43 protein-coding genes and 3 pseudogenes are annotated in these 48,899 nt (G+C 70.0%); 18 read left to right on the top strand and 28 right to left on the bottom strand.

Going from position 1 to position 48,899, the window contains the following annotated elements:
* Positions 1–274 precede the first annotated feature (274 nt).
* The 3 genes from ACFVYE_RS40415 to thyX all read right to left on the bottom strand — a co-directional run bounded on the left by ACFVYE_RS40415 (position 275) and on the right by thyX (position 3,879).
* Positions 275–1,960, bottom strand: coding sequence for a ribonuclease J (locus ACFVYE_RS40415; RefSeq protein WP_383978012.1), 1,686 nt, complete (start codon positions 1,958–1,960; stop codon positions 275–277).
* A gap of 129 nt (positions 1,961–2,089) precedes the next feature.
* Positions 2,090–2,989: a 4-hydroxy-tetrahydrodipicolinate synthase gene (gene dapA, locus ACFVYE_RS40410; protein WP_383978009.1), complete on the bottom strand. Its 900-nt coding sequence runs from the start codon at positions 2,987–2,989 to the stop codon at positions 2,090–2,092.
* A 152-nt stretch (positions 2,990–3,141) separates the two neighbouring features.
* Positions 3,142–3,879: an FAD-dependent thymidylate synthase gene (gene thyX / locus ACFVYE_RS40405; RefSeq protein WP_351084661.1), complete on the bottom strand. Its 738-nt coding sequence runs from the start codon at positions 3,877–3,879 to the stop codon at positions 3,142–3,144.
* A gap of 186 nt (positions 3,880–4,065) precedes the next feature.
* Between thyX and ACFVYE_RS40400 the strand changes: the two genes are divergently transcribed.
* Positions 4,066–4,305 (top strand): hypothetical protein, encoded by a 240-nt coding sequence (locus tag ACFVYE_RS40400; RefSeq protein WP_383978006.1) that lies wholly within the window; start codon positions 4,066–4,068, stop codon positions 4,303–4,305.
* A 94-nt stretch (positions 4,306–4,399) separates the two neighbouring features.
* A complete protein-coding gene (locus ACFVYE_RS40395) occupies positions 4,400–4,951 on the top strand; it encodes a hypothetical protein (protein ID WP_383978004.1) in 552 nt (183 codons plus the stop codon).
* 110 nt (positions 4,952–5,061) lie between these two features.
* Here the strand turns inward: ACFVYE_RS40395 and ACFVYE_RS40390 are convergent, their stop codons facing one another.
* From ACFVYE_RS40390 to ACFVYE_RS40365, 6 genes and pseudogenes are all read right to left on the bottom strand, one after another.
* Positions 5,062–5,520, bottom strand: a complete 459-nt coding sequence (locus ACFVYE_RS40390; protein ID WP_383978001.1) for a hypothetical protein — start codon at positions 5,518–5,520, stop codon at positions 5,062–5,064.
* 12 nt (positions 5,521–5,532) lie between these two features.
* A complete protein-coding gene (dapB, locus tag ACFVYE_RS40385; protein WP_382908727.1) occupies positions 5,533–6,285 on the bottom strand; it encodes a 4-hydroxy-tetrahydrodipicolinate reductase in 753 nt (250 codons plus the stop codon).
* A 24-nt stretch (positions 6,286–6,309) separates the two neighbouring features.
* Positions 6,310–7,689, bottom strand: a complete 1,380-nt coding sequence (locus ACFVYE_RS40380) for a M16 family metallopeptidase (protein WP_389608617.1) — start codon at positions 7,687–7,689, stop codon at positions 6,310–6,312.
* Positions 7,686–9,899 carry a polyribonucleotide nucleotidyltransferase gene (locus ACFVYE_RS40375; protein ID WP_383975235.1) on the bottom strand — a complete coding sequence of 738 codons (2,214 nt, stop codon included), beginning with the start codon at positions 9,897–9,899 and terminating at the stop codon, positions 7,686–7,688. Before ACFVYE_RS40375 ends, ACFVYE_RS40380 begins: the two co-directional genes overlap by 4 nt.
* Positions 9,900–10,231: 332 nt before the next feature.
* Positions 10,232–10,522, bottom strand: a complete 291-nt coding sequence (gene rpsO / locus ACFVYE_RS40370; RefSeq protein ID WP_003965855.1) for a 30S ribosomal protein S15 — start codon at positions 10,520–10,522, stop codon at positions 10,232–10,234.
* Positions 10,523–10,796: 274 nt separating this feature from the next.
* Positions 10,797–11,246 (bottom strand): annotated as a pseudogene (locus ACFVYE_RS40365) (hypothetical protein); the annotation flags it as partial.
* On the opposite strand from ACFVYE_RS40365, the pseudogene ACFVYE_RS40360 reads away from it, so the two are divergent.
* Positions 11,243–11,668: pseudogene (locus ACFVYE_RS40360) on the top strand (hypothetical protein); the annotation flags it as partial. The pseudogenes ACFVYE_RS40365 and ACFVYE_RS40360 sit on opposite strands and share 4 nt — an antisense overlap.
* A gap of 45 nt (positions 11,669–11,713) precedes the next feature.
* Here the strand turns inward: ACFVYE_RS40360 and ACFVYE_RS40355 are convergent.
* Positions 11,714–11,977: a transposase gene (locus ACFVYE_RS40355; RefSeq protein WP_389608618.1), complete on the bottom strand. Its 264-nt coding sequence runs from the start codon at positions 11,975–11,977 to the stop codon at positions 11,714–11,716.
* An 823-nt stretch (positions 11,978–12,800) separates the two neighbouring features.
* Here ACFVYE_RS40355 and ACFVYE_RS40350 point away from each other — a divergent pair.
* Positions 12,801–13,091: a hypothetical protein gene (locus ACFVYE_RS40350; RefSeq protein ID WP_389608619.1), complete on the top strand. Its 291-nt coding sequence runs from the start codon at positions 12,801–12,803 to the stop codon at positions 13,089–13,091.
* Here the strand turns inward: ACFVYE_RS40350 and ACFVYE_RS40345 are convergent.
* The 3 genes and pseudogenes from ACFVYE_RS40345 to ACFVYE_RS40335 all read right to left on the bottom strand — a co-directional run.
* Positions 13,068–13,214 (bottom strand): annotated as a pseudogene (locus ACFVYE_RS40345) (hypothetical protein); the annotation flags it as partial. The gene ACFVYE_RS40350 and the pseudogene ACFVYE_RS40345 sit on opposite strands and share 24 nt — an antisense overlap.
* A gap of 129 nt (positions 13,215–13,343) precedes the next feature.
* Positions 13,344–13,823, bottom strand: coding sequence for a hypothetical protein (locus ACFVYE_RS40340; RefSeq protein WP_383975230.1), 480 nt, complete (start codon positions 13,821–13,823; stop codon positions 13,344–13,346).
* A gap of 8 nt (positions 13,824–13,831) precedes the next feature.
* Complete coding sequence (locus tag ACFVYE_RS40335; protein ID WP_389608616.1) at positions 13,832–13,984, bottom strand: hypothetical protein; 153 nt, start codon at positions 13,982–13,984, stop codon at positions 13,832–13,834.
* Positions 13,985–14,183: 199 nt separating this feature from the next.
* On the opposite strand from ACFVYE_RS40335, the gene ACFVYE_RS40330 reads away from it, so the two are divergent.
* From ACFVYE_RS40330 to ACFVYE_RS40300, 7 genes are all read left to right on the top strand, one after another.
* On the top strand, positions 14,184–14,417 hold the full coding sequence (locus tag ACFVYE_RS40330) for a DUF397 domain-containing protein (RefSeq protein ID WP_383975227.1): 234 nt from the start codon (positions 14,184–14,186) through the stop codon (positions 14,415–14,417).
* Between the two features lie 329 nt (positions 14,418–14,746).
* A complete protein-coding gene (locus ACFVYE_RS40325; protein ID WP_389608615.1) occupies positions 14,747–17,491 on the top strand; it encodes an SCO5717 family growth-regulating ATPase in 2,745 nt (914 codons plus the stop codon).
* A 197-nt stretch (positions 17,492–17,688) separates the two neighbouring features.
* The gene (locus tag ACFVYE_RS40320; protein WP_383975223.1) at positions 17,689–19,557 is read left to right on the top strand and encodes an ABC transporter substrate-binding protein; all 1,869 of its coding nucleotides are present in this window, start codon (positions 17,689–17,691) and stop codon (positions 19,555–19,557) included.
* 142 nt (positions 19,558–19,699) lie between these two features.
* Positions 19,700–20,782 (top strand): ABC transporter permease, encoded by a 1,083-nt coding sequence (locus tag ACFVYE_RS40315; RefSeq protein WP_383975220.1) that lies wholly within the window; start codon positions 19,700–19,702, stop codon positions 20,780–20,782.
* Positions 20,779–21,714 (top strand): ABC transporter permease, encoded by a 936-nt coding sequence (locus ACFVYE_RS40310; protein ID WP_383975217.1) that lies wholly within the window; start codon positions 20,779–20,781, stop codon positions 21,712–21,714. Before ACFVYE_RS40315 ends, ACFVYE_RS40310 begins: the two co-directional genes overlap by 4 nt.
* Entirely contained in the window at positions 21,711–22,739 is a 1,029-nt protein-coding gene (locus ACFVYE_RS40305) for an ABC transporter ATP-binding protein (RefSeq protein WP_383975214.1), read from the top strand. Before ACFVYE_RS40310 ends, ACFVYE_RS40305 begins: the two co-directional genes overlap by 4 nt.
* Positions 22,736–23,731: an oligopeptide/dipeptide ABC transporter ATP-binding protein gene (locus tag ACFVYE_RS40300; RefSeq protein WP_383975212.1), complete on the top strand. Its 996-nt coding sequence runs from the start codon at positions 22,736–22,738 to the stop codon at positions 23,729–23,731. Before ACFVYE_RS40305 ends, ACFVYE_RS40300 begins: the two co-directional genes overlap by 4 nt.
* A gap of 72 nt (positions 23,732–23,803) precedes the next feature.
* On the opposite strand, the gene ACFVYE_RS40295 is transcribed toward ACFVYE_RS40300, so the two are convergent.
* Together ACFVYE_RS40295 and ACFVYE_RS40290 are read right to left on the bottom strand one after the other, a co-directional pair.
* Positions 23,804–24,928, bottom strand: coding sequence for an XdhC family protein (locus tag ACFVYE_RS40295; protein WP_383973278.1), 1,125 nt, complete (start codon positions 24,926–24,928; stop codon positions 23,804–23,806).
* 84 nt (positions 24,929–25,012) lie between these two features.
* A complete protein-coding gene (locus ACFVYE_RS40290; protein ID WP_383973279.1) occupies positions 25,013–25,591 on the bottom strand; it encodes a MarR family winged helix-turn-helix transcriptional regulator in 579 nt (192 codons plus the stop codon).
* Positions 25,592–25,805: 214 nt separating this feature from the next.
* Here ACFVYE_RS40290 and ACFVYE_RS40285 point away from each other — a divergent pair, with 214 nt between their 5' ends.
* The 4 genes from ACFVYE_RS40285 (at position 25,806) to ACFVYE_RS40270 (ending at position 31,021) form a co-directional block, all read left to right on the top strand.
* On the top strand, positions 25,806–26,627 hold the full coding sequence (locus ACFVYE_RS40285; protein ID WP_383973281.1) for an FAD binding domain-containing protein: 822 nt from the start codon (positions 25,806–25,808) through the stop codon (positions 26,625–26,627).
* Complete coding sequence (locus tag ACFVYE_RS40280) at positions 26,624–27,163, top strand: (2Fe-2S)-binding protein (RefSeq protein ID WP_383973283.1); 540 nt, start codon at positions 26,624–26,626, stop codon at positions 27,161–27,163. Before ACFVYE_RS40285 ends, ACFVYE_RS40280 begins: the two co-directional genes overlap by 4 nt.
* Entirely contained in the window at positions 27,160–29,463 is a 2,304-nt protein-coding gene (locus ACFVYE_RS40275; RefSeq protein ID WP_383973285.1) for a xanthine dehydrogenase family protein molybdopterin-binding subunit, read from the top strand. Before ACFVYE_RS40280 ends, ACFVYE_RS40275 begins: the two co-directional genes overlap by 4 nt.
* A gap of 193 nt (positions 29,464–29,656) precedes the next feature.
* Positions 29,657–31,021 (top strand): MFS transporter, encoded by a 1,365-nt coding sequence (locus tag ACFVYE_RS40270; RefSeq protein WP_383973287.1) that lies wholly within the window; start codon positions 29,657–29,659, stop codon positions 31,019–31,021.
* Between the two features lie 66 nt (positions 31,022–31,087).
* Here ACFVYE_RS40270 and ACFVYE_RS40265 read toward each other — a convergent pair whose 3' ends face one another.
* The 9 genes from ACFVYE_RS40265 to rimP all read right to left on the bottom strand — a co-directional run bounded on the left by ACFVYE_RS40265 (position 31,088) and on the right by rimP (position 43,030).
* On the bottom strand, positions 31,088–32,041 hold the full coding sequence (locus ACFVYE_RS40265; RefSeq protein WP_114246982.1) for a bifunctional riboflavin kinase/FAD synthetase: 954 nt from the start codon (positions 32,039–32,041) through the stop codon (positions 31,088–31,090).
* Between the two features lie 43 nt (positions 32,042–32,084).
* On the bottom strand, positions 32,085–35,756 hold the full coding sequence (locus tag ACFVYE_RS40260) for a trypsin-like peptidase domain-containing protein (protein ID WP_383973289.1): 3,672 nt from the start codon (positions 35,754–35,756) through the stop codon (positions 32,085–32,087).
* A 203-nt stretch (positions 35,757–35,959) separates the two neighbouring features.
* A complete protein-coding gene (gene truB / locus ACFVYE_RS40255) occupies positions 35,960–36,859 on the bottom strand; it encodes a tRNA pseudouridine(55) synthase TruB (RefSeq protein WP_383973291.1) in 900 nt (299 codons plus the stop codon).
* Entirely contained in the window at positions 36,856–37,308 is a 453-nt protein-coding gene (gene rbfA, locus ACFVYE_RS40250) for a 30S ribosome-binding factor RbfA (protein WP_093894187.1), read from the bottom strand. The genes truB and rbfA overlap by 4 nt, the downstream gene beginning before the upstream one ends.
* A 25-nt stretch (positions 37,309–37,333) precedes the next feature.
* On the bottom strand, positions 37,334–37,630 hold the full coding sequence (locus ACFVYE_RS40245) for a DUF503 domain-containing protein (RefSeq protein WP_327370171.1): 297 nt from the start codon (positions 37,628–37,630) through the stop codon (positions 37,334–37,336).
* Between the two features lie 137 nt (positions 37,631–37,767).
* Positions 37,768–40,875, bottom strand: coding sequence for a translation initiation factor IF-2 (gene infB / locus ACFVYE_RS40240; protein WP_383973294.1), 3,108 nt, complete (start codon positions 40,873–40,875; stop codon positions 37,768–37,770).
* Between the two features lie 147 nt (positions 40,876–41,022).
* The gene (locus ACFVYE_RS40235; protein WP_327272596.1) at positions 41,023–41,301 is read right to left on the bottom strand and encodes a YlxR family protein; all 279 of its coding nucleotides are present in this window, start codon (positions 41,299–41,301) and stop codon (positions 41,023–41,025) included.
* A 188-nt stretch (positions 41,302–41,489) separates the two neighbouring features.
* The gene (gene nusA, locus ACFVYE_RS40230; protein ID WP_383973296.1) at positions 41,490–42,530 is read right to left on the bottom strand and encodes a transcription termination factor NusA; all 1,041 of its coding nucleotides are present in this window, start codon (positions 42,528–42,530) and stop codon (positions 41,490–41,492) included.
* Between the two features lie 2 nt (positions 42,531–42,532).
* Positions 42,533–43,030, bottom strand: coding sequence for a ribosome maturation factor RimP (gene rimP / locus ACFVYE_RS40225; RefSeq protein WP_383973298.1), 498 nt, complete (start codon positions 43,028–43,030; stop codon positions 42,533–42,535).
* 176 nt (positions 43,031–43,206) lie between these two features.
* Between rimP and ACFVYE_RS40220 the strand changes: the two genes are divergently transcribed.
* Genes ACFVYE_RS40220 through ACFVYE_RS40210 form a run of 3 tightly spaced genes read left to right on the top strand, consistent with a single transcriptional unit; the run spans position 43,207 to position 45,183 of the window.
* On the top strand, positions 43,207–43,734 hold the full coding sequence (locus ACFVYE_RS40220) for a hypothetical protein (protein ID WP_383973300.1): 528 nt from the start codon (positions 43,207–43,209) through the stop codon (positions 43,732–43,734).
* Complete coding sequence (locus ACFVYE_RS40215; protein ID WP_383973302.1) at positions 43,731–44,249, top strand: ferritin-like domain-containing protein; 519 nt, start codon at positions 43,731–43,733, stop codon at positions 44,247–44,249. Before ACFVYE_RS40220 ends, ACFVYE_RS40215 begins: the two co-directional genes overlap by 4 nt.
* 28 nt (positions 44,250–44,277) lie before the next feature.
* Entirely contained in the window at positions 44,278–45,183 is a 906-nt protein-coding gene (locus ACFVYE_RS40210; RefSeq protein ID WP_383973304.1) for an aminoglycoside phosphotransferase family protein, read from the top strand.
* Positions 45,184–45,246: 63 nt separating this feature from the next.
* On the opposite strand, the gene ACFVYE_RS40205 is transcribed toward ACFVYE_RS40210, so the two are convergent.
* From ACFVYE_RS40205 to ACFVYE_RS40190, 4 genes are all read right to left on the bottom strand, one after another.
* Positions 45,247–46,947: a proline--tRNA ligase gene (locus ACFVYE_RS40205; protein WP_383979446.1), complete on the bottom strand. Its 1,701-nt coding sequence runs from the start codon at positions 46,945–46,947 to the stop codon at positions 45,247–45,249.
* Between the two features lie 80 nt (positions 46,948–47,027).
* The gene (locus ACFVYE_RS40200) at positions 47,028–47,597 is read right to left on the bottom strand and encodes a GNAT family N-acetyltransferase (RefSeq protein ID WP_093896135.1); all 570 of its coding nucleotides are present in this window, start codon (positions 47,595–47,597) and stop codon (positions 47,028–47,030) included.
* Between the two features lie 64 nt (positions 47,598–47,661).
* A complete protein-coding gene (locus ACFVYE_RS40195; protein ID WP_383979449.1) occupies positions 47,662–48,507 on the bottom strand; it encodes a GNAT family N-acetyltransferase in 846 nt (281 codons plus the stop codon).
* Between the two features lie 167 nt (positions 48,508–48,674).
* A partial coding sequence (locus ACFVYE_RS40190; protein WP_383979453.1) for a flavodoxin-dependent (E)-4-hydroxy-3-methylbut-2-enyl-diphosphate synthase occupies positions 48,675–48,899 on the bottom strand: 225 nt, incomplete at its 5' end.

The following is a 48,899-nucleotide window of genomic DNA, read 5'->3' as shown; positions in this document are numbered from 1 at the left end:
CGCGTTTCCCTTTCCGGCGGTTCCAACCTTACCAGATTCTTTTTCGTTCCGTTTCCGGTCCGAATTTGAATTCCGGTGGCCTTTGGAGTGGCCTTGCCTTTCGGCGGATCCGACTTTATCAGAAGTTCTGAGTCGGAATTCCCGCCCCGCTCGGGGCGCCCACTGCACATGAGCGTGCGCGGTGCTTCCCGGTCAGGCGGAGCCGTAAACGTACTGGAGCGGGGCGCCCCGATGCAAATCGGGGGCCCCGCTCCGGAGTTCGCGTCTGTCGGGGTCAGACCTCGACGACGACGGGAAGGATCATCGGGCGCCGGCGGTAGGTGTCGGAGACCCACTTGCCCACCGAGCGGCGGACGAGCTGCTGGAGCTGGTGGGGCTCCATCACGCCGTCCTGGGCGGACTTGTTGAGCGCTTCCTCGATCTTCGGTACTACGGCGTTGAATGCCGAGTCGTCGATACCGGAGCCACGGGCCTGGATGTAGGGACCGCCCGTGATCTTGCCGGAAGTGCTGTCGACCACGATGAAGACCGAAATGATGCCCTCGTCGCCGAGGATGCGGCGGTCCTTGAGGGAGGTCTCGGTGACATCGCCGACCGAGAGGCCGTCGACGTATACGTAGCCCGCCTGGACCTTGCCGACGATCTTGGCCTTGCCGTCGATGAGGTCGACGACCACGCCGTCTTCGGCGATGACGATGTGGTCCTTGGGTACACCGGTGAGGGCGCCCAGTTCGGCGTTGGCCCTGAGGTGGCGCCATTCGCCGTGGACCGGCATCAGGTTCTTCGGCTTGCAGATGTTGTAGAAGTACAGCAGCTCGCCGGCCGAAGCATGGCCCGAGACATGGACCTTGGCGTTGCCCTTGTGGACGACGTTGGCGCCCCAGCGGGTCAGGCCGTTGATCACGCGGTACACCGCGTTCTCGTTGCCCGGGATCAGGGACGACGCCAGGATCACCGTGTCGCCCTGGACGATGCGGATCTGGTGGTCGCGGTTGGCCATACGGGACAGTGCGGCCATCGGCTCGCCCTGGGATCCCGTGCAGACCAGCACGACCTCGTCGTCCGGCAGGTCGTCGAGGGTCTTGACGTCGACCACCAGGCCCGCGGGCACCTTCAGATAGCCGAGATCACGGGCGATGCCCATGTTGCGGACCATCGAGCGTCCGACGAAGGCGACCCTGCGGCCGTATTCGTGTGCCGCGTCGAGGATCTGCTGGATGCGGTGCACATGGCTGGCGAAGCTCGCGACGATGATGCGCTTCTGGGCGTTGGCGAAGACCGTGCGCAGAACGTTGGAGATGTCCCGCTCGGGCGGTACGAAGCCGGGGACCTCCGCATTGGTCGAGTCGGAGAGGAGAAGGTCGATGCCTTCCTCGCTCAGCCGGGCGAACGCGTGCAGGTCGGTGAGCCGGCCGTCCAGCGGAAGCTGGTCCATCTTGAAGTCACCGGTCGCGACGGCCATGCCCGCAGGCGTGCGGATGGCGACCGCGAGAGCGTCCGGGATGGAGTGGTTGACCGCGATGAACTCGCAGTCGAAGACGCCGATGCGCTCGCGCTGGCCCTCCGCGACTTCAAGGGTGTACGGGCGGATGCGGTGCTCCTGTAGCTTCGCCTCGATCAGCGCGAGGGTCAGCTTGGAGCCGATGAGGGGGATGTCCGGCTTCAGACGCAGCAGATACGGGACACCACCGATGTGGTCCTCGTGGCCGTGCGTGAGGACGATGCCCTCGATGTCGTCGAGACGGTCCCGGATCGTGGTGAAATCCGGCAGGATCAGGTCGATTCCGGGCTGCTCTTCCTCCGGGAAGAGAACTCCGCAGTCGACGATGAGCAGGCGGCCGCCGTACTCGAAGACCGTCATGTTGCGGCCGATTTCGCCGAGGCCACCGAGCGGGGTGACCCGGAGGCCGCCCTTCGGGAGCTTCGGCGGGGTGCCGAGTTCGGGATGCGGATGACTCAAAAGACTCTCCTTACCACGCGCGCCACGTACCGCTTGGGCACGTGGCGCGCATGTCATTCGTGCACTTACTGTTGTCTGTTTTGTCGCTCTTGTGAGCGTTCTTCGCTTATTCAGTTGTGAAGTCTGTGGTTACAGCTCTACCCCACCGGCGGCGAGATCGATCTTGAGCTGCGCCGTTTCCTGTGCGGTGAGTTCCACCAGGGGAAGGCGCAGAGGGCCTGCGGGGAGGCCCTGGAGGGCCAACGCGGCCTTGGTGGTGATGACGCCCTGGGTACGGAACATGCCGGTGAAGACCGGCAGGAGCTTCTGGTGGATCTCCGTGGCCTTCTGGACGTCGCCGCCGAGGTACGCCTCGATGAGGGCACGCAGGTCGGGGGTGACGACATGGCCGACGACAGAGACGAATCCGATGGCCCCGACCGAGAGGAGCGGCAGGTTCAGCATGTCGTCGCCGGAGTACCAGGCGAGGCCGGACCGGGCGATGGCCCAGCTGGCGCGGCCGAGGTCGCCCTTGGCGTCCTTGTTGGCGACGATGCGCGGGTGCTCGGCGAGCCGCACCAGCGTCTCTGTGTCGATCGGCACACCGCTGCGGCCCGGAATGTCGTAGAGCATCACCGGCAGACCGGTGGCGTCGGCAATGGCCGTGAAGTGGCGGAGGATGCCTTCCTGCGGCGGCTTGTTGTAGTACGGCGTCACCGCGAGGAGGCCGTGGGCACCGGAGCGTTCGGCCGTGCGGGCGAGCTCGATGCTGTGGCGGGTGTCGTTGGTGCCGATGCCGGCGACGACGTGGGCTCTGTCTCCCACTGCTTCCAGTACGGCCCTTACGAGCTGGTCTTTCTCCGCGTCGCTGGTGGTCGGGGACTCGCCGGTGGTGCCGTTGACGATCAGGCCGTCATTGCCTGCGTCCACCAGGTGGGCGGCGAGCCGCTGGGCACCGTCGAGGTCGAGTGCACCGTCCGCCGTGAAGGGCGTGACCATAGCGGTGAGGACCCGCCCGAAGGGGGTCTGCGGAGTGGAGATCGGAGCCATGGGTAACACGCTACTCGTTGCTCAGCGCCCAATGCCCCCTCGGGGGGACACACAGTAGGAGCCCGGCACTGCCTGCTCGGGGGTTCAAGCAGTGCCGGGTCCGTTTGATCAGCCTAGATGAACTTCACGAAACGCCGCAATACGGACACCGCTTACGGGGCTACACGTCCGTTCTTGTTGAAGGCTGCATGGGTGAGCGGCATGAGCCGGGCCCAGTGCTCCTCCATTTGCTGGCCGACCATCTCGATTTCCCGCTGCGGGAAGGACGGCACCTTCGCCAGCTCGTGCTGGGTGCGCAGGCCGAGGAAGTGCATCAGCGAGCGGGCGTTGCATGTGGCGTACATCGAGGAGAACAGGCCGACGGGGAGTACCGCGCGGGCGACCTCACGGGCCACTCCTGCGGCGAGCATCTCCTGGTACGCCTCGTACGCCTGGCGGTAGGAGTCCTCCATGATGCGGCCGGTGAGCTCCTGCTGGGCCTGGGTGCCCTCGACGAATTCGTACTTGCCGGGGCGGCCCTGCTGGACGAGCTTGCGGGACTCCCCCGGAACGTAGAAGACCGGTTCCAGCTCCCTGTAGCGGCCCGATTCCTCGTTGTACGACCAGCCGACGCGGTGGCGCATGAACTCGCGGAACACGAAGATCGGGGCGCTGATGAAGAAGGTCATCGAGTTGTGCTCGAACGGGCTGCCATGCCGGTCACGCATCAGAAAGTTGATGAGCCCCTTGGAGCGCTCAGGGTCCTTGGTGACCTCCTCCAGAGACTGCTCACCGGCCGTGGAGACACGGGCCGCGAACAGGACGTCGGAGTCGCCTGCGGCGTGTTTCACCAGGTCAACGGTGACATCACTGCGGAAGCTGGGCTTTGCGGGCTCGGGGGTCTCGGTCACCGGCGGGGTCCTTCCAATTGCGTCGCTCGGGCGGCGCCCACTCTACGGGCCGCCGCTGACAACGAGGGCCGGAAGGGTCGTGCAGGGATTTCTTCGACGAATTCGGCGATTCGGGGCACCGAACGGGTCTGCCATACGTCTGACCCGATAGCAGCATCCGTAACAGAGTTCAAGGAGAGCTTCCTCATGTTCCGCCGGCGTGAATCCGTCCCGTTCTCGTTCGTAGCCGAGGCCGACCGATTCCGCAGTAACGTCACCCCGCCCCCGCGGGAGCGCACCACCGTCTCCCAGCTGGCCGGCCGTTCCCTTGTCGGGCTGACGGTCGTCGCAGGTCTCGTCGGGTCGCTGATCCTCGGCCTGCCCGCCCTGAGCCCCGCCCAGGGGCCGTCGCACGCCCAGCAGACCGAAGCTGCCCACGGGCGCTGACTCCTACGGGCCCCCTGGGGTGGTCTGGTCAGTGGCCTCCTCGGTAGCCTCACCGGGCACAGCAATCGAGCGTGCTTGTGAGTGAGGATCAGTCGTGCCCCTGCCCTTTCTGACGGCCGACCGCGCGTTTGACGCGAGCGCTGAGGACATCGCGCTGCCGTTCGACGACCACGACAGCTGGCGGCGTCCGTACCGCCCAGGACCCTGGCGGGTCGCGGCTGCGGCCTCCCTGCTGCTGCTCGCGTCATTCATTCTGCTCGCGGGGATGATCATCGCGTTCGCCGGGGCGGTGCCGGGTGCCGCCGTATGTCTGGCGCTCGCCGTCGTGGTCATCGGCTGCGCCCTGCGGCTGCTGCGGGTCGGCGCCTGGGTGAGCCGTCACGGCGTGCGCCGGGTCGGCTTCTTCACGACGACGACCGTGCCGTGGAACCGCATCGCGGCCGTCCGTACGGTGCAGCAGCCGGTGAAGTGGCTCGGGTTTCCGCGCACGGTGCAGGGGCAGGCGTTGATCGTCGTACGTCAGGGGGGCGAGGCGATTCAGCCCCTGTTCACCGACAGCAATGCGGATTTCCTGGCGCGGGGTGAGGCGTTCGACCGTGCTGCCGACGCTGTCGAGGCGTGGGGGGACGAGTATCGGCGGGGCTGAGGCGTCCGGCTGCCCGGGCCGCCGGGTAGCCGTTTTGTCCTCAGGCGCCGGACTGGCTTGATCCGGCCGGACGGGCTCGATGATTCGGTCGGACAGCCCGTCTGCCCGGGTCAGGGCGTGCTGGGCCGGGTGGGCTTCGTATGCAGGGCGATGGCGCGCTGCATGGCCTTTCGGGCGCGGGGGGTGTCCCTGGCGTCCTGGTAGGCGACGGCCAGGCGGAACCAGCAGCGCCAGTCGTCCGGCGAGTCCTCGGTCTCCTCGCGGCGGCGTGCGAACACGACGTCGGCCGAGGCGCGGTCGATGCGGCCGGACGGGGTGCGGACCAGCTCGTCGACCGGCAGGCCGCCCTCCGCGTCCAGTTCCGCCGCCAGCGCGTTGGCCCGCGCCACGAACTGGGTGTTCTTCCAGAGGAACCAGATCCCGATCACCGGCAGGATCAGCACCGCGACCCCGAAGGTGACTGTCAGCAGCGTGCCGTGCTGGATGAGCAGGACACCACGGCTGCCGACCAGTGCGAAGTAGAAGACCAGGACGGCGGCGGTGACGAAGTAAGTGATCTTTGCGCGCATGGCAGGGCTCAGTCAGTTCAGGTCGAGGAAGTGTTCCAGGCCGAACGTGAGGCCGGGAGTGGTCACCACGCGGCGTGTGCCGAGCAGGATGCCCGGCATGAAGCTGCTGTGATGCAGGGAGTCGTGGCGGATGGTGAGCGTCTCGCCCTCACCGCCGAGCAGCACTTCCTGGTGGGCCAGGAGACCTCGGAGCCGGATCGCGTGGACCGGGACTCCGTCCACGTCCGCGCCGCGGGCGCCGTCCAGGGCCGTGGTGGTGGCGTCCGGCTGCGGGGCGCAGCCGGCCTTCCTCCGGGCCTCTGCGATCAGCTGGGCAGTGCGGGTGGCGGTGCCCGAGGGCGCGTCGGCCTTGTTGGGGTGGTGCAGTTCGACGACCTCGACGGACTCGAAGTAGCGGGCGGCCTGCTCCGCGAACTTCATCGTGAGGACGGCGCCGATGGAGAAGTTCGGCGCGATGAGCACACCGGTCTCCGGGGAGCCGGAGAGCCAGGTGTTCAGCTGCGCGAGCCGTTCGTCGGACCAGCCCGTCGTACCGACGACGGCGTGGATGCCGTGCCGGATACAGAAGTCGAGATTGCCCATCACCGACGCGGGGGTGGTGAGCTCGACGACGACCTGGACGCCGGACTCCGCGAGGGTCTCCAGCTTGTCGCCACGCCCCAGGGCGGCCACCAGCTCCATGTCGTCGGCCGCCTCGACGGCTCGTACCGCCTCGGATCCGATGCGGCCCTTGGCGCCGAGAACGGCCACGCGCAGCTTGCTCATTGCTCTGCTTCCTTACGGGTGGAGTTAGGAGACCGCTTCGTCGAGGCGGTCGGCCTGCTTGTCCTTGAGCGGGCCGATGACGGAGAGCGAGGGGCGGTGTCCGAGGACCTCGCCCGCCACCGCGCGGACGTCATCGGGGGTGACCTGCGCTATCCGGGCCAGCATGTCGTCGACCGACATCTGGTCGCCCCAGCACAGTTCGCTCTTGCCGATACGGTTCATCAGCGCGCCGGTGTCCTCCAGGCCGAGGACCGTGGAGCCGGAGAGCTGCCCGATGGCGCGGCCGATCTCCTCGTCGCTCAGCCCTTCGGACGCTACCCGGTCGAGTTCGTCGCGGCAGATCTTGAGGACGTCGTGGACCTGGCTGGGACGACAGCCCGCGTACACGCCGAAGAGTCCGCAGTCGGCGAAGCCCGAGGTGTACGAGTAGACGCTGTAGGCGAGGCCGCGCTTCTCCCGTACCTCCTGGAAGAGGCGGGAGCTCATGCCACCGCCGAGGGCGGTGTTGAGTACGCCGAGCGCCCAGCGGCGGTCGTCGGTGCGGGCCAGGCCGGGCACGCCGAGAACGACATGGGCCTGCTCGGTCCTGCGGTTCAGCAGCTCGACGCGGCCTGCGGTGCGCAGGGTGCGGGAGCCCTGGCGCGGCGCGACCGGGACGGCTTCGGTGCGGGACAGGGCGCCCGCGCGCTCGAAGGCCTTGCGGACCTGGCGTACGACCGTGGCGTGGTCGATGTTGCCCGCGGCGGCGACGACCAGGTGCGTGGGGTCGTAGTGCTTCTTGTAGAAGCGGGCGATCCGGCCGCGGTCGAGCGCGTTGATGGTGTCGACGGTGCCGAGGACCGGGCGGCCGAGAGGGGTGTCGCCGAGCAGTGTGTGCGCGAACAGGTCGTGCACGCAGTCGCCCGGGTCGTCCTCGGTCATCGCGATCTCTTCGAGGATGACGCCGCGCTCGGCGTCGACGTCCTCGGCGGTGATGAGTGAGCCGGTCAGCATGTCGCAGACGACGTCGATGGCCAGCGGCAGGTCGGTGTCGAGGACCCGCGCGTAGTAGCAGGTGTACTCCTTCGCCGTGAAGGCGTTCATCTCGCCGCCGACCGCGTCGATGGCGGCTGAGATGTCGAGGGCACTGCGCTTGGCGGTGCCCTTGAAGAGGAGGTGTTCGAGGTAGTGCGTCGCACCGTTCAGGGTGGGGGTCTCATCGCGTGATCCGACGTTGGCCCAGATCCCGAAGGTGGCGGAGCGGACGGAGGGCAGGGTCTCGGTGACGACCCGGAGACCGCCGGGAAGGACGGTGCGGCGGACCGTACCGATGCCGTTGGTGCCCTTGAGAAGCGTTTGGGTACGGGCGTCGGCCCGCGCCTCCGAGGAGGTGCGGGCCGTCGTCACGGAACTACGGGACGTCACTTGGCGGCGTCGTCCTTCTTCTCGTCCTCTTCGCCCTCGATCACGGGGATGAGGGAGAGCTTGCCGCGGGAGTCGATCTCGGCGATCTCGACCTGGACCTTGGCTCCGACCGCAACCACGTCCTCGACGTTCTCCACGCGCTTGCCACCGGCGAGCTTGCGGATCTGCGAGATGTGCAGCAGGCCGTCCTTGCCCGGCATGAGCGAGACGAACGCACCGAAGGTGGTGGTCTTGACGACCGTACCCAGGTAGCGCTCGCCGACCTCCGGCATGGTCGGGTTGGCGATCGAGTTGATCGTGGCGCGGGCGGCCTCGGCGGCCGGTCCGTCGGCGGCACCGATGTAGATGGTGCCGTCGTCCTCGATCGTGATGTCGGCGCCGGTGTCCTCCTGGATCTGGTTGATCATCTTGCCCTTGGGGCCGATGACCTCACCGATCTTGTCCACCGGGATCTTGACGGTGATGATCCGGGGGGCGTTCGGGGACATCTCGTCCGGGACGTCGATGGCCTCGTTCATCACATCGAGGATGTGGAGGCGGGCGTCGCGGGCCTGCTTCAGCGCGGCGGCCAGGACCGAGGCGGGGATGCCGTCGAGCTTGGTGTCGAGCTGGAGCGCGGTGACGAACTGCTTCGTGCCGGCGACCTTGAAGTCCATGTCGCCGAAGGCGTCCTCCGCACCGAGGATGTCGGTGAGGGCGACGTAGTGGGTCTTGCCGTCGATCTCCTGGGAGATCAGGCCCATGGCGATACCGGCGACAGCGGCCTTGAGCGGCACACCGGCGTTCAGCAGCGACATGGTGGAGGCGCAGACCGAGCCCATGGACGTCGAGCCGTTGGAGCCCAGCGCCTCGGAGACCTGGCGGATCGCGTAGGGGAACTCCTCGCGCGTCGGCAGCACCGGCACGATGGCGCGCTCGGCGAGCGCGCCGTGGCCGATCTCGCGGCGCTTGGGCGAGCCCACGCGGCCGGTCTCACCGACGGAGTACGGCGGGAAGTTGTAGTTGTGCATGTAGCGCTTGCGGGTCACCGGGGAGAGGGTGTCCAGCTGCTGCTCCATGCGGAGCATGTTGAGGGTGGTGACGCCCAGGATCTGGGTCTCGCCACGCTCGAACAGCGCCGAGCCGTGCACGCGCGGGATGGCCTCGACCTCGGCGGCGAGCGTACGGATGTCCGTGACGCCACGGCCGTCGATGCGGACCTTGTCCTTGATGACGCGCTCGCGGACCAGCTTCTTGGTCAGCGAACGGTACGCGGCGGAGATCTCCTTCTCGCGGCCTTCGAAGGCCGGGAGAAGCTTCTCGGCGGCGATCTCCTTGACGCGGTCCAGCTCGGCCTCGCGGTCCTGCTTGCCGGCGATGGTCAGCGCCTGGGCCAGCTCGGACGTGACGGCGGCGGCGAGCGCCTCGAAGACGTCGTCCTGGTAGTCCAGGAAGACCGGGAAGTCGCCGGTGGGCTTGGCAGCCTTGGCGGCGAGGTCCGACTGGGCCTTGCAGAGGACCTTGATGAAGGGCTTCGCAGCCTCGAGACCGGCGGCAACGACCTCTTCGGTCGGGGCCTCGGCGCCGTCCTTGACGAGCTGGATGGTCTTCTCGGTGGCCTCGGCCTCGACCATCATGATCGCGACGTCGCCGTCCTCCAGGACGCGACCGGCGACGACCATGTCGAAGACGGCGTCCTCGAGCTCGGTGTGCGTCGGGAAGGCGACCCACTGGCCCTTGATCAGGGCGACACGGGTGCCGCCGACCGGGCCGGAGAAGGGCAGGCCGGCCAGCTGCGTGGAGCAGGAGGCGGCGTTGATCGCGACCACGTCGTACAGGTGGTCGGGGTTGAGCGCCATGATCGTCTCGACGATCTGGATCTCGTTGCGCAGGCCCTTCTTGAAGGAGGGGCGCAGCGGGCGGTCGATCAGGCGGCAGGTGAGGATCGCGTCCTCGGAGGGCCGGCCCTCACGACGGAAGAAGGAGCCGGGGATCTTGCCTGCGGCGTACTGCCGCTCCTCGACGTCCACCGTGAGGGGGAAGAAGTCGAGCTGGTCCTTGGGCTTCTTGGAAGCCGTGGTGGCCGACAGCACCATGGTGTCGTCGTCCAGGTACGCAACGGCGGAGCCGGCGGCCTGCTTGGCCAGGCGGCCCGTCTCGAAGCGGATGGTGCGGGTGCCGAAGGTTCCGTTGTCGATAACGGCCTCGGCGTAGTGGGTCTCGTTCTCCACTAGCGTTTTCTCCGATACATATCGTCTTCTCGCCCCCACGCCCGTGTGGCGGGGGACGGTTGCGGAGAAGCCCTCCATCGGCGGGCCGGTCTTCGATCGAAGCACCCGGGTTGCTGTGTCCGGGGGCCACTACCGAGGACCGGCGGCGGGGAGTCTTCTTCTCGCTCGTCTGTGGGACGTTCTGCGACCAGGTTACTGAGATTCGGCTCAGCTTGGCATCCGGTCGTGCGGGCAGGCCCGCCACATCCCGTACATGCATACGTACGCACAACCGTACGTACAACAAAGGGAGCGGCCCCCTCAGTCGTGGGAACCGCTCCCTTCACGGCGTATTACTTGGCGCCGCCGGCCGCACCGCGGCGGATGCCGAGGCGGTCGACCAGGGCACGGAAGCGCTGGATGTCCTTCTTGGCCAGGTACTGCAGAAGGCGGCGGCGCTGGCCGACCAGGATCAGCAGACCACGGCGGGAGTGGTGGTCGTGCTTGTGCGTCTTGAGGTGCTCCGTCAGATCCGAGATGCGACGGGAGAGCATCGCGACCTGGACCTCGGGGGAACCGGTGTCGCCCTCCTTCTGGGCGAACTCGGACATGATCTGCTTCTTCGTAGCGGCGTCGAGCGGCACGCGTACTCCTCTTTGATGTTCGATGCGTCCACGAGTGCCCCTGGTCTTGATCTCAGGGGATCTTCCGTTACTCGGGGGCGAAGGTCCGATGAGCGCAGCTCCCAGGATGATCCGGGAGCGCGTACACAAACGGCCGTCACACAGCGTACCAGTCCGGCGCAGCCGGTTCGGCCGAGGGTGTGGTGGGCCGGGGGCGGCCGGCAGCAGCTTGCCCTCAATCGCTGGACGGGCTCGGCCTTGCCCGGCCGGGCCGGGTTCGTCCGGGCCCGCAGGGTCAGCTGGTGAGGGCGCGGATCGAGTGGTAAAGATCGAAAATGGCGAGGCACAAGGGCATCGGCGTCAGGAGCACACACGCTTCGGCGATCTCCAGGAAGCGCCCCCAGAACGGAGTGACTCCCTTGCGCGGCACGATCAGCCCAATGGCAGTGATCAGGGCGGCGCCGCCCGCGACGGCCGCGGTGAGCCAGATCGTACGGATGTCGAGCGCGAGGCTGTCCCCCGCGGCGGCCCCGCGCAGCATTTCGATCGGCGGATCGAGGGACAGGCCGAGGCCGTCCCCGCCGGGGGCGGCGAGCAGGAACTGGAGCCTGCCGATGCCCTGGCCCTCGCCGAGCGGCAGCAGCCCGGCACCGGCGACCGCCGCGTTCGCGAGTGCGCCGATCCCCAGAGCCGTGGACGATCCCCGGTCGTCGTACACGCGCGCACGTACGCAGGCGAGCGCGAGCGGGTGCCGGTCTTGAGTGCGTCTCCCTCCATGACGTGGGCCGGGTTCCGCCGACCGGAGCGACCGTGGGCAGCCCGGTGGTGGTGCGCGACTGTGGCATGCGCCCGCCCCGCGGCCGGGTGGTGTCCTCGCCATGGCAGTCGGTGTTGACGCTGCTGCCCTGTCCGAGCCCTGTGGCGCCCCGGTTGATGCGGGCGTCGACACTCGTGGGTATCCAGCGGGTATCGCCCGCCGAGGCGGACCAGATCGGCCGGATCCTGGGGCTCGCGCGGGCCGAGAGCGAGGCCCTGCCCACCCTGGCGGACGGTGTCACGCTCTGGGTGGCGGGCCGCAAGCGCCACTGGGTGATGACCAGTGCGACGGATATCGAGAGCGGCCTGCTGGGCGCTGCTCGCCGGATGGAGTCAACGAGCCGGGACTGAAGGACTTCGTTGGGAAATCCGCAAACCGGTTGTGTGTCTGCGGATTCAAGCGGTGAGTTCGAGGCGGGCCATGTGGGAGGTTCTGGTCGTGCCGAGCGGGGTGCCGGTGAGCCAGGCGTCGAGGCGGATGATGTTGATCGCGATGGCGGCGAGGACGTTGCCGAGGTGCGTTTTGGGTAGTCCGGTGTAGCGGGTGCGGCGGATGCCGGTGCGGCGGACGGCTTGCGAGATGGTGCCTTCGACGCCTGCCCGGATGTCGTACCGCTTCTTCCACTGTTCGGTCTGCTGTTCCTGGCGGCGCTGGTCCAGAGTTTCTTGCTGCTCGCGGTTGAGCAGCGTCAGACTGCGTCCGTAGCGGCCCTTCTCGGAGGCCCGGGTGTAGGCCGACCGAAGAAGTAAAGGGACGGCAGTCGGTGGCGGCGAACTGGACCCGGGTGATCGGGGTGGCGCTGGATTTGACCTGGCCGGACCAGCTGATGCTGACCGCGCCGCGTGGGCAGGTCACCCTGCGCCGGCCCCAGTCGACGGCGAAAGCGCTCCGGGAGAGATCCGGGGCATCGCCGTCCGGCTCGCCGTGGTGGGTGTCCAGGCCGACCGGTCCCAGCAGGTCGATGCCGTGCTCGTCGCGTGCGGTGACGATGCGTGCGGCCGTGACATAGCCGGCGTCCACATCGTGCTCGTCTGGCGTCAACTCCCGTTCTGCCAGGCCCTGGTGGATGATCTCGGTCATCTCGGTGTCTGTGACCGTAGCGTCGGTGGTGGCCACGTGGGTGATCAAGTGTGGGGCGTCCGGGTCGCAGGTCTCGCTCAGGTGGGTCTTGTAGCCGCACCGGCCAGAGCCCCGCTTGGTCCCGTAACGGGCGTCGGTGTCGTAGGGCGAGGAGAGCCTGAATCTGTCTGGCGGGAGGTCCTTGCCCTCCCGCCAGCGCACCCCCTCGCCGTCGCGGTGGTACTGCTCCGCCCAGGCCCGGCGCAGTACCTGGACGGCCGGGACCTCCCGCAGCCAGCACGGGGCCCCGGGCGCGTGGATGGCCTCAAGGATCGTGAAGCCGTCGCGGCCAACCTGCTCGGCCCACTCCTGGCGCACGTTGTCGCCTCTGGGGGCACGGTAGGAGTCGATCCTGGCACCGTAGTGTTTGACCCAGTCGGCGGTGACCGGGGACGACAGCCATGCCGGGGCGGTTGCGGCCAGGGCTTCCAGCGCCGCGCGCAGGGTCTCGCCGACGAACTCCATCCGGTTCAGCGTCCGCACCGCGGCCAGGACATGGGTGGAGTCGGTGCACTGCCGACCGCCCGCGCGCAGCAGTCCGAACTCGGAGCACCTGGCCAGGACCAGGTCCAGGACGCGCTCCTCCAGTCCGTGCCCGATCAGTCGGGTGCGGAAGTCACTCAGGACGGAGAAATCGAACCCCGGGTCATCTAGCTCCAGGCCGAGGAGGAACTTCCAGTCCATACGGGCCCGCACCTGGTCAGAGGACCGGTTGCCGCGTTCGACATGATGACAGCGCGAGCACTCCTGGCTGATGTACGCCGGATCGACATACACCACCGGCACCCCGGCCCTCTTGGCCTTGTAACCGATGAACACTCCGAGCTGCGCGAACGGCCAGGAGTGGAGCGGACTTTGTGCCCTCTTCTGCAGCTTGGAGCTCAACTTCCGGTCGTTGGCCCGCCTTCAATTGACCCGGCGCCCGGAGTATTTGACGCCGTCACTCGTGGGGGCGATGTTCACGGTCCCGAGGTCCACACCGATGAACACGGCCGGGTGCGCGTTCGGCACGGCCTCGGGGATCTCGCAGGTCGCGAGCAGATACCACTGCCCGCCCTCACACAGCAGGTCGGACTCGCCCTGCCAGTTCCGGGCCAGGACCTCCAACTCTTGTGCCTGTCCGGTGAAGGCCACGTTCTTCATGCTGCCGCCGGTGGTCCAGAGCGACACCGTGCGCCGCGCGTGCTGCCAGGACAGCATCCGGTCGTCGTACGGCTGCGCCGCTTGGGGTCGGAAGGCGACCGGCTTGTCCGAAGCCCGGGCATGGCGCTTCGACCCGGACCTGCCGTAACGGCCGTTACGTAGATTCGCAACCAGGGTGGTGTAGGCGTCGCAGGTCTTCTTGGCCGCATGCCGGGCGGCCTGCGCCCCGAGCCCCACCGGCACTTGATCTCCTAGTAGGTCAGCCTGAGCAGCGGCAGGTTCTTGTGCACGCCCTCGTCGAACGCCACCTGTGCGGCCCGGGTCGCGGCCTCGTTGCAGGCGGTCAGGGTCGCCTCAAGCGCCGACGCCTGCATGGGCGTCGGCAGCAGCTTGACCCGCACCACCAGGCGGCCATGTGGTCACTCGCGCCCGCAGGCACGACACTGCGGCGCTCCGCGCCACCCACCAAGGATGCGATTCCTCCCGGGCCCCCGGGGTTCATCGCGAGAATCCGCTGAATACTGTTTCGTTCGCGACCCTGGGCCTGCCGCTTCCGGGGAGGATGGCCGGGGAACGACACGGTTCGATCGAAGGGACGCCGACATGGGCACCCAGCAGGAAAAGGAAGAGCTCTACGCTCTCGACATCTCGGATGTGGAGTGGCTGAGCGCACCGGGGACCGAGAGCGTCGAGGAACGGGTCGAGATCGCGTATCTGCCGGGCGGTGCGGTCGCCATGCGCTCGTCACTGGACCCGGAGACCGTGTTGCGGTACACGGAGGCCGAGTGGCGCGCCTTCGTACTGGGCGCACGGGACGGTGAGTTCGACCTCACGTAGACAACGGTCAGGCGAAAGGGTGGCTGTCCGAACACGGCGGCCACCCTTTCATCGCGCCTGGATATGTATCGAATTGACCGCTTCGGTCTGTGTGCTCTGCCGTACTCGGGGCACTTGAGGGCTGTGCATGACCTACTGGACAGTTTCTGCCGTGCGGTACGGCCTGCCGCAGTGAGCCCGATGACGATTAGGGTGGGTCGGGGCGCAGCAGAAGAACCTGCGGGCAGGCGATGCGCGTCCCAAGGGGGAGAGCCGGGCGGATCAGACAACGGGAACGGTCGCCCCCACCCACCACGGCACAAGGGTGCTCGACCACACCAGGAGGCAAAGTGAACGGCGATCGGGACGAGATCCGCGGGGGCTGGAACCTGCCCGTCGACGAGTCGTCCGACGCGGAGCCCGCCGAGATGACGGGTGAGTTCACCATCGACTACACCCCGCCCGCCTGGTACACGCAGAACGCGCCGGGGGACTCGTCGGGCGGTGCCGGATCGCATCTGGCGCCGCCTCCGCCGCCCAACGGGGCGCCTGTGTCCGTGCCCGCGCCGCCGGCCGGGGGCGGTTTCGACCCCAACTGGGCCCCGGCGCCGCCCGCACCCGCACCCGCTCCGGCACCAGCTCCGATTCCGGCACCGGCTCCCGCACCGGACCCGGCTCCGGCTCCGGCTCCTGTTCATTCCGCGGCGGGGGACTCCGCTCCTTCTCCTTCGGAGGGGGCAGGGGCAGGGGCAGGGGCTCCCGACGGGATGACGGACCCGTTCGGGGGCGGTGATGTGGAGAGCGGCGCGACCATGCGGTTCTCACCGGCCGCGCTGAAGCGGGAGATCGCGGAGCGCGAGGAGGCGTCGAGGAACGCGGACGGGGACGGCTCGGTTTCGGGATCCGGTTCCGTGGGGGCCGGTGCGGACGAGGGCGAGGCCCCCAGTTCCGGTTCCGCGCAGGCGACGGACTCCGCTGATGAGCCGGACGGCGCTGTCGCCGCGGATTCCGGCGCCGATGCAGAGGCGCCTGCCGGGACTCCGGGCGACGCCACGAGCGGTGCTGCCGACGGACCGGAGGGCGCCGCGCCCTCGGACGCCGTCACGGACGCGGCACCCCAGGACGTACCGCCCCCCAACACGTCGCAGGACGCCCCGGCGCCCGCCGTGCCGACCCCCTGGACCCCGGCGCCGCCGCAGGGCGGTCTGCCGCCGCTGCCACCCGCCTTCCAGCCCGCCACGCCGCAGCCCTCCGCGCCCCAGCCGGCCCCGCAGTGGCCCGCCCGGACTCCGGCCGACCAGGCACCTGACGGCTACGGATTCCCGCATGCCGGAGCGCCTCAGCCACCACAGGCACCGCAGCCGCCGCAGGGCGGTCACGGATTCCCGCAGCAGCCCGCTCCCCCCGCGCAGCAGGCACCTGTACAGGGCGGTTACGGGTTCCCACAGCCTCCTCAGGCGCCCCAGCCATCGCAGGCACCTGTCCAGGGCGGTTACGGATTCCCGCAGTCTCCTCAGGCGCCCTACGCACCCCATCCGCCGCAGGCACCCCAGACACCCCAGTGGCCCGCGCAGCAGGGCGTGCCGCTGCCGCCGCAGGTCCCCCAGGCGACCCAGCAGCCGGTCCAGGGCGCGCCCAATCTGCCCGCGCAGGTCGCCCCGCAGCCGCCCGCGCACCAGCAGCCGACCCACCCGCAGCAGCAGCCGCCGCAGGGACAGCCCGTCGACCCGCGGACCGGCACCGCCTGGCCGACCCCGGTCACCCACGACCAGCGCGAGCGCTCCGTGCCCGGCGCCCCGCTCGGGTACACGGCGGCCGTGGAGCTCTCCTCCGACCGGCTGCTCCGGAACAAGCAGAAGGCGAAGAGCAGCCGTACGCCGTCCAGCGCGGCCCGTTTCAAGCTGGGTGGCAAGAAGGAGGAGGCCGAGCGACAGCGCAAGCTCGACCTGATCCGTACGCCCGTGCTGTCCTGCTACCGGATCGCGGTCATCAGTCTCAAGGGCGGCGTCGGCAAGACCACGACGACCACCGCCCTCGGCTCGACCCTGGCCACCGAGCGGCAGGACAAGATCCTCGCCATCGACGCCAACCCGGACGCGGGCACGCTCGGCCGCCGGGTGCGCCGGGAGACCGGGGCCACCATCCGTGACCTGGTCCAGGCGATCCCGTACCTCAACTCGTACATGGACATCCGCCGCTTCACCTCGCAGGCGCCCTCCGGCCTGGAGATCATCGCCAACGATGTGGACCCGGCGGTCTCCACGACGTTCAACGACGAGGACTACCGGCGCGCGATCGATGTGCTGGGCAAGCAGTACCCGATCATCCTCACCGACTCGGGCACCGGTCTGCTCTACAGCGCGATGCGCGGAGTGCTGGACCTCGCCGACCAGCTGATCATCATCTCGACGCCGTCGGTCGACGGTGCGTCCAGTGCGTCCACCACACTGGACTGGCTGTCGGCGCACGGGTACGCGGATCTCGTGCAGCGCTCCATCACCGTCATCTCCGGTGTCCGCGAGACCGGAAAGATGATCAAGGTCGATGACATCGTGCAGCACTTCGAGACGCGCTGCCGCGGCGTGGTCGTCGTGCCGTTCGACGAGCATCTGTCGGCCGGTGCGGAGGTCGACCTCGACATGATGCGGCCCAAGACCCGTGAGGCGTACTTCAATCTCTCCGCGATGGTCGCCGAGGACTTCTCGCGCGCCCAGCAGCAGCAGGGGCTCTGGACGTCGCACGGCTCCAACCCGCCCCCGCAGTACGCCCCGCCGATGCCCGGCCAGCAGCAGTACGCCCCGCAGCAGCCGCAGCAGCCGTACCCGCCGCAGCAACAGCCGTACGGCGGGCAGCAGCCCCCGCAGCCGTACCCCCCGCACCCCGGCCCCGGAGTGCAACAGAACGGCTGGCAGCAGTCGTTGCCCTCCCAGGCCCAGTCCGCGGCGAGCCCGGCCGGACCGCCGCCGCCTCACCAGCAGCAGCCCGGTCAGCCGGGTCAGCCGGGTCAACCCGGACAGCCGATCCCGCCCGAACTGCAGGGTCCCGTACCGCCCGCGGGTTGGCCGCAGCAGCCGCCGCCAGCGCCTCAGCAGTAAGGCAACAGAGGTCTAAACCAATGAGGGCCCGCACCGTCTCCACGGTGCGGGCCCTCTGCACATTCCCGCAGACCACACGCCGTTTCGGTGACCGTTGACGCGGCTCGACCCCCGCTGATAAACCTTCGCTTCACCAGCTGGCGAACCACAGATCAACCCGCCTTCTCCGTGCGAGTCATGACGCGAGGTCACCGACCATGGTCGAAAGAGTTCCACCACCCTCTGCCCAGCCACGCTCACGCCTGCGTGTCCTCCTGGCCTCCGGGGCCGCTGCTCTGGCGCTGGCCGCCGGATCCATCGTTCCGGGCGTGCCCCTCGGTGCCGCGCCGCAGGCACAGGCCGCCGACAGCGGCAAGTCGACGCTGACCGTCGCCGTCGCACAGAGCGTCGACTCCCTGAGCCCGTTCCTCGCTCAGCGGCTGATGAGCACGAGCATCAGCCGGCTGATGTACGACTTCCTGACGAACTACGACCCCAAGGACAACCACGCGGTCCCCGGCCTCGCCACCAAGTGGGAGCCGTCCGCGGACAAGCTGACCTGGACGTACACCATCCGGTCGGACTCCAAGTGGTCGGACGGCCGGCAGGCCACCGCCGAGGACGCGGCGTGGACGTTCAACAAGATCATGACCGACGAGAGCGCCGCGCAGGCCAACGGCAACTTTGTCGCGAACTTCAAGAAGGTGACGGCCCCGAGCCCCACGCAGCTGGTCATCGAGCTCAAGGAGCCGCAGGCCACCATGGCCGCGCTCGACGTGCCGATAGTCCCGAAGCACGTCTGGGAGAAGGTCGGTGACTTCTCCAAATTCAACAACGACACGAAGTTCCCGATCGTCGGCAACGGGCCGTTCATCCTGACGGACTACAAGGTCGACCAGTATGTGAAGCTCAAGGCCAACAAGAACTTCTGGCGCGGTGCACCGAAGTTCGACGAGGTCGTCTTCAAGACGTACAAGGACCAGGACGCCGCGGTCGCCGCTCTGCGCAAGGGCGAGGTCTCCTTCGTCGCCGGCTCCCCCGCGCTGACGCCCGCTCAGGCCGCGTCCCTCAAGGGCGAGAAGAACATCAAGGTCAACGAGGGCCCCGGCCGCCGCTTCTTCGCGCTGGCCACCAACCCGGGCGCGCAGACCAAGGGCCGCAAGAAGTTCGGCAACGGCAACAAGGCCCTTCTCGACCAGAAGGTGCGCCAGGCCCTCTTCCTGTCGATCGACCGCAAGACCATCATCGACAAGGTCTTCCAGGGCCACGCCGTCGAGGGCCAGGGCTACATCCCGCCGCGCTTCTCCGCGTACCACTGGCAGCCGTCCGCCGACCAGAGCCTCGCCTACGACCCGGCCAAGGCGGCCAAGCTCCTCGACGAGGCGGGCTACAAACTCAAGGGCGACCAGCGCGTCGGCAAGGACGGCAAGCCGCTCGACCTGCGCATCCTTTGCCACGCCACGGACCCGAACGACAAGGCGATCGGCAAGTACCTCAAGGAGTGGTGGGGCAAGCTCGGCGTCGGTCTCAAGGTCGACTGCCTCGACGACGTCTCGGTGCCCTGGTACGCCGGTGAGTACGACCTCGCCTTCGACGGCTGGTCCGTCAACCCGGACCCGGACTTCGTCCTCGGCATCCACACCTGCGACGCCCTGCCGGTCAAGGCCAAGGACAGCGCCGCCACCGACAACTTCATCTGCGACAAGACGTACGACGAGCTCTACAAGAAGCAACTCGCCGAGTACGACCCGGCCAAGCGCGCCGACATCGTCAAGCAGATGCAGTCGTGGATGTACGACTCCGGGTACATGAACATCATCGCCTACCCGAACGCGGTCGAGGCGTACCGCACCGACCAGATCAAGTCGATCACGACCATGCCCGCGGCGGCAGGCAACATCTACGGCCAGGACGGGTACTGGAGCTGGTGGTCGGCCGTTCCGGCGGGCAGCAGCAGTTCGGACAGCTCCGGCGGGTCCAGCTCCACCGGAGTCGTCATCGGCATCATCGTGGTGGTCGTGGTGCTCGCCGGTGGCGGTCTGTTCTTCGCGATGCGCCGCCGCACCACCGCGGACGACCGCGAGTAATCACGCGGACCGCTTGAGAGGGGCGGGCCGGGGCGGCGCGAAGCCGCCCCGCGGGTCTTCTCCAGGACCGACCGGCAAATGGGGGTATGAGGCCCCCAATTGCCGGTCGGTCTCAGTGCAGCACGAGTAACGAGAGTTCCCCATGACAGCTGAAAGCACTCCGGCGCTCGTGCAGATCGCGGATGCGGACACCGAAGGCCCGGCTCAGGCCGGCCCGTCGGCCGCCCACGGTCCACGGGCGCGTAACACCAAGGCCTATCTCCAGTACGTGGCGGCCAAGATCGCGGGAGCGGCCGTCTCCCTGTTCGCGGTCCTGGTCACCAGCTTCTTCCTGTTCCGGCTCATTCCCAGCGATCCGGTGAAGCAGATGACGGGCGGCCGCCCCGTCTCCGCCGAACAGCTCCAGTCGCTCCGGCATCAGTTCGGCCTCGACCAGCCGATGTGGCGGCAGTTCACCACGTACGTCGGCGACGCCCTCACGGGCGACTTCGGCACCTCGTTCCAGTTCCACGCGCCCGTCATCGACAAGATCACCGAGGCACTCCCCGCAACCCTGCTTCTCACCGGCACGTCGTACGTCCTCTACACCGCGCTCGGCATCTGGCTCGGCACCCGTACCGCCTGGCGCAACGGCTCCATGAGCGACCGCTTCAACACCGCGTTCGCTCTCACGCTCTTCTCGGTGCCGTCGTTCTGGCTGGGCCTGCTCCTGATCATCGTCTTCTCGGTGGGCATCGGTCCGATCCCCGGGATGTTCCCGACGGGCGGTATGGAATCGGGCGGCGAGAGCGGGTTCGCGTACATCCTCGATGTGGCGCACCACCTGGTCCTCCCGGTCATCACGCTGGTCGCGGTCGGGTATGCGCAGACGCTTCTGGTGATGCGCTCCTCGCTGCTCGACGAGATGGGCAGCGACTATCTGACGACGGCCCGCGCGAAGGGGCTGCGGGACGATGTCGTACGCCGCAAGCACGCCGTACCGAACGCGATGCTGCCGACGTTCACGCTGATGTTCGTGAACCTGGGGCATGTGGTCGCCGGGCAGATCCTGGTCGAGACGGTCTTCTCCTGGCCCGGCCTCGGCGGTCTCTTCTACCAGGGACTCAGCGTGCCCGATCTCCCCCTCGTACAGGGGCTGTTCTTCGTCTTCGCCACTGCGGTGATCCTGGCGAACACACTTGCCGATGTGCTGTATCCGCTGCTCGATCCCCGGGTGGGCCGATGACGACCGAATCCATGCCCACGCCCACGAAGGCCGAAGCGGCCGAGAACCCGCGCGCTCTGGCCCGGGCGCGCAAGCGCCGGTCCGTCGCCCGCTTCTGGCGGGAGTACCGCAGCCACAGGAGCGGACTGTGGGGTCTGGCCGCGCTCGCCCTGATCGCACTGATCGCCCTGTTCGCGCCGCAGCTCGTCGGCGTCGACTCGCAGAGCGTCACCGGCGCGCCGGGAGGTGCGCTGGAGTCGCCGAGCGGTGAATTCCCGCTCGGCACGGACCAGTTCGGACGCAGTGTGCTGGCCCTGCTGGTGTGGGGCGCCCGGGTCTCGTTGACGGTCGGTCTGCTCGCGGCGTTCCTGTGCGTCGCCATCGGCACGGTCGTCGGCATCGTCGCGGGGCACTTCCACGGCTGGTACTCGACGGTCCTGATGCGGGTCACCGACTGGTTCCTGGTGATGCCGACCCTGGTCCTCGCGATCGCGCTCGCCACCGTGATGGACCGCTCGATGTGGACGGTCATCATCGCGATCGGCGTCACGACCTGGCCGACCACGGCCCGGCTGGTCCGTGCCCAGACCCTTGCCGTGGAGTCCCGCCCGTACATCGAGCGCGCCCGCGCCCTGGGCGGCGGCCACGGGCACATCATGGTCCGGCACGTGCTGCCGAACGTGATGCCGCTGGTACTCGCGCAGACCACACTGGTGATCTCCAGCGCGATCCTCACCGAGGCCACACTGGCCTTCCTCGGCCTGAGCGACCCGACCACCACCTCCTGGGGCGGCATGCTCCAGGACGCCCGCGAGGCGGGCGCGGTGAGCGCGGGCGACTGGTGGTATCTGGCACCGCCCGGGATCGCCATCGCCGTGGTGGCCCTGTCGTTCACGCTGTGCGGCCGCGCCATCGAGTCCGTCCTCAATCCCAAGCTGGGGGTGGCCCGTTGAGTACGACGAGCATCCGGAAGACGCCGCTTCTCGACGTACGGGACCTCACGGTGACGTACGCCGGTGGAGCGCAGGCCGTCCGTGGCGTGAACCTCACCGTCGACTCGGGGCAGAAGCTCGGCATCGCCGGTGAGTCCGGCTGCGGGAAGTCGACGCTGGCGCTCGCGCTGCTGCGGCTGCTGCCCGCCGGGACGAAGGTATCCGGCGAGATCCTGCTGAACGGCGAGGACGTCCTCACCATGAAGTGGGGCCAGGTCAGGGCGGTGCGCTGGGCGGGGGCCTCGATCGTGTTCCAGGGCGCGATGCACTCGCTCAACGCGGTGCACCGCATCGGGGAGCAGATCGCCGAGCCGATCCTGCTGCACAAGAAGGCGACGCAGGCCGGGGCGGCGAAGAGGGCCGGCGAACTCCTGGAACAGGTGGGGCTGCCGGCCGCCCGCGCGAACGCCTATCCGCACGAGCTCTCCGGCGGGCAGCGGCAGCGCGTGATGATCGCGATGGCGCTTGCCTGCGATCCGGGCCTGATCATCGCGGACGAGCCGACCACGGCTCTCGATGTGATGATCCAGGCCCAGATCCTGCGGCTGATCGAGCAGTTGGTGTCCGAGCAGGACCTCGGCCTGATCATGATCAGCCATGACCTCGCGGTGCTCTCGGACACCTGCGACCGGCTCGCGGTGATGTACGCGGGCCGGGTCGTGGAGGAGGGCCCGGCGTCCGAGGTCTACGAGAACGCGCACCACCCATACGGCAAAGCCCTGTCCGGCGCCTTTCCGCGCATCGGCGACCCGGCCTCCCGGTTCGCGCCCCGCGGGCTGCCCGGCGATCCGCCGGACCCGTCGGCGCTGCCCGGCGGCTGCACCTTCCATCCGCGCTGCCCGGTGGCCCTGGACTCCTGCACGACGCGGGACCAGGAGCTGCGGGACGCGGGGCCACAGCGGCGGGTCGCCTGTGTGCTGGTGGAGCCGGGGGCGGCCGCGGCCTTGGCCCGGCCGGGTGCCGAGGAAGCAAGGAGCACATCATGACCACCACCACTCCCCTGCTCAGCGCCCAGGGGCTGCAGGTCACCTTCCCGGGCCGGCGCGGGGCTGCCCCGGCGCGTGCCGTGGACAGCGTCGACCTGGACATCCGGCCCGGCGAAATCGTCGCCCTGGTCGGCGAGTCGGGCTGCGGCAAGACGACGCTGGCGCGTTCGCTGCTGGGCCTCGTCCCGCCGACGTCCGGGCAGGTGACCTTCGGCGGGCAGCCGCTCGACTATGCGAGCAGGGCGCTGAAGGCGTACCGCAAGCGGGTCCAGCTGGTGCTCCAGGACCCCAGCGGTTCGCTCAACCCGAGGCACACGGTGTACGACGCCGTCGCCGAGGGTCTGCGGATCCACGGGTACGCGGGTGACGAGCGGGCGGCGGTGGCCGAGGCGCTGTCGCGGGCGGGGCTGCGGCCTCCCGAGCGGTTCTTCCTGCGCTATCCGCACGAGCTGTCGGGCGGTCAGCGCCAGCGGGTCGTGATCGCGGGCGCGCTCGTGCTGGAGCCGGAACTGATCGTGGCCGACGAGCCGGTGGCCTCGCTGGACGCTTCGGTGCGCGGCGAGATCCTGGCCCTGCTGCTGCGGCTGCGGGACGAACTGGGTCTGTCCGCCCTGGTGGTCACGCACGACCTCGGCCTGGCGTGGAACATCGCCGACCGGGTCGCGGTGATGTACCTCGGGCGGATCGTGGAGACGGGCGAGGTGGAGCAGATCCTGACGGCTCCGCAGCACCCGTACACCCAGGCACTGTTGTCGGTGCTGCCGGAGGCCGTGGGCGATCCGGTGATTCTGACCGGTGAGCCGCCGGACCCGTCCAGGGTGCCGTCCGGGTGCCGGTTCCATGCCCGCTGCCAGGTGCTGGCCTCGGGCGAGGCCGAGCGGGCGGGTGTCGCGGACGCGTGCCGTACGAAGGACCTGCCGGTGCTCGCGGGCGGCGGGCGGACACAGGTGGCGTGCCACTGGGCGGGCGCGGCCGCGAAGGTGCGGGCGTAGCGGGGTGGACTGGGGCCCGTCCGGCGGTTCACCCCCGGACGGGCCCCTGCTCGTGCGGCGGACACCGTGCCGTCAGTCGCCGGGCGGGCTGCCGGTTGCCCGGCCGTGGATCGCCCCGGTCAGCTCGCCGAGCGGCCTGCCTGTCCCGCCCCACCGGTTCTGGATGATCTCCGCGGCGATCGAGACGGCGGTCTCCTCCGGTGTGCGCGCACCGAGGTCCAGCCCGACGGGCGAGGCGAGCCGCGCCAGTTCGGCCGCGTCGACCCCGGCCTCCCGCAGCCGCGCGGCCCGGTCCAGGTGGGTGCGCCGGCTGCCCATGACCCCGATGTACGCGGCAGGTGTGCGCAATGCGGCCACCAGCAGCGGAACATCGAACTTGGGATCGTGTGTCAGTACGCAGATGACCGTCCGCTCGTCGATGTCCGTCGCCCCCAGATAGGTGTGCGGCCAGGCGCAGATCACCTCGTCGGCGGTGGGGAAGCGTTCCCGGGTCGCGAAGGCCGGGCGGGCATCGCAGACGGTGACCCGGTATCCGAGGAAGGAACCCATGCGTGCGGTGGCGGCCGCATGGTCGATGGCGCCGAAGACGAGCATCCGGGGCGGTGGCGCGTACGTCTGGACGAAGACGGACACCTCCTGCATCCGGCGCTCGCCGTGCGCCCCGTACCGCAGGGCGCCGGTCGCACCCTGAGCGAGCAGTCCCCGGGCGTCGTCGGTGACGGCCGAGTCGAGCCCTTCGTCGCCGAGCGTTCCCTGCGTGGTCCGTGCCCGGACGACCAGACAGGCGCCGGGCTCAGCCTCGCCCGAGATGACGGTGGCGACGGCGACGGGCTCGCCCCTGCCGATGCTGTCGACGGCCTCCCGCAGCAGCGCCCGGTCGGCCGCCGACGCGAAGGACCTGACGAACACCTCGATCGTGCCGCCGCACGTCAGGCCCACGCCGAACGCCTCGTCGTCGCTGATCCCGTACGTCTGCAGCTGAGGGCTCCCGGTGGCGAGGACCTCGCCCGCCACCTCGTACACCGCGCCCTCGACGCAGCCTCCGGAGACGCTGCCCGCCACCGCGCCGTACTCGGTCACGGCCATCATGGCGCCGGGTGCGCGCGGGGCGCTGCCGCGTACGGAGACGACGGTCGCCAGGGCGAAGGGGGTGCCGGTGTCGTGCCAGGCACGCAGCTCCGACAGCAGTTCACGCACGGCACGGACCTCCTCCCGGCCGGATGCGGTCCGGCTCGATGCGGCCTCACCATAAACGATGCTTTAGTAGTCAGATACTGACCGCTAGGCGCTTCGGGTGCGGTCCTTCCGTGTGGCCGCTGTGAGCGCCTCGGGGTCGGGCGGGGTCTGTTCGGCCGTTTCCAGGGAGCGTTCCAGCTTTCCGAGCAGCCGACCGAGCTGGCGGCGCTCGCTTTCGCTCAACTCGGCCAGCATCCGCTGTTCGTTGGCGAAGTGCGCGACGGCGACCACATCGGCGATCTCGATCCCCCGCTCGGTGAGCCGTGCGTGCACCACGCGGCGGTCGTCGGGATCGCGTTCACGTGTCACCAGGCCGGCCTTCTCCAGACGGTCCAGCCGCAGGGTGATGCCGCCGGTGGTGACCAGGGCGATATCGGCGAGTTCGCCGGCCGTCTGCCGGTAGGGAGGCCCTGACCTGCGCAGAGCCGCGAGTACGTCGAAGGCCGCCATGTTCAGGTCGAAGCAGTCGAAGAGGTCGGACAGCAGGCCCTGGTAGCGCAGAAAGCTGCGGTGGAGCCGGCCGAGCACCGCCATCGGGGAGGCGTCGAGCTCGGGCAGCTCCCGCTTCCACTGCTCCAGGATGAGGTCGACCGCGTCGGGGCGGCCGGCGGCTCTACGAGTCATGTGCGGTGGGAGGGCGGCGTCGGCGCCGGGACCTCGCGCCTCCTTCCTGGAGTGCCGCGGACGGTGCGGTCGAGGGTGCCCACGATACAACCGGCACCCGTCGTCGAACCCTTGTGGGAGATATTCCCTAGGTGCTAGAAATCTAAGCATTAGCTGTTTCAGTCATTAAATAACTCTCTGTTGTGACGCCGAGAGTCCAGGAGGCACGGTCCGTATGCTCCTGCTCCCCACCGGGATGGTGGCGCCGACCCAGCGCACCCTTCCCGCTTTCACCCTGGAACGCCCTGCGACGACGGCAGAGGCCGTGGCTGCGGGGACGCTCCCCGGCGCGGTCTACGCACAGGGCTGCAGCGACCTGTTCGCGCAGTTCCGCGAGGGCCTGGGCTGCCGCACCCTCGTGTCGCTGGAGCGGGTCGCGGAGCTCGGCGCGATCGAGTGGGACGGCACAACGCTGGAGATCGGCTCCGGGGTCGACCACCACACGGGCTCGCACGACGCCCGGGTGCGGGCCGCCCTGCCGGGACTGGCGGCCGGCTGGGGCAGTATCGCCACCCAGCGCATCCGGCGCCGGGCCACCATCGGCGGAAACCTGATGGCACGGCGTACCCGGTACGAGATGCCGGTGATGCTCGGCGCACTCGGAGCGGAGCTGGACTTCCTGACGCCCGACGGGGCGGTCACGCTGCCCCCGGCGGCCCTGTGGGACCGGGCCGAGCCGTCGGGCGGCCTGCTGCGGACGATCAGGATCGCCGGCGCGGGGCAGGTGTGGTTCGGCTACGAGCGGTCGATGCGGCCGCTGATGACGGTGGCCGCGGCGGTCCGCGCGGGGACGGTCACGATGACGGTGGGCTCGGAGTACACCGCTCCGCACACGGCCGCCGCCCCGCTGGGCACCGACCCCGTCGAGATCGCGGCGGCACTGCCCGACGGCATCGGGGACGCGGCCGGGAGCGCCCGCTACCGCCGTCATGTCGCCGCTGTGCTGCTCGGCCGGCTGCTGGAGCAGTACAGGACCGGAGAAGGGAACCCCCGATGACGACCGAGAGCACGGACAAGGCCGCGGCCGACGGGCGGATCACGATCGACTTCGCGGTGGACGGCCGTCCGCGCACCGAGCGGATCGCACCCAACACCGTCCTCCTCGATCTGCTCCGCGACCGTTACGGCATGACCGGCGTCAAGGCCTCGTGCGAGCGCGGCGTCTGCGGGGCCTGCACCACCCTGATCGACGGCACCCCGTCCGCCTCGTGCAGCGTCTTCGCCTTCAGTGTCGACGGACGCGCCGTGGAAACTGTCGCCGGACAGGCCACGGACGGCGAACTGGGGCCGGTCCAGCGGGCCTTCGCGGAGTGCGGCGGCTTCCAGTGCGGCTACTGCACCCCCGGCATGATCATGCTGACCACGGCCCTGCTGCGAGAACATCCCGACCCTGACGAAGAGACGATCCGCTCCTGGATCTCCTCCAATGTGTGCCGCTGCACCGGCTACCGGATGATCATCGAATCGGTGCACAGGGCCGCCGAGCTGATCCGCGCCGCAGAACCGGCCCGTACCGGCGAGGACGCCCGATGACGACCTCCTCGCGCATCGGCACCAGCGACCGCCGTACCGACGCCGTGCTCAAGCTCACCGGCGCCGCGCAGTACACCGCCGACATCCGGCTACCCGGCATGCTGCACGCCAAGGTGCTCCGCAGCCCGCACGCCCACGCCCGCCTGGTGTCGGTCGACGCCGACAGGGCCCGGGCGCTGCCGGGTGTGCATGCCGTCCTGACCCGTGACGACCTCGACGGGCTCGACCCCACCTACGGCTACTTCATCAAGGACCAGCCGGTCGTCGCCATGGACCTGGTGCGGTACGCGGGCGATGTGGTGGCGGCCGTCGCCGCCGACGACGAAGCGGTGGCGCTGCATGCGCTGGAGCTGATCGAGGTGGTGTACGAGCCGCTGCCGGCCGTCCCCGACATCGAGGCGGCGCTGGCTCCTGACGCCCCCGAGCTGTTCGAACAGGCGCCTCCGGGCATCGTCCCGCCGTACGGAACGGGTGCGTCCGGGTTTCTGCGGCCGCGGAAGAACGTCTGTTACGAGTTCCGGTACGAGACCGGTCCCGATTCCGTCTGGGACGACTGCGACCACATCTTCGAGGACACCTTCGCCTTCTCCCGGATGAACCACTTCCATCTGGAGCCGTTCGTCACGGTCGCCGATGTACGCGGCGAGGAGATCGAGATCTGGACCTCGACCCAGAACCCGTTCCCGCTGCGCAAGGAGCTGGCCCGGGTGCTGCGGACGCCGGAGAGCCGGATCCATGTCCATGTGCCGTTCGTCGGCGGCGGCTTCGGTTCGAAGCACAACTGCAAGACCGAGCCGATCGCCATCCTGTTGTCGAGGGCGGCGGGCCGTCCGGTGCGCTACTGCCTGACCACGGAGGAGGGGTTCCTCACGCTGAGCCAGCACGCCGCCGTACTGAAGGTGAAGGCGGGCGTGATGGCCGACGGCACTTTCGTCGCCCGGGAGAGCGAGGTGCTGCTGGACGCGGGCGCGTACTCCGACGGCAGCCCGCTGGTGGCGGAGAAGGCCTGTTACCGGATGCCGGGGCCGTACCGCTGGCAGCACATCCGCTCCTCCAGCTCCTGTGTGATGACGACGACCACGCCCGCCGGGCCGTTCCGCGGTTTCGGGGCGACGCAGGCGACCTGGGCGAGCGAGAGCCAGGTCGACATGATCGCCGAGCGGCTCGGGATGGATCCGTACGAGCTGCGGGTGAAGAACCTCAAACGGCTCGGGGAGCCGTTCGTGCCGGGTGAGAGCGGGATCGACAGCGATCTGGCCGAGGGCCTGGACGCGGTGACGGAGGCGCTCGGCTATCACGGGCGCGTGCGTACGGCGAACCGCGGTATGGGGCTGGCCATCGGTTTCAAGGACGGTGGCGGGGTGAACAAGCCCGCGCAGGCCAGGGTGAAGATCTCGGCGACCGGTTCGGTCTATGTGAGCTCCGGCACGGTCGAGATCGGCCAGGGCGCTTCCACCACGCTCTGCCAGGTGGCCGCCGAGGTGCTGGGTGTACCGCTGGAGCGGGTGCGCTACGCGCCGATCAACACCGATGTCACCCCCTACGACCAGGGCACCAACGCCTCGTCCGGGATGACGGTGATGGGCCGTGCGGTGCTCCGTGCAGCCGAGGACGCCCGGTCGAAGGTGCTCGCGTTCGCCGCCGGCCGGCTCGGCTGCGACGCCGCCGAACTCACCTTGCGGGACTGGACGATACGGCGCGGGAAGGAGGAACCCGTCCCACTGCCGGGCCTGGTGGCCGCGGTTTTCGGCGGTACGGGGTACGAGTTCCACGGCGAGGGCCACTTCAAGGCGCCGCTCACCCCCGATGCCCCGCTGGAGTCGCCCTGTCTGTTCTGGGAAATCGGCTGGGCCGGCGTCGAGGTCGAGGTCGACCCGGACACCGGGAAGGTGACGGTGCTTCAACTGGTCGCCAGCGGAGATGTCGGCCGCGCGGTGAACAAGCTGATCTGTCGCGGCCAGGACGAGGGAGCCGCCGTGATGGGCCTGGCCCAGGCGATGTTCGAGGAGATGCGGTACGAGGACGGCGCGCTGCTGAACGGCGAGGCGCTGGAGTACCGGGTGCCGATGGCCGAGGACCTGCCCGCACGTTTCGTCTCGATCACCCAGGAACAGGGGCACGGGCCCGGCCCGTTCGGTGCCAAGGGGGCCGGTGAGGGCGCCATGGTGCCGGTCGCGGCGGCCGTCGCCAATGCCGTGCAGGATGCCACGGGCGCCCGGGTGACCACTCTGCCGCTCTCCCCCGAGCGGGTCTTCGACGCGATGCGCCCACTGCCCGGGGAGCGTGCAGACCGGCCCTGATCCCGCATCGCCCACCGGCCCGTAGCCATCGCCGCCACGGGCCGGTGAGCCATGTCCACACCTCCGCGCCGACGCCAGAATCCCTGTTCAAACGGGGTTCCACTTCGTTATGAAATCTAAGTGCTTAGTTATTGACCCCTAAGACACTTCTTCCTAGGGTCACCGCAACTCCTCTGTTCGCGGAAGGATCCCCATGTCAGTCGTGGCCACCGGCCCCACCGTGAGCTCCATCTCGGCCAGGCTCGAACGCCTGCCGAGCTCCCGTTGGCACATCAAGGTCCGCACGCTCATCGGCACCGTCACGTTCTTCGAGGCGTTCGATCAGCTGCTGACTGCCTCCGCACTGCCCGTCCTGACCGAACAGTGGAAGCTGAGCACCGGTCAGGGCACGATGATCGTCACCAGTGGTTCGGTCGGCATGCTGCTCGGTGCACTGGTCGCCGGCTGGCTCGGCGACCGCATCGGGCGGGTCCGAACGGTCGCGCTCGGCGTCGCCGTGACCGCACTGGCCAGCCTCGCCGTCGCCGTCTCCCCGGGCTTCGCCCTGTTCACCGCCTTCCGGTTCGTCCAGGGCCTCGGCATCGGCGGTGTGGTGCCCGTCGCCGCCACATACATCAACGAGATCGCCCGGGCCGACCACCGCGGCCGGTTCGTGCTGCTCTACGAGCTGATCTTCCCGGCCGGTCTCGCCTCGGCGACGCTCGTCGCCAGTTGGGTGGTGCCCAGCTTCGGCTGGCGGGTCATGTTCCTGATCGGTGCTCTGCCCGTGCTTCTGGTAGTCGTCCTGCGCCGCCAGGTCCCCGAGTCGCCCCGCTGGCTGCTTTCGCGCGGCCGGGTCGAGGAGGCCGAGGAGGTCATCGCCCGGATCGAGAAGGACGTGGCCGAGTCCATCGGCTCGCAGCTGCCGGAGCCCGGTCCCGCGACGCCCGTCGAGACCGCACGCGGCGGGCTGCGCGATCTTTTCGCCGGCCGCTACCTGCGGCGCACGCTGGTCGTCTCGGCGCTGTGGTTCGTCGCGTACTACGTCAACCACGGCATAGCGACCTGGCTGCCCTCGCTCTACACCAAGACATTCGGCCTGGATCTGCGGACCGCCCTGAACTACTCGTTGCTGTCCAATGTGACCGGACTGATCGGCTGTCTGCTGGTCGCCCTGGTCATCGACAAGGTGGGACGCCGGATCTCGCTCACCGTCGGGCTCGGCGGCGCGGCGGTCGCGCTGCTCTCACTGGCCGTCTCCGGCGCCACCTCGGGCGGCCAGGTCGCGGTCTGGGCCTCGGTGGCGACGCTCTTCGTGTTCGCCACCAATGTCAGCCTCTACCTGTACACACCCGAGCTGTACCCGACCCGCAGCCGGGCGCGCGGGGCATCGTTCGGCGGGGTGTGGAACCGGCTCGGCGTCATCCTCGGGCCCATCGTGGTGGGCGCGATCATCGGCTCGGGCGGCAGCCTCGCGATGGTCTTCACCCAACTGGGCTGCGTCGCGGTGGCCGGTGCCGTAGTTGCGTGGTTCGCCGTGGAGACCAAGGGGCGGACGCTGGAGGAGCTGAACAGCTGACTCCGACACGACCGGGGCCGGGACCGTTCTCCACGGTCCCGGCCCCGGTCGTGTACGAGGAAAGGTTCAGCCGCGCTCGTACGCGGAGATCAGCTCGCTGCACCGCTTCACATCGGCGGCCATCGCCACGAGCAGATCGTCGATCGAGTCGAACTTCAGCATCCCGCGTACGTACGCGAGGAAGTCCACCGAGACGTGGAGCCCGTACAGGTCGAGGCCGACGCGGTCGATCGCGTACGCCTCCACCGTCCGCTCCGTGCCGTCGAACTGCGGGTTCGTGCCGACCGAGATCGCGGCGGGCATCGCCTCGCCGTTCACATTGAGCCAGCCCGCGTAGACGCCGTCGGCGGGGATCGCGGTGTGCGGCAGGGTCTCCACGTTGGCCGTGGGGAAGCCCATCTCACGGCCGCGCTGTGCGCCGCGGACCACGACGCCCTCGACCCGGTGCGGCCGGCCCAGGATCTCGGCGGCGCCCGCGACATCGCCCTCGGCGACCAGCCGCCGGGTGAGGGTGGAGGAGAACGGCCGGCCACCGCCCGCCTCACCGCTCACATACAGGTCGATGACCTCGACGCCGTAGTCGTACGTCTCGCCGAACTCGGTGAGCAGCTGCACATTCCCGGCCGCCTTGTGCCCGAAGCGGAAGTTGGGGCCCTCGATGACCAGTTGCGCGTGCAGCTTGTCGACGAGCACCTTCACGATGAAGTCGGCCGGCGCCAGCTTCGAGAACTCGGTGGTGAACGGCAGGATCAGCACCGCGTCCACCCCCAGCTCCGCCATCAGCTCGGCACGCCGGTGGTGCGGGGCGAGCAGCGGCGGGTGGCTGCCGGGCCGTACGACCTCGCTGGGATGCGGGTCGAAGGTCACCACGACCGACGGCACGCCCAGTTCGCGTGCCCGCTCCACGGCCCGCCCGATGATCAGCTGGTGTCCGCGGTGCACCCCGTCGTAGGAGCCGATGGTGACGACGCTGCGTCCCCAGTCCTGGGGGATGTCCTCCAAGCCACGCCAGCGCTGCACTGTGACCGCTCCTCGCCCGAACCTGTGTACGTGAGATTGCCTGTTACGCAGGTCTAAGACTGCCATGCTCACACCCCGCGGCCTGCATCGGCATCGTCTTCGGGCTTCCCAGCGCCTCCACCGTCCGCCGCGCACTCGGGCCGACGAGCGCCGCCCACTCCTGCGGGGCGTCGGCCAGCCACCCGGTGACCAGGGCCGCGAATCCGGGCACGTCACGAGCGAGTTCGACCAGTCGGCTGTCGAAGCGGACCGCGCCCTCGGGGGTCCGGACCAGCAGCATCCCGGTGCGGTGGACCAGGGCGCGGGTGCGGGCCGGTGCGCGTCCGCCGGAGCCGGTCGCGGCAGCCCGCAGCAAGGAGTCGAGCACGGCCGGGTCGCGTTGGGCGTCCTGCTCGAATTCCAGCAGGACCTCCAGCAGCTCGCCTCTCAGCTGCCCGGAGGCGGGGCTGCCGGGCGCCGCGAGCACCCCGGCGAGCGCGCCGCGCACCGGCGGCGGCACGGGACGGTCCCGCAGCAGTCCGGTCACCAGGGGCAGCAGCAGGGCGCGGGCGGCGGGTCCGCGCTCCAGCCTCCGGTCGATGTACGAGGCGGCGTGCACGGCGTCTTCCGGGTGGCTGTCGATGTACGCCCGCACGAGCCCGGCGGCATGCAGGGCCAGCGCGGGGGCATCGATCCCGGCGAGCGAGCACAGCACCTCGCCCGCCCCCTCGTCGGGCCGGGTGAGCCGCTCCCGGAGCGCGGTGAGCACCTGCTCCGCATGGGAGGGCAGCGCGACGGCCAACGTTTCGGCGGACAGCTGCGGCTCGCCCGCGACGAAGGCCCGCAGAGCCTGCGGGAGGCAGCGGTCCCTGGTCTGCGGATCCTGTACGAGCAGGGTGAGCGCGGCCCCGTGCAGGGAGGTGTCGGCCGGGCGGGCCAGCAGGGCGAGGGCGGCTTGGCGCAGCAGCTCGCGGTCGGCGTCGAGGGTGACGTGCGCCGCGGTGACCAGTGCGTACGAGGCGGCGGCGGTCCGGCGGGCGGGCTGGTCCTCGTCACGGGCCCATCTGTCGACGGCCCGGCAGAGCGCGGAGGGCTCGTCCTCGGCCAGGGCGGCGAGCAGCTCCTCGGCCCGGGGATGGGCGGTCGAGACGAGTGCGTCGGTCAGATCGTCGACGGCCAGGTCCCGACGGGCGTAGAGCAGCGCCTGAGCGGCGGCGGCCACGGTCGGACGGATCGTGACGCCCTCATCGCCGGGGAGAGGGCGCTCGTCGGTGAACCAGCCGCAGAGCAGCGGCTGCATGGTCCGGGGCTGCGCCACGAGCCGCCGCGCGACGGCATCCAGAAACCGCTCGCCGCTCTCGCCCTCGGGATACGGCTCGCAGGAGCGGTCACCGTCTACGCGGGAGTCGGCGCGGCGCGGGCCGTCGGCGGGGACGAGACGCCGGAACAGATCGATCCGGTCCGCCTCGGGCAGCCTCAGCCGCCGCCAGAACCACGGCCCGAACTCGGCGTACACCCCCGGCCCGCCCGTGGCCGCACGCCGGACGATACGGTCGGCGAGCAGCCGCAGCACCCCGAGATGGGGCCGGGCATCGGGTGCCCGGAGCAGAGTCTCCGAGAGCAGGTGCACCGCCCACCAGTGGGCGTCATGGGCGGCCTCGGCACCCGGCCCCGGCGACATCCGGTCCAGGGCCTCGATCAGATCGGCCAGCCGGTGCGCCGGCGCGGCAGGGCCCTGGCGGCGGCCCAGCAGCAGCAGGGCCTGGATCACCGGGCCGATCCGATGGCGCGGTACGGGCAGGGTGCGCGGCCCCGTCGTCACCGCGGCCTCCATTGCCACTTCGGGCACGGGCGCCCGGCTGCGCCCGGTATGCGGCCTCCTCGGTTGCGGAACACGCAGCTCCGCCGCCACCGCCCCCGGTCCCTCCTCCGCATGCCACCGGTGGACCAGCGCGTACAGCGCCGCATCCAGGTCCAGGTGGGCGCCCTGCACCCAGTCCCCCAGCTCCTCGTGCGCGAAGCGGTAGCCCGCTCCCGCCGGGACGAGCAGCCCCTCGGTGAGGACCGCCGACGCCCAGCCCGTGCGCCAGGGGAACACCTCCTCGAACGCCGCCCGGTCCAGCTCTCCCTGTCCGGGACCCAGGCAGCGCCGCGCTGCTTCGTGGACCTGCCCCGCCACCTGCGCGGCCAGCCGGCGGACCGCGGTGCCGCCGGGCGCCGGGCCCGATACGGCTGCGATGCGGACCGCGATGCGCAGGCACATCAGGTCCAGGTGAGCGCCGAAGACGTCCTCCGCGTCCGGCTGCCCGGCGACGTCCCCGGGCAGCGCCTCGCGCACCTCCGCGAGAAGACGCAGGGTGAGCGGGTGCCGGCTGTGGCCGGGGGCGAGCGCATCGGGCGGGATGTTGTACCGCTCCCGGGCCTCTTCGGCCTGGCTCGCGGTGAGGTCGCCGAGGCGGACCGCGGACGGCAGCCGCCTCGCAGGCCTGGCGGGGCGGTGCAGGGCACCGGGCCGGCAGAGCGCACCGGCCGTCTCCCAGTGCTCGGGCGTGCACGCGACCACGAGCCGCGCCCCGCACTCCCGCAGCCAGTCGACGGTGCCCGCGGTCCACCGGGCCAGCCCGTGGGCCAGTACGGGAGGCATCTCCTCGGGGCCGTCAAGCAGGACGAGCAGCGGGCTCCCGGACTCCTCGGCCAGCCCGGCCACCCGCTCGGGGGTTGCACTCGCCATGTCGCCCCGTGCACCGGCGGCGGTGACGATCCGCCCGGCCCGCCGGAGCGTACGGGCGATCGCATCGGCGACCGAGGCGTCGTCGGCCAGCAGATCGGCGCCGCGCAGCCAGAGGGTGGGTGCGGGTACGGCGCCGCGGGCCCGGCGGGCAGCGAGTGCGGCCAGTTCGGTGGTGCGGCCGGTGCCCGGCGCTCCGACGAGACCGAGGACCACGGCGGGGCCGTGCGGTGCGGACGAGGGGTGGCCGGGGGCCGAGAAGGCGCTGAGTTCTGCGATGACGTCCGGGCGTTCCACCGGATCGGAGCAGTCGGCCGGCCCGCCCTGCGAGCCGAGCGATGTCGCGGTGAGGTGCAGGGCGCCCGCGAGATTCAGGTCGCGTCCGTATCCGGGAACGCTCGTCGCGTTGCGCCGCAGCAGCTCGTCCAGCGGACCGTAGGTGCCCGCGCCCCTGAGCGGCACCGCGAACCCTGCGGCGGCATGCACGGCGCGCAGCGCGGTGCCCAGCACGGCGATGACCGCGCCGCTCTCCGGTTCGAGGACGGGCCCGCCCGCCGCCGCCCCGCCGAGCCGCAGCGCGTCTTGGCCGTCCGTACCGAGCGCCAGCTCCAATGCTGTGCCGATCCGATGGGAGCCGCCGTTCGCGGTGTACGTCACGGGGGCGGTGCCGAGCACCCGCGCCTCGCGCCAGCCGTGGGCGGCGATCGTCACATACGTACCGGCGTCGATCCGGTCCCGTGAGGCGATCGGCGTCGGCTCCACGCCGAGCGTGGAGAGCCCCGAGGTGCGCAGCAGCGCGAGGTCCAGTTCGGGCAGCGCGGTGACATCGGCGGCCTCGACGGGGCAGCTGCGACCGTCCGTTCCGTACAGGACGAGCCGGGTGAGGCCGTCGACCGCTTCGTGGCTGGTCACCACCGTGCCCCGGTCGTCGGCGACGAATCCGGTCCCCCGCGACCGGCCGGTCGAATCGCAGATGCGTACCAGCGCTGCCCGGTCCCCGCTTCCCATGGTTCGACGTTAGGCCGACGGTGATCGGCGCGAACACCACTCGGAGTAAAGGCGCCCCCGAATGCACCCCTGATTCACTCCGAGCGCCTGCTCGTTGGGGTGAATTCATGGCGTCCGATGGACAGAAACCGTTGGGGGAATCGTGGAGCGGGCACAGGGGCCCTGCCCGCTCCACGATGGGGTCTCAGGACCCGGGTCGCCGGTCAGGCGAAGACGGCGAGGCTCTTGGCCTTGCCCTTCTGTTCCTCGACGAGTACCAGGAACCGCCCGTCGGGCCCGAAGACCCCGACCGGTCCCGGCGGGAAGGCTGGCATGTCCAGCCGCACCCCGTGCAGCAGCAGCTTGGCGCGCTTCTCGTCCACGTCCCAGCGGGGGAACGCCGAGGCGGCGGCCTCGGCCACCGGCATCACGGTGAGCTCCTGCTGGTGCTGGTCGAGCGTCCGCGCCGCATCGAGGCCGTACGGCCCGACCCTGGTGCGCCGCAGCGCGGTCAGATGCCCGCCGACGCCCAGCCCGGCGCCGAGGTCGCGGGCGATCGCGCGGATGTACGTACCCGAGGAGCAGACGACGGAGACGACCAGGTCGACGACCGGTGTCCCGTCCTCGGCGACCGCCTCGCGGACGTCGTAGACGTTGAAGGACGAGATCGTCACCGGCCGGGCCGGGATCTCGAACTCCTCGCCGCCGCGCACCCGTGCGTAGGACCGCTTGCCGTCGATCTTGATGGCGCTGACCTTGGACGGCACCTGCATGATCGGTCCGGTCAGGGCCGCCACCCCGGCGTCGATGCCCTCACGCGTCACACCGGACGCATCGGTGGACGAGGTGATCTCGCCCTCCGCGTCGTCCGTGATGGTGTTCTGGCCGAGCCGGATCGTGCCGAGGTACTCCTTCTCGGTCAGCGCGAGATGGCCCAGCAGCTTGGTGGCCTTCTCCACACCGAGCACGAGAACGCCCGTCGCCATCGGATCCAGCGTGCCTGCATGGCCGACGCGGCGGGTCCGGGCGATGCCGCGCATCTTGGCGACGACGTCGTGCGAAGTGAAGCCGGACGGCTTGTCGACAATGACAAGGCCGTCCGGCGTCTTGTTCTGCGATGTCATTCGGAGGCGGTGTCCTCGTCGTTCTCGTCCTCCGCCTTGCGGTACGGGTCCGCGCCACCGGCGTACGTGGCGCCCGAGGACGCCTCGCGCACCCGTGCGTCCGAGGCCCGTGCCCGGTCGAGGAGGTCCTCGATCGCCTTGGCGTTCTCCGGGAGGGCGTCGGCCACGAAGGCCAGCGTGGGGGTGAACTTCGTCCCCGCCGCCGCTCCGACCGCCGAACGCAGGATGCCCTTGGCGCTCTCCAGGCCGGCCGCCGCGCTCGCCCGCTCCTCGTCGTCGCCGTAGACCGTGTAGAAGACCGTGGCCTCCCGCAGGTCACCGGTGACCCGGGTGTCCGTGATGGTCACGTGCGTACCCAGACGCGGGTCCTTGATACCGCGCTGCAGTTTCTCGGCGACCACCTCCTGGATGAGGTCCGCCAGCTTTTTCGCCCGCGCGTTGTCGGCCACTGGTCCGTCTCCTTCTTTGCCTTGCTCAATCGTCTTCGTCGCTGTGCAGCCGCCGTCGTACGGACAACAGCTCCACCTCGGGCCGGCCGGCGATCAGCCGCTCGCACCGGTCGAGTACGTCTGTGAGGTGTCCGGTGTCCCCGGAGACCACGGCGAGGCCGATCTCGGCCCTGCGATGGAGATCCTGACCGCCCACCTCCGCCGCACTCACCGCGTATTTGCGCTGGAGTTCGGCGACGATCGGACGGACGACGGAGCGCTTCTCCTTCAACGACCGTACGTCGCCGAGAAGCAGATCGAAGGACAGTGTCCCCACATACATGTATGTCCGGATGTCCCGCCGGTTCGGGTTCGTGCCCTGCCAGCGCTTGGCAGGGACACAAGAACCGTACACGGAACGGCCGGGGCCGATCGACGGAAATACGACCCGTCGACCGGCCCCGACTGTTGAGGTACGGGTCAGCCTCGCGGCTTCTCGCGCATCTCGTACGTCGCGATGACGTCGTCGATCTTGATGTCGTTGAAGTTTCCGAGGTTGATACCGCCCTCGAAGCCTTCGCGGATCTCGGTGACGTCGTCCTTGAAGCGGCGCAGACCGGAGATGTTGAGGTTCTCCGCGATGACCTTGCCATCGCGCAGCAGGCGCGCCTTGGTGTTGCGCTTGACCTCGCCGGACCGGACCAGCACACCGGCGATGTTGCCCAGCTTGGACGAGCGGAAGATCTCGCGGATCTCCGCCGTACCGAGCTCGACCTCTTCGTACTCCGGCTTGAGCATGCCCTTGAGGGCTGCTTCGATCTCTTCGATCGCCTGGTAGATGACCGAGTAGTACCGGACGTCCACGCCTTCGCGCTCGGCCATCTGCTGCGCACGCCCTGCGGCGCGCACGTTGAAGCCGATCACGATGGCGTCGGAGCCGGTCGCCAGGTCGATGTCCGACTCGGTGACCGCACCCACACCGCGGTGCAGGACCCGGATGTCGACCTCGTCACCGACGTCGAGCTGGAGCAGCGAGGACTCGAGAGCCTCCACCGAACCGGACGCGTCGCCCTTGATGATGAGGTTGAGTTCCTGGACCAGACCGGCCTTGAGCGCCTCGTCCAGGTTCTCCAGGGAGAACCGGACACCCTTGCGGGCGAAGTTGGCGTTGCGCTCACGGGCGGCACGCTTCTCGGCGATCTGACGGGCCGTACGGTCCTCGTCCACCACCAGGAAGTTGTCGCCGGCGCCCGGGACGTTGGTGAGACCGAGGACGAGGACGGGGGTCGACGGACCCGCTTCCTCGACGTTCTCGCCCTTGTCGTCGAGCATCGCGCGGACTCGGCCGTACGCGTCGCCGACCACCATCGTGTCGCCGACCCGCAGGGTGCCTCGCTGGACCAGGACGGTCGCAACGGCACCACGGCCGCGGTCGAGGTGGGACTCGATCGCAATACCCTGCGCGTCCTGCTCCGGGTTGGCCCGCAGGTCGAGCGAGGCGTCGGCGGTGAGGACGACGGCCTCCAGAAGAGCCTCGATGTTGAGGCCCTGCTTCGCGGAGATGTCGACGAACATCGTGTCGCCGCCGTACTCCTCGGCCACCAGACCGAACTCGGTGAGCTGACCGCGCACCTTGGTCGGGTCCGCGCCCTCGACGTCGATCTTGTTGACCGCGACCACGATCGGCACGTCGGCCGCCTTGGCGTGGTTCAGCGCCTCAATCGTCTGGGGCATCACACCGTCGTTCGCCGCCACCACGAGGATCGCGATGTCGGTGGACTTCGCACCACGGGCACGCATGGCGGTGAACGCCTCGTGACCCGGGGTGTCGATGAAGGTGATCCTGCGGTCCTCGCCGTTGACCTCGGAGGAGACCTGGTACGCACCGATGTGCTGGGTGATACCGCCGGCCTCGCCCGCAACGACGTTCGTCTTGCGGATCGCGTCCAGAAGTCGGGTCTTACCGTGGTCGACGTGACCCATGACGGTCACGACCGGCGGACGGGAGACCAGAGCCTCTTCGCCGCCCTCGTCCTCGCCGAACTCGATGTCGAAGGACTCGAGCAGCTCGCGGTCCTCCTCCTCGGGGCTGACGATCTCGAGGACGAAGTTCATCTCGTCCGCGAGGAGCTTCAGCGTCTCGTCGGAGACGGACTGCGTGGCAGTGACCATCTCGCCGAGGTTCATCATCACGCCGACGAGCGACGCCGGGTTGGCGTTGATCTTCTCGGCGAAGTCGGTCAGCGAGGCACCGCGCGACAGACGGACGGACTGTCCGTTGCCGCGAGGCAGCATGACGCCGCCCACCGACGGGGCCTGCATGGCCTCGTACTCCTGGCGCCTCTGCCGCTTCGACTTGCGACCACGACGCGCGGGGCCGCCGGGACGGCCGAACGCACCCTGTGTGCCACCACGGCCACCGGGGCCGCCGGGACGTCCACCGAAGCCGGGACGACCGCCGAAGCCGCCGCCACCGCCGGGACGACCCGCACCGCCACCGCCGCCACCGCCACCGGGACGACCGGCGAAACCGCCGCCACCGCCACCGGGACCGGCCGGACGGCCTGCGAAGCCGCCACCACCGGGACGACCTGCGCCGCCACCGCCACCGGGACGACCGCCGCCACCGCCGGGACCACGGCCACCGCCGGGGCCACCACCGGGACGCGGGCCCGCAGCGGGACGCTGCGGCATCATGCCCGGGTTCGGACGGTTACCACCGGGGGCACCGCCCGGACGGGGAGCCTGCGGACGGGGCATGCCGCCCGGGGTCGGACGGGCACCGCCCTGACCCTGCGGACGCGGAGCACCGCCGGGGCCGCCCTGGGGACGCGGGGCGCCCGGACGGTCCTGACCGCCACCGGGACGCGGTGCGCCGCCGGGACGGGGCGCCTGCGGACGGGACATGCCCGTCGAGCCGCCGGAGGTGAAGGGGTTGTTGCCCGGACGGGGACCCGCCGGACGGGCGCCGCCGGGGCGCGGGGCGCCCTGGCCTGCGGGACGGGCCGGACGGTCGCCGCCACGGCCACCGTCACGCTCGCCACCACGGCCGCCGTCACGCTGACCGCCGGCCGGAGCCGGACGGGCGGGGCGAGGACCGGGGGTGGCACCCGCGGGACGCGGGGCCTGCTGCGGCGCGGCCGGCTGGGCCGGGGCCGGAGCGGAGAACTCTGCTGCGGGCACCGGGGTGACCGGAGCGGGCTTCGGCGCGGGCTTGGGACCCGGACGCGGGCCCGCCGACGGCGCGGAAGGCGCGGCAGCGGAAGGGGTGCTGCTGGGAGCCTCGGCTGCGGCCGGCTTGGGGGCCGGGGCGCCGGGCTTCGGGGCAGCGGGACGTGCCGCAGCGGCCGGGGAGGGCGCTGCGGGCTTTGCGGGCGTCGCCTTGCGGGGCGCGCCAGGCTTTGCAGCGGACTTGCCGGCGTTGCCGCCGGGCCCCTGCAGTGCGTCAGTCAACTTGCGTACAACCGGCGCCTCGATCGTCGAGGACGCCGAACGGACGAATTCACCGAGTTCTTGGAGCTTGGCCATGACGACCTTGCTCTCGACGCCGAACTCCTTGGCGAGTTCGTATACCCGGACCTTAGCCACTTCGCTCCTTTTAGGTCCGGGTTACCGCCGGACCGTCGCTACTTCATGGGCGTACTCATCGCGTACTCATCGAGTGCTCATCGCAATCTCGACCTACTTCCAACTCGCGAGGTACCTGACCGCACGGGGTCCCGTGCCGTTCATTTCTTACGGTGTCACCCGCTCGACGAACCGCTGCACTGCGGCGGGGTCGAACGGCCCCTTGGCCTTGAAGGCCCGGGGGAATGCCCGGCGGCGAACCGCCAGGTCCAGACAGACAGAGACGGGGTGTACATATGCACCCCGGCCGGGCAGCGTACCGCGAGGATCAGGGACGCAGGCGTCCTCGTCCGCGACGATGCGCAGCAGCTCACTCTTGGCCGCCCGCTCCCGGCATCCCACACAGGTTCGCTCAGGGCAAGCGCGGGCGTGCGTCCGGCCAGACACGTTTAAGTCTACCTCCCCGCACCGACCTCACCCGTTTGGGGCAAAAATCGAACGGATGTTGTCGTGTTCTCAGCGGCATGCCGCCCAGATGTATTCCCTGCGGCCCGCGCGACCGAGCCCCTGGCACCCCTTCCGGGGCGGCGCCAGGGAGTCCGGTGCGGGCCGCAGCCCGGCGACCGCCGGGTCGGTCAGCCGCGCTCCGAACGCTCGCGGGCCCGCTCGGCCCGCTCCCGGTCGGCGACGTCACGCTCGGCGTCGGTCTCGGTGTCCGGACGGATGTCGATGCGCCAGCCGGTGAGGCGGGCGGCGAGGCGGGCATTCTGCCCCTCCTTGCCGATCGCGAGCGACAGCTGGTAGTCCGGAACGGTGACCCGGGCGGACCGTGCGCCGAGGTCCACGACCTCGACCTGGCTCACCCGCGCGGGCGACAGGGCGTTGGCGACCATCTCGGCCGGGTCGTCCGACCAGTCCACGATGTCGATCTTCTCGCCGTGCAGCTCGGCCATGACATTGCGCACCCGGCCGCCCATCGGGCCGATGCAGGCACCCTTGGCGTTCAGCCCGGAACGGGTCGAACGGACCGCGATCTTGGTGCGGTGACCGGCCTCGCGGGCGATCGCGCAGATCTCGACGGAACCGTCCGCGATCTCCGGGACCTCCAGCGCGAAGAGCTTCTTCACCAGGTTGGGGTGGGTCCGCGACAGCGTCACGGACGGACCGCGCACGCCCTTGGCAACCCGTACGACATACGTACGCAGACGCAGGCCGTGGGTGTACTCCTCACCCGGCACCTGCTCCTGCACAGGCAGGATCGCTTCCAGCTTGCCGATGTCGACCAGGACGTTCTTCGGGTCCTTGCCCTGCTGGACGACGCCGGTGACGACATCGCCCTCGTGGCCCGCGTACTCGCCGAACGTCCTGTCGTCCTCGGCGTCGCGCAGTCGCTGCAGGATGACCTGCTTGGCGGTGGTCGCGGCGATCCGGCCGAAGCCGGACGGGGTGTCGTCGAACTCCTTGGCCTCCTGGCCCGGTTCGAGGTCGGCCGGGTCCTCCTTCGCCCACACCGTCACATGGCCGCGCTCGTCGAGCTTCACGCGCGCGCGGCGGTGGCTTCCGTCCGTACGGTGGTAGGCGATGAGGAGGGCCGACTCGATCGCCTCGACGAGCACGTCGAAGGGGATCTCCTTGTCCTGTGCCAAGCCCTTCAAGAGCTTCACGTCGATGTCCACGGCTACGCCTCCTCTTCCTTCTTGTCCTTGCGGCTGAATTCGATCTCCACGCGCGCCTTGGTGATCTCGTCGAAGGCGACCCGGCGGGACGTGGGCTTGCGGCCCTTGACGCCCGGCACTTCGAGGTCGAGTCCTTCTTCGTCCACGGCGAGGATGCGAGCCACCAGCTCGTCTCCCTCGCGCAGGTGCAGCTTGGCCAGGCGGCCCGTGGCACGTACGTAGTGGCGGTGCTCCGTCAGCGGACGGTCGGCACCGGGGGAACTGACTTCGAGGACGTACTCGCCCTCGCCCATCGCGTCGGTCTCGTCGAGCTTCTCGGAGATCGCGCGGCTCAGCTCGGCGCAGGTATCCAGCTCCACGCCTTCTTCGGAGTCCACGGTGATCCGCAGCACCCGGCGGCGGCCCGCCCGGGACACCTCGATCTCTTCGAGATCCAGCTGCTCGGCGCTGACGAGCGGTTCGAGCAGTCCGCGCAGCCTCTCGCTCTGGGTGGTGCTCATCCGGGTGACTCCTCGGCCGCGTGTGCTGTTGTGGGGATCTCGCGTGTCAGGTCAAAGGGTATCCGGTCCCGAGGGGTGTTGCCGTCCGCCTGCTCCGCTGCCGCGGGTACGCTCGCCTGCGGTGATCACTTCAGGACAGATCCAGTCAAGACAGGTCCAAGCCCGAAGGAGAACAAGTGCGGCGCACGGGGACGACGCGCAGAGGTGCGTTCACCGCGACGGGGGCGATCGCCATGGGGGCGGTGCTGGCCGGCTGCGGCGACGGGACCGGGCCCCGCGAGGGCTCCGCACGGGCCGACGCGGCGACCTCGGCCGAGCAGGCCGCCGCCGCACGGGCGGAGAAGACGCTCCGGGCGGGCGCCGCGAGTATCAGCAGGGAACTGCTCGCCCGGTACGAACAGGTGGCCAGGGCCTATCCGGCGACCGCCGCCGGGCTCTCGCCGCTGCGGGACGCCGTACGGGCCCATGCCAAGGCGCTGGCGCCTGATGGCGGCAAGACGCTCGTGTTCTCGCGGACACGCGGGACCGACGCCAAGGCTGCTCTCAAGGAGCTGGCAGCGGCGGAGCGCCGCACCGCGGACGCCCACACGGCGACGCTGCTGAAAGCCCCGCCGGAGCTGGCCCGGCTGCTGGCGTCGATCGCGGCGGCAGGCGCGGCCCATGCCTATCTGCTGACCGAACTGGCCAAGGAGACCTCGTCATGAGCGCCGGAACACAGAAGGCGGCTCAGGCGGCCCTGGCCGCCGAACACGCGGCGGTGTACGGGTACGGGGTGGTCGGCGGCCGGGTCGCCGACGGCCGACGGGCCGAGGCCACTGCGGCCTACCACGCGCACCGGGCCCGGCGCGATGCGCTGGCACGGACCGTGCGTGACCTGGGCGGTGAACCTGTGGCGGCTCAGGCCGCGTACGCTCTGCCGTTCGCGGTGCCGGACCCGGCTGCGGCGGTGCGACTGGCCGCCCTGCTGGAGGACCGGGTCGCGGACGTGTACTCCGATCTCGTACGGGCCGCCGCGGGTCCGCTCAGGCGGGAGGCCGCGGATGCGCTGCGAGAGGCCGCGGTGCGTGCGGTCCGCTGGCGGGGCAGCGGCGTACCCTTTCCCGGGCTCGCCGAGCGCACCGCCGACGGGACCGGCGCGACGGCAGGGACCAATGCGAGCGCCGGGTCCGACACGGTCCATGGGGCCGATGTGGCGAACGGGACCGGCGCGGCGCACTGAAGAAGCTCTGAAAGGGAACAAAGCACGTATGGGTTTCGAACCGCCGCAGCGTCTGGTGCGAGCGCTCGGCGAGTCGTACGGGGATGCGGCCGCCGCCGACTGGCTCGCGCAGCTTCCCGCACTGACCGAGGAAGCGCTGTCCTCGACCGGGCGGCAGCTGACCGTGGAACGGGTCGCCGCGCCCGGGGGCCGCAGCAGTCTGGTCCTGCTGGTGACATGCTCCGACGGCACCCCGGCCGCGCTGAAGATCGCTCCGTCCGCGGCCGCGCCCGAGCTGGAGCAGGCGGCGCTCGCTCACTGGAACGGCTGGGGCGCGGTGCAGCTCCTCGACGGCGGCCCCGGCGCACTGCTGCTCGAACGGCTGCATCCCGAGGTGTCGCTGCGCTCACTGCCGGAGGCGAAGGCGCTGCTGGAGGCGGCAGGGACGGTGCGCCGGCTCTGGGTCGAGCCGCCGGCCGGCCATGGATTCGAGACGGTCGCCGAGCGGACCGGGCGTCGTACGGAGCCGATGCGCGCCTGTGCCGCAGCCGACCCGAGCCTGGAACCGCTGGTCTCCGCGGCGCTCGCGGCGCGTGAGGAGCTTGTCGCCCACTCCCCCGAACTCCTGCTGCTGCACGGCAATTTCCGCCAGAGCAAGGTGCTCGCGGGCGAGCGGGTGCCCTGGCTGACAGTCGGGCCGGAGCCGCTGGTCGGTGAGCGGGCCTACGATCTGGCGCGCCTGGTGCGTGACCGCGTCGAGGACCTGATCGCCTCCCCCGGCGGCCCGGTGACGGCCCGTCGGCGGATCAAGAAGCTCGCCGATTCGCTGGACGTGGACCGGGAGCGGCTGCACGGCTGGACGCTGTTCCGCGCGGTGGAGTCGGGAACCCGGGCGCTGGCGGTCGGCCGTCGCCAGGAGGGCGAGCTGACGCTGGAGTTCGCAGGCTGGCTGTAAACGCCTCGCGAAGCCGTAGGCCCCCGCGCGGTGCGCGGGGGCCTACGGTTTCGCGTTGCGGTGTCAGCCCTGAACGGTCAGGCGGGCGATCGCCTCGTCGACCGTGAGCTCCTCGCGCTCGCCCGTACGGCGGTCCTTGAGCTCCAGGACGCCCTCTGCCGAGCGACGGCCGGCGACCAGGATCTTCGGGATGCCGATCAGCTCGGCGTCGGTGAACTTCACACCGGGCGAGACGCCCGCGCGGTCGTCGACCATGACCCGCACGCCGACGGCGGCGAGCTTCTCGGCGACATCGAGGGCCAGCTCCGTCTGGAGCGCCTTGCCCGCCGCGACGACATGGACATCGGCCGGGGCGATCTCGCGGGGCCAGCACAGCCCCTGCTCGTCGGCGGTCTGCTCGGCGAGCGCGGCGACGGCTCGGGAGACGCCGATGCCGTAGGAGCCCATGGTGACCCGGACCGGCTTGCCGTTCTGGCCGAGCACATCGAGCTGGAAGGCGTCCGCGAACTTGCGGCCCAGCTGGAAGATGTGGCCGATCTCGATGGCGCGGTCCAGCTTGAGGCCGGTGCCGCACTTGGGGCACGGGTCGCCCGCCTCGACGACGACGACGTCGAGGTAGTCGTCGACCTCGAAGTCACGGCCGGCGACGACGTTCTTCGCGTGGGTGCCGGGCTTGTTCGCGCCGGTGATCCAGGCGGTGCCGGCGGCGACGCGCGGGTCGGCGATGTAGCGGACCTTCTCCAGACCCTGCGGGCCGACGTAGCCGCGTACCAGGTCGGGGCGGCCCTCGAAGTCCTCCGCGGTGACCAGTTCGACGACGGCGGGGGCAAGGTGCTCGCCGAGCTTGCCGAGGTCGACCTCGCGGTTGCCGGGCACGCCCACGGCGACGATCTCGCCGTCGACCTTGACCAGCAGGTTCTTCAGGGTCGCGGAGGCCGGGACGCCCAGGTACGCGGCGAGCGTCTCGATGGTCGGAGTGTCGGGGGTGTCCAGTTCCTCGACGGGGCCGTGCGCCGAGCCGTCCACGGGGGTGGCCCCGAAGGTCACGGCCTCGGTGTTGGCGGCGTAGTCGCAGGCGGGGCAGTCGGCGAAGGTGTCCTCACCGGCCGGGGCGGGGGCCAGGAACTCCTCGGAGGCCGAGCCGCCCATCGCGCCGGAGACGGCGGAGACGATGCGGTGGTCGAGGCCGAGCCGCTCGAAGATCCGGATGTAGGCGGCTCGGTGCAGCTGGTACGCCTCGATGAGCCCCTCGTCCGTGGTGTCGAAGGAGTACGAGTCCTTCATCTGGAACTCGCGGCCGCGCAGCACACCGGCGCGGGGCCGGGCCTCGTCCCGGTACTTGGTCTGGATCTGGTACAGGATCACGGGCAGGTCCTTGTAGGACGTGATCTGATCCTTGACGACCTGGGTGAAGATCTCTTCGTGCGTGGGGCCGAGGAGGTACTCGGCGCCCTTGCGGTCCTTGAGCTTGAAGAGCAGATCGCCGTACTCGTGGTAGCGGCCGCTGGCGTCGTACGACTCCTTGGGGAGCAGCGCGGGCAGCAGCACTTCCTGGCCGCCGATGGCGTCCATCTCCTCGCGCACGACGCGGGTGATGTTCTCCAGGACCTTCTTGCCGAGCGGCAGCCAGGTCCAGATTCCGGCCGCCGTGCGACGTACGTATCCGGCCCGGACGAGCAGCTTGTGGTTGAGCGTCTCGGCGTCCGCCGGGTCGTCGCGCAGTGTCTTGATCATCAATCGGGACATGCGCTGGACCTGGGCCATGATGAACTCCTGCTCGGAAGGGTGATGTGCAGGAGGTTAGCCGGGTGGTACGGGTGGGCGGAAATCCATTGGCTTCCGTCCTAGCCCTTGCGACGCAGCGGAAGCGGGGCTCCCATCACCGCGTACGGCTTGGGAGCGCTGGGAAAGAGCACCTGCCGGGCCAGGTCCTGGTAGCCGAGACTGCGATAGAGACCACGTGCCGGGCTCTCCGTGTCGATCGCGGAGAGGATGGACCGGGGCTGGTCGACGGCGTCCGTGATGGCGGTGATCAGCGCGCGGCCGATGCCGCGGTTCTGGAACTTCGGCAGAACGTGCAGCTCGGTGATGACGAACGAGTCGTCGAGCCAGTGCGCGGAGCCGGTGGCGCGGAGGTAGGGCTCGACGACGGTGGACCACCACTGGCCGCGTTCGTTCGGCATGCCGTAGACGAAGCCGACGAGCCGGCCGCCCGGGGTGGTGGCACCCAGCGCGCGGGCGCAGGGGTGGTCGAGGTGTCTGAGGACGATGTGGCGCCGTACCTCGATCTCTTCCGGGCCCAGGCCGAAGGCGACAGCCTGCACCGCGAGCGCCTCGTCCACGCGCGCGGCGAGATCGATCGGTCCGATCCGGACGCTGGGAGTGTGGGGGCCGCCCCCGGAAACTGCTGCCATGCGCCGACCCTACTGGCCCGGGTGGGGTGGGTGGTACGGGTCGGTGGCACCGGCCGCCGAGCGGTCAGAACAGCACACTCATGAACGCGCCGGTCTCGCGGAAGCCGACCCTGGTGTAGGCCTTGCGCGCAGGGGTGTTGTAGTCGTTCACGTACAGGCTGACGACGGGTGCGACATCGGCCAGCGCGTAGCGCAGCACCGCCGCCATGCCGGTCTCGGAGAGTCCTCGGCCGCGGTGTTCGGGGGCGACCCAGACACCCTGGATCTGGCAGGCCTGCGGGGTGGCCGCGCCGATCTCCGCCTTGAAGACGACCCGGCCGTCCTCGATCCGGGCGAACGAGCGGCCGGCGCCGATGAGCTCGGCGACGCGTGCCTGGTAGAGGAGTCCGCCGTCGCCCGCGAGCGGGGAGATGCCGACCTCCTCGGTGAACATCGCCACGCAGGCCGGCATCAGGACGTCCATCTCGTCCTTGCGGATCCGGCGGACCAGGGGGTCGGGGGTGACCTCGGCGGACGGGCTCTCGGTGACCATGAGCGGCTGATGGGCCCGGACCTCGCGGGCGGGGCCCCAGCCGGGTTCGAGGAGCCGCCACAGCTGGGTGGTGGGCTCTGCGGGGCCGACGATCGAGGAGCAGCGTCGTCCGACGCGGCGGGCCCGGTCGGCGAAGGCCCTGACGGCCTCGGGAGTGGCGCAGATCGGTACGAGATTGGCGCCCGAGTAGCACAGCGAGCGCAGCCGTCCATCGGCGTACCAGCCCCACATCTCGCCGCCGAGGCGCCAGGGATCGAGACCTGCGATCTGGACCCGGGACGTCACGAAGGCATTGGCGACGGGTTCGCTCTCAAGGATGGCGAGAGCAGCGCCGAGGTCGCTGGGTTCGAGGACCCGGGTGGTGGTCTGCGTCAACACGAGGGGGCCTCACCATGCGGTCTGCTGATTTCCGCACTGTACCCAAAGAGGCTCATCGGCGCCGCCCGTGCCCGGGAACAGCGTCTGCGGGGCCCCCTGAGGTGGCTCACGACCGCGCCCCGCCGGGAGGTGTTCGTCCGGCGGGGCGCGGTGGTGCGAGTCATGGTTCAGCTGATGGAGACCTGGGGCTCGCCCGAGGCGATGCCGTCCTTCTCCATCTGCTCGGCGATCTTCAGGGCTTCTTCGATCAACGTCTCGACGATCTTCGACTCGGGCACGGTCTTGATGACCTCGCCTTTCACGAAGATCTGCCCCTTGCCGTTCCCGGAAGCGACACCCAGGTCCGCCTCACGGGCCTCACCCGGACCGTTGACGACACAGCCCATCACGGC

The organism is Streptomyces sp. NPDC058239 (assembly GCF_042882185.1).
Taxonomy (GTDB): Bacteria; Actinomycetota; Actinomycetes; order Streptomycetales; family Streptomycetaceae; genus Streptomyces.
The sequence above is the reverse complement of the archived record's forward strand: the minus strand, read 5'-3'. Positions and strand labels throughout refer to the sequence as shown.

Excerpts from the sequence above, each read along its gene's own strand:
- dapB (WP_382908727.1), bottom strand. The coding sequence starts at position 6,285 with ATGAGCAAGCTGCGCGTGGCCGTTCTCGGCGCCAAGGGCCGCATCGGA.
- rimP (WP_383973298.1), bottom strand. The coding sequence starts at position 43,030 with ATGAGCACCACCCAGAGCGAGAGGCTGCGCGGACTGCTCGAACCGCTC.
- ACFVYE_RS40390 (WP_383978001.1), bottom strand. The coding sequence starts at position 5,520 with ATGCGCGCAAAGATCACTTACTTCGTCACCGCCGCCGTCCTGGTCTTC.
- ACFVYE_RS40270 (WP_383973287.1), top strand. The coding sequence starts at position 29,657 with ATGTCAGTCGTGGCCACCGGCCCCACCGTGAGCTCCATCTCGGCCAGG.
- ACFVYE_RS40400 (WP_383978006.1), top strand. The coding sequence starts at position 4,066 with ATGTTCCGCCGGCGTGAATCCGTCCCGTTCTCGTTCGTAGCCGAGGCC.
- ACFVYE_RS40290 (WP_383973279.1), bottom strand. The coding sequence starts at position 25,591 with ATGACTCGTAGAGCCGCCGGCCGCCCCGACGCGGTCGACCTCATCCTG.
- ACFVYE_RS40260 (WP_383973289.1), bottom strand. The coding sequence starts at position 35,756 with ATGGGAAGCGGGGACCGGGCAGCGCTGGTACGCATCTGCGATTCGACC.
- ACFVYE_RS40320 (WP_383975223.1), top strand. The coding sequence starts at position 17,689 with ATGGTCGAAAGAGTTCCACCACCCTCTGCCCAGCCACGCTCACGCCTG.
- ACFVYE_RS40330 (WP_383975227.1), top strand. The coding sequence starts at position 14,184 with ATGGGCACCCAGCAGGAAAAGGAAGAGCTCTACGCTCTCGACATCTCG.
- ACFVYE_RS40310 (WP_383975217.1), top strand. The coding sequence starts at position 20,779 with ATGACGACCGAATCCATGCCCACGCCCACGAAGGCCGAAGCGGCCGAG.
- ACFVYE_RS40285 (WP_383973281.1), top strand. The coding sequence starts at position 25,806 with ATGCTCCTGCTCCCCACCGGGATGGTGGCGCCGACCCAGCGCACCCTT.
- ACFVYE_RS40315 (WP_383975220.1), top strand. The coding sequence starts at position 19,700 with ATGACAGCTGAAAGCACTCCGGCGCTCGTGCAGATCGCGGATGCGGAC.
- ACFVYE_RS40275 (WP_383973285.1), top strand. The coding sequence starts at position 27,160 with ATGACGACCTCCTCGCGCATCGGCACCAGCGACCGCCGTACCGACGCC.
- ACFVYE_RS40280 (WP_383973283.1), top strand. The coding sequence starts at position 26,624 with ATGACGACCGAGAGCACGGACAAGGCCGCGGCCGACGGGCGGATCACG.
- ACFVYE_RS40245 (WP_327370171.1), bottom strand. The coding sequence starts at position 37,630 with ATGTATGTGGGGACACTGTCCTTCGATCTGCTTCTCGGCGACGTACGG.
- ACFVYE_RS40210 (WP_383973304.1), top strand. The coding sequence starts at position 44,278 with ATGGGTTTCGAACCGCCGCAGCGTCTGGTGCGAGCGCTCGGCGAGTCG.
- truB (WP_383973291.1), bottom strand. The coding sequence starts at position 36,859 with ATGACATCGCAGAACAAGACGCCGGACGGCCTTGTCATTGTCGACAAG.
- ACFVYE_RS40300 (WP_383975212.1), top strand. The coding sequence starts at position 22,736 with ATGACCACCACCACTCCCCTGCTCAGCGCCCAGGGGCTGCAGGTCACC.
- ACFVYE_RS40205 (WP_383979446.1), bottom strand. The coding sequence starts at position 46,947 with ATGGCCCAGGTCCAGCGCATGTCCCGATTGATGATCAAGACACTGCGC.
- dapA (WP_383978009.1), bottom strand. The coding sequence starts at position 2,989 with ATGGCTCCGATCTCCACTCCGCAGACCCCCTTCGGGCGGGTCCTCACC.
- ACFVYE_RS40215 (WP_383973302.1), top strand. The coding sequence starts at position 43,731 with ATGAGCGCCGGAACACAGAAGGCGGCTCAGGCGGCCCTGGCCGCCGAA.
- ACFVYE_RS40200 (WP_093896135.1), bottom strand. The coding sequence starts at position 47,597 with ATGGCAGCAGTTTCCGGGGGCGGCCCCCACACTCCCAGCGTCCGGATC.